General features: G+C 70.4%; 49 protein-coding genes (1 of these 49 running past the window's edge). 18 read left to right on the forward strand and 31 right to left on the reverse strand.

Annotation, left to right across the window (positions count from 1 at the left end):
* Positions 1–803, forward strand: an 803-nt coding sequence (locus ACTWQO_RS34685) for a helix-turn-helix domain-containing protein (RefSeq protein WP_443241349.1), incomplete at its 5' end; no start/stop codon positions are given.
* 9 nt (positions 804–812) lie between these two features.
* Here the strand turns inward: ACTWQO_RS34685 and ACTWQO_RS34690 are convergent.
* The 8 genes from ACTWQO_RS34690 to ACTWQO_RS34725 all read right to left on the reverse strand — a co-directional run bounded on the left by ACTWQO_RS34690 (position 813) and on the right by ACTWQO_RS34725 (position 12,971).
* Positions 813–1,943, reverse strand: a complete 1,131-nt coding sequence (locus ACTWQO_RS34690; RefSeq protein ID WP_443241350.1) for a glycoside hydrolase family 88/105 protein — start codon at positions 1,941–1,943, stop codon at positions 813–815.
* Between the two features lie 27 nt (positions 1,944–1,970).
* Positions 1,971–3,137 carry an SGNH/GDSL hydrolase family protein gene (locus ACTWQO_RS34695; RefSeq protein WP_443241351.1) on the reverse strand — a complete coding sequence of 389 codons (1,167 nt, stop codon included), beginning with the start codon at positions 3,135–3,137 and terminating at the stop codon, positions 1,971–1,973.
* On the reverse strand, positions 3,134–5,488 hold the full coding sequence (locus tag ACTWQO_RS34700) for a glycosyl hydrolase family 95 catalytic domain-containing protein (RefSeq protein ID WP_443241352.1): 2,355 nt from the start codon (positions 5,486–5,488) through the stop codon (positions 3,134–3,136). Before ACTWQO_RS34700 ends, ACTWQO_RS34695 begins: the two co-directional genes overlap by 4 nt.
* 33 nt (positions 5,489–5,521) lie before the next feature.
* The gene (locus tag ACTWQO_RS34705) at positions 5,522–7,309 is read right to left on the reverse strand and encodes an alpha-galactosidase D (protein WP_443241353.1); all 1,788 of its coding nucleotides are present in this window, start codon (positions 7,307–7,309) and stop codon (positions 5,522–5,524) included.
* 42 nt (positions 7,310–7,351) lie between these two features.
* On the reverse strand, positions 7,352–8,527 hold the full coding sequence (locus ACTWQO_RS34710; RefSeq protein WP_443241354.1) for an ROK family transcriptional regulator: 1,176 nt from the start codon (positions 8,525–8,527) through the stop codon (positions 7,352–7,354).
* A 104-nt stretch (positions 8,528–8,631) separates the two neighbouring features.
* Positions 8,632–10,425, reverse strand: a complete 1,794-nt coding sequence (locus ACTWQO_RS34715) for a M4 family metallopeptidase (RefSeq protein WP_443241355.1) — start codon at positions 10,423–10,425, stop codon at positions 8,632–8,634.
* Positions 10,426–10,731: 306 nt separating this feature from the next.
* Positions 10,732–12,027: an ABC transporter substrate-binding protein gene (locus ACTWQO_RS34720; RefSeq protein WP_443241356.1), complete on the reverse strand. Its 1,296-nt coding sequence runs from the start codon at positions 12,025–12,027 to the stop codon at positions 10,732–10,734.
* 38 nt (positions 12,028–12,065) lie between these two features.
* A complete protein-coding gene (locus ACTWQO_RS34725) occupies positions 12,066–12,971 on the reverse strand; it encodes a bestrophin-like domain (protein WP_443241357.1) in 906 nt (301 codons plus the stop codon).
* 264 nt (positions 12,972–13,235) lie between these two features.
* Between ACTWQO_RS34725 and ACTWQO_RS34730 the strand changes: the two genes are divergently transcribed.
* The 4 genes from ACTWQO_RS34730 to ACTWQO_RS34745 all read left to right on the forward strand — a co-directional run bounded on the left by ACTWQO_RS34730 (position 13,236) and on the right by ACTWQO_RS34745 (position 18,279).
* Positions 13,236–14,600 carry a CAP domain-containing protein gene (locus ACTWQO_RS34730; RefSeq protein ID WP_443241358.1) on the forward strand — a complete coding sequence of 455 codons (1,365 nt, stop codon included), beginning with the start codon at positions 13,236–13,238 and terminating at the stop codon, positions 14,598–14,600.
* A 69-nt stretch (positions 14,601–14,669) separates the two neighbouring features.
* On the forward strand, positions 14,670–15,347 hold the full coding sequence (locus tag ACTWQO_RS34735; RefSeq protein WP_443241359.1) for an AIM24 family protein: 678 nt from the start codon (positions 14,670–14,672) through the stop codon (positions 15,345–15,347).
* 183 nt (positions 15,348–15,530) lie between these two features.
* Entirely contained in the window at positions 15,531–16,499 is a 969-nt protein-coding gene (locus tag ACTWQO_RS34740; protein ID WP_443241360.1) for a threonine/serine dehydratase, read from the forward strand.
* A 157-nt stretch (positions 16,500–16,656) separates the two neighbouring features.
* The gene (locus ACTWQO_RS34745; RefSeq protein ID WP_443241361.1) at positions 16,657–18,279 is read left to right on the forward strand and encodes a serine/threonine protein kinase; all 1,623 of its coding nucleotides are present in this window, start codon (positions 16,657–16,659) and stop codon (positions 18,277–18,279) included.
* Here ACTWQO_RS34745 and ACTWQO_RS34750 read toward each other — a convergent pair.
* Complete coding sequence (locus tag ACTWQO_RS34750) at positions 18,271–19,701, reverse strand: serine hydrolase domain-containing protein (protein ID WP_443241362.1); 1,431 nt, start codon at positions 19,699–19,701, stop codon at positions 18,271–18,273. The genes ACTWQO_RS34745 and ACTWQO_RS34750 overlap by 9 nt on opposite strands.
* A gap of 185 nt (positions 19,702–19,886) precedes the next feature.
* Between ACTWQO_RS34750 and ACTWQO_RS34755 the strand changes: the two genes are divergently transcribed.
* A complete protein-coding gene (locus ACTWQO_RS34755) occupies positions 19,887–20,912 on the forward strand; it encodes a hypothetical protein (protein ID WP_443241363.1) in 1,026 nt (341 codons plus the stop codon).
* Positions 20,913–20,948: 36 nt separating this feature from the next.
* Here ACTWQO_RS34755 and ACTWQO_RS34760 read toward each other — a convergent pair whose 3' ends face one another.
* The 6 genes from ACTWQO_RS34760 to ACTWQO_RS34785 form a co-directional block, all read right to left on the reverse strand.
* Positions 20,949–21,452, reverse strand: a complete 504-nt coding sequence (locus ACTWQO_RS34760; RefSeq protein ID WP_443241364.1) for a DUF6328 family protein — start codon at positions 21,450–21,452, stop codon at positions 20,949–20,951.
* Between the two features lie 91 nt (positions 21,453–21,543).
* On the reverse strand, positions 21,544–22,527 hold the full coding sequence (locus ACTWQO_RS34765) for an aldo/keto reductase (protein ID WP_443241365.1): 984 nt from the start codon (positions 22,525–22,527) through the stop codon (positions 21,544–21,546).
* Between the two features lie 114 nt (positions 22,528–22,641).
* Positions 22,642–24,087 (reverse strand): GH1 family beta-glucosidase, encoded by a 1,446-nt coding sequence (locus tag ACTWQO_RS34770; RefSeq protein ID WP_443241366.1) that lies wholly within the window; start codon positions 24,085–24,087, stop codon positions 22,642–22,644.
* A gap of 91 nt (positions 24,088–24,178) precedes the next feature.
* Positions 24,179–25,120, reverse strand: coding sequence for a carbohydrate ABC transporter permease (locus ACTWQO_RS34775; protein ID WP_443241367.1), 942 nt, complete (start codon positions 25,118–25,120; stop codon positions 24,179–24,181).
* Between the two features lie 13 nt (positions 25,121–25,133).
* A complete protein-coding gene (locus ACTWQO_RS34780) occupies positions 25,134–26,162 on the reverse strand; it encodes a carbohydrate ABC transporter permease (protein WP_443241368.1) in 1,029 nt (342 codons plus the stop codon).
* Positions 26,163–26,365: 203 nt separating this feature from the next.
* Positions 26,366–27,679 (reverse strand): extracellular solute-binding protein, encoded by a 1,314-nt coding sequence (locus tag ACTWQO_RS34785; protein WP_443241369.1) that lies wholly within the window; start codon positions 27,677–27,679, stop codon positions 26,366–26,368.
* A 283-nt stretch (positions 27,680–27,962) separates the two neighbouring features.
* Between ACTWQO_RS34785 and ACTWQO_RS34790 the strand changes: the two genes are divergently transcribed.
* Complete coding sequence (locus tag ACTWQO_RS34790) at positions 27,963–28,979, forward strand: LacI family DNA-binding transcriptional regulator (protein WP_443241370.1); 1,017 nt, start codon at positions 27,963–27,965, stop codon at positions 28,977–28,979.
* Between the two features lie 71 nt (positions 28,980–29,050).
* Here the strand turns inward: ACTWQO_RS34790 and ACTWQO_RS34795 are convergent, their stop codons facing one another.
* A complete protein-coding gene (locus ACTWQO_RS34795) occupies positions 29,051–29,740 on the reverse strand; it encodes a ribonuclease H family protein (RefSeq protein ID WP_443241371.1) in 690 nt (229 codons plus the stop codon).
* 46 nt (positions 29,741–29,786) lie between these two features.
* Positions 29,787–30,584: a VOC family protein gene (locus ACTWQO_RS34800; protein ID WP_443241372.1), complete on the reverse strand. Its 798-nt coding sequence runs from the start codon at positions 30,582–30,584 to the stop codon at positions 29,787–29,789.
* A 174-nt stretch (positions 30,585–30,758) separates the two neighbouring features.
* Between ACTWQO_RS34800 and ACTWQO_RS34805 the strand changes: the two genes are divergently transcribed.
* The 4 genes from ACTWQO_RS34805 (at position 30,759) to ACTWQO_RS34820 (ending at position 35,303) form a co-directional block, all read left to right on the forward strand.
* Entirely contained in the window at positions 30,759–31,769 is a 1,011-nt protein-coding gene (locus tag ACTWQO_RS34805) for a zinc-binding alcohol dehydrogenase family protein (protein ID WP_443241416.1), read from the forward strand.
* Between the two features lie 309 nt (positions 31,770–32,078).
* Positions 32,079–32,753 carry a response regulator transcription factor gene (locus ACTWQO_RS34810; RefSeq protein WP_443241373.1) on the forward strand — a complete coding sequence of 225 codons (675 nt, stop codon included), beginning with the start codon at positions 32,079–32,081 and terminating at the stop codon, positions 32,751–32,753.
* Between the two features lie 8 nt (positions 32,754–32,761).
* A complete protein-coding gene (locus ACTWQO_RS34815; RefSeq protein ID WP_443241374.1) occupies positions 32,762–34,324 on the forward strand; it encodes an ATP-binding protein in 1,563 nt (520 codons plus the stop codon).
* A gap of 76 nt (positions 34,325–34,400) precedes the next feature.
* Positions 34,401–35,303, forward strand: coding sequence for an SGNH/GDSL hydrolase family protein (locus ACTWQO_RS34820; RefSeq protein ID WP_443241375.1), 903 nt, complete (start codon positions 34,401–34,403; stop codon positions 35,301–35,303).
* On the opposite strand, the gene ACTWQO_RS34825 is transcribed toward ACTWQO_RS34820, so the two are convergent.
* Genes ACTWQO_RS34825 through ACTWQO_RS34850 form a run of 6 tightly spaced genes read right to left on the reverse strand, consistent with a single transcriptional unit; the run spans position 35,266 to position 43,087 of the window.
* Positions 35,266–35,931 carry a TetR/AcrR family transcriptional regulator gene (locus ACTWQO_RS34825; RefSeq protein ID WP_443241376.1) on the reverse strand — a complete coding sequence of 222 codons (666 nt, stop codon included), beginning with the start codon at positions 35,929–35,931 and terminating at the stop codon, positions 35,266–35,268. The two genes, ACTWQO_RS34820 and ACTWQO_RS34825, sit on opposite strands and share 38 nt — an antisense overlap.
* Positions 35,928–37,934, reverse strand: a complete 2,007-nt coding sequence (locus tag ACTWQO_RS34830) for a CocE/NonD family hydrolase (RefSeq protein ID WP_443241377.1) — start codon at positions 37,932–37,934, stop codon at positions 35,928–35,930. Before ACTWQO_RS34830 ends, ACTWQO_RS34825 begins: the two co-directional genes overlap by 4 nt.
* Complete coding sequence (locus tag ACTWQO_RS34835; RefSeq protein WP_443241378.1) at positions 37,931–39,679, reverse strand: dipeptide ABC transporter ATP-binding protein; 1,749 nt, start codon at positions 39,677–39,679, stop codon at positions 37,931–37,933. Before ACTWQO_RS34835 ends, ACTWQO_RS34830 begins: the two co-directional genes overlap by 4 nt.
* Complete coding sequence (locus ACTWQO_RS34840) at positions 39,679–40,548, reverse strand: ABC transporter permease (RefSeq protein ID WP_443241379.1); 870 nt, start codon at positions 40,546–40,548, stop codon at positions 39,679–39,681. The genes ACTWQO_RS34835 and ACTWQO_RS34840 overlap by 1 nt, the downstream gene beginning before the upstream one ends.
* Entirely contained in the window at positions 40,545–41,501 is a 957-nt protein-coding gene (locus tag ACTWQO_RS34845; RefSeq protein ID WP_443241380.1) for an ABC transporter permease, read from the reverse strand. The genes ACTWQO_RS34840 and ACTWQO_RS34845 overlap by 4 nt, the downstream gene beginning before the upstream one ends.
* A gap of 2 nt (positions 41,502–41,503) precedes the next feature.
* Complete coding sequence (locus ACTWQO_RS34850; RefSeq protein WP_443241381.1) at positions 41,504–43,087, reverse strand: ABC transporter substrate-binding protein; 1,584 nt, start codon at positions 43,085–43,087, stop codon at positions 41,504–41,506.
* Positions 43,088–43,305: 218 nt separating this feature from the next.
* Between ACTWQO_RS34850 and ACTWQO_RS34855 the strand changes: the two genes are divergently transcribed.
* The gene (locus ACTWQO_RS34855; protein ID WP_443241382.1) at positions 43,306–44,196 is read left to right on the forward strand and encodes an aminoglycoside phosphotransferase family protein; all 891 of its coding nucleotides are present in this window, start codon (positions 43,306–43,308) and stop codon (positions 44,194–44,196) included.
* Between the two features lie 51 nt (positions 44,197–44,247).
* Here the strand turns inward: ACTWQO_RS34855 and ACTWQO_RS34860 are convergent, their stop codons facing one another.
* Positions 44,248–44,730, reverse strand: coding sequence for a VOC family protein (locus ACTWQO_RS34860; RefSeq protein WP_443241383.1), 483 nt, complete (start codon positions 44,728–44,730; stop codon positions 44,248–44,250).
* Between the two features lie 123 nt (positions 44,731–44,853).
* Here ACTWQO_RS34860 and ACTWQO_RS34865 point away from each other — a divergent pair, with 123 nt between their 5' ends.
* The 3 genes from ACTWQO_RS34865 (at position 44,854) to ACTWQO_RS34875 (ending at position 47,465) form a co-directional block, all read left to right on the forward strand.
* The gene (locus ACTWQO_RS34865; protein ID WP_443241384.1) at positions 44,854–46,062 is read left to right on the forward strand and encodes an epoxide hydrolase family protein; all 1,209 of its coding nucleotides are present in this window, start codon (positions 44,854–44,856) and stop codon (positions 46,060–46,062) included.
* Positions 46,063–46,207: 145 nt separating this feature from the next.
* The gene (locus ACTWQO_RS34870) at positions 46,208–46,861 is read left to right on the forward strand and encodes a ClpP family protease (RefSeq protein WP_443241385.1); all 654 of its coding nucleotides are present in this window, start codon (positions 46,208–46,210) and stop codon (positions 46,859–46,861) included.
* 1 nt (position 46,862) lies between these two features.
* The gene (locus tag ACTWQO_RS34875) at positions 46,863–47,465 is read left to right on the forward strand and encodes a ClpP family protease (protein ID WP_443241386.1); all 603 of its coding nucleotides are present in this window, start codon (positions 46,863–46,865) and stop codon (positions 47,463–47,465) included.
* 13 nt (positions 47,466–47,478) lie between these two features.
* On the opposite strand, the gene ACTWQO_RS34880 is transcribed toward ACTWQO_RS34875, so the two are convergent.
* Complete coding sequence (locus ACTWQO_RS34880; protein ID WP_443241387.1) at positions 47,479–47,958, reverse strand: helix-turn-helix domain-containing protein; 480 nt, start codon at positions 47,956–47,958, stop codon at positions 47,479–47,481.
* 231 nt (positions 47,959–48,189) lie between these two features.
* Here ACTWQO_RS34880 and ACTWQO_RS34885 point away from each other — a divergent pair, with 231 nt between their 5' ends.
* Positions 48,190–49,074: an RNA polymerase sigma factor SigF gene (locus tag ACTWQO_RS34885; RefSeq protein WP_443241417.1), complete on the forward strand. Its 885-nt coding sequence runs from the start codon at positions 48,190–48,192 to the stop codon at positions 49,072–49,074.
* Positions 49,075–49,096: 22 nt separating this feature from the next.
* On the opposite strand, the gene ACTWQO_RS34890 is transcribed toward ACTWQO_RS34885, so the two are convergent.
* Together ACTWQO_RS34890 and ACTWQO_RS34895 are read right to left on the reverse strand one after the other, a co-directional pair.
* A complete protein-coding gene (locus tag ACTWQO_RS34890; RefSeq protein ID WP_443241388.1) occupies positions 49,097–49,552 on the reverse strand; it encodes an ATP-binding protein in 456 nt (151 codons plus the stop codon).
* A 95-nt stretch (positions 49,553–49,647) separates the two neighbouring features.
* A complete protein-coding gene (locus ACTWQO_RS34895) occupies positions 49,648–50,802 on the reverse strand; it encodes a DUF6777 domain-containing protein (RefSeq protein ID WP_443241389.1) in 1,155 nt (384 codons plus the stop codon).
* Positions 50,803–50,960: 158 nt separating this feature from the next.
* Here ACTWQO_RS34895 and ACTWQO_RS34900 point away from each other — a divergent pair, with 158 nt between their 5' ends.
* Positions 50,961–52,220, forward strand: a complete 1,260-nt coding sequence (locus ACTWQO_RS34900; protein WP_443241390.1) for a streptophobe family protein — start codon at positions 50,961–50,963, stop codon at positions 52,218–52,220.
* Between the two features lie 80 nt (positions 52,221–52,300).
* Here the strand turns inward: ACTWQO_RS34900 and ACTWQO_RS34905 are convergent, their stop codons facing one another.
* Genes ACTWQO_RS34905 through ACTWQO_RS34920 form a run of 4 tightly spaced genes read right to left on the reverse strand, consistent with a single transcriptional unit; the run spans position 52,301 to position 56,602 of the window.
* Positions 52,301–53,272 carry a serine/threonine-protein kinase gene (locus ACTWQO_RS34905; protein WP_443241391.1) on the reverse strand — a complete coding sequence of 324 codons (972 nt, stop codon included), beginning with the start codon at positions 53,270–53,272 and terminating at the stop codon, positions 52,301–52,303.
* Complete coding sequence (locus ACTWQO_RS34910) at positions 53,262–53,798, reverse strand: hypothetical protein (protein ID WP_443241392.1); 537 nt, start codon at positions 53,796–53,798, stop codon at positions 53,262–53,264. Before ACTWQO_RS34910 ends, ACTWQO_RS34905 begins: the two co-directional genes overlap by 11 nt.
* A gap of 6 nt (positions 53,799–53,804) precedes the next feature.
* A complete protein-coding gene (locus ACTWQO_RS34915; protein WP_443241393.1) occupies positions 53,805–56,144 on the reverse strand; it encodes an FHA domain-containing protein in 2,340 nt (779 codons plus the stop codon).
* Between the two features lie 47 nt (positions 56,145–56,191).
* Positions 56,192–56,602 (reverse strand): hypothetical protein, encoded by a 411-nt coding sequence (locus ACTWQO_RS34920; protein ID WP_443241394.1) that lies wholly within the window; start codon positions 56,600–56,602, stop codon positions 56,192–56,194.
* 342 nt (positions 56,603–56,944) lie between these two features.
* On the opposite strand from ACTWQO_RS34920, the gene ACTWQO_RS34925 reads away from it, so the two are divergent.
* On the forward strand, positions 56,945–57,056 hold the beginning of the coding sequence (locus ACTWQO_RS34925) for a nuclear transport factor 2 family protein (protein WP_443241395.1). Its footprint extends 272 nt past the window's final position; 112 of the gene's 384 nt are visible here — the first part of the coding sequence; its start codon is at positions 56,945–56,947; its stop codon lies beyond the right edge, outside the window.

The following is a 57,056-nucleotide window of genomic DNA, read 5'->3' on the forward strand; positions in this document are numbered from 1 at the left end:
CGGGAATCGTGCTGACGGACGCCGCCGCACTGCTCGGCGACGCGGACGAGGCCGTGGCGCAGATGCAGTACACCGCAGCGGCGCTCACCGATGAGGTGGGCACGCCGCCCGACGTGACGGTCCGGCTTGCCGCGCTCGCCCTGTCCGCCGTCGCCGATTCGGCCGTCGATCTGCGCCGCACCGGCGACGAGGCCGGGGCCCGCCGCCGGGCGCAGACGGCGGGCGAGCTGGTGGAGCTGGCGCGGGATGTGGCCGGGCACGGCGACGAAGGCATTCCGCAGGGCCCGGAGGGTCAGGCGTGGCTGGCCCGGGCGGAGGCGGAGTGGTCGCGGGCCGTGTCCGGTCCGGACGCGGAGGCGTGGGGGAAGGCGGTGGCCGCGTTCGACTACGGCGACCCGTATGAGCGGGCGCGCTGCCGACTGCGGTACGCCGAGGCCCTGTTGGCGGCCGAGCGCCGGGCGGAGGCGGCCGTCGAGGCAGGCGCGGCCCGGAAGACCGCCGCCGAACTCCGCGCCACGCCGCTGTTGGAGCGCGCGGACGCCGTCATACGCCGCGGCAGGCTGTCGGACAGCGACGACCATGCCACGTCCCTGCTCACCGCCCGCGAGCAGGACGTCCTGCGGCTCCTCGCCCTCGGCCGCAGCAACCGGCAGATAGGCGAGGAGCTGTTCATCACCGGCAAGACGGCGAGCGTCCACGTCTCCAACATTCTCGGCAAGCTGGGCGCCGCGAGCCGCACCGAGGCCGTGGCGATCGCCTACCGCCGTGGCCTGATCACCCCGGAGCCGACGGCGTCCGGCTGACCGGCCCGGTCAGCCGAGCAGCAGGGCCAGTTCGGTGCCGCCCAGCAGGAAGGCGCCGACACCGAAGTCCGCGGTGCTGTCGTACGTCACGGGCTGGCTGGACTCCGGGCGGTCGCCGACCTTCTGGACGTACCCGAGGAAGCCGTCGGGGTGGACGGCGGTGGTGACGAGGCCCTGCCAGGCCCGGGACACGACGGGCAGGTAAGCGGCCCGGTCGACGAGCCGGGCGCGGAGCGCGTAGGCCGTGCCGTAGAGGAAGAAGGACGTGCCGCTGGTCTCGGGCCCGGGGAGGTGGTCGGGGTCGGCGAGGTTGACGTTCCAGAAGCCGTCCGTCCGCTGCACCCGTGCCAGTGCGCGGACGAGCCGGGTCAGGGTCTGCCGGTATTCGGCGGTGTGCGGCTCGCCCGGCGGGAGGGCCTTGAGGGTCTTGGTGTGGCCGCCGGTGACCCAGCCGTTGCCCCGGGACCACACCACCGGCTTTCCGGAGGGCGAGAGGATCCCGCCGGGCAGGAACCGCTTGTCGCGGTACCAGAGACCGGTGGCCGGGTCGTACAGGCCGGGTCCGCCCTCGATCCGCTTGGTGTGGTCGTAGAGGGAGTACAGCTTGGCCCGGTAGGCGGGGTCGCCGCGCAGAACTCCGAGGCGGGCGAAGGGCGGCATGCCCATGTGCAGGGCGTCGTCCCACCACCAGTCGTCGTTCTTCTCGGGCTGGTCCGTGTAGACCATGCGGTGCAACGACTCCTCGATGGCCGCGAGTTTCCGCTCCTCGGGCTCGATCGCGTAGAGGTCGAGGTAGGCCTGTCCGGCGTTGTGGTTGTCGGCGTGCCGGGTGGTGACCCCGCCCTTGAGACCGTAGGCGTGCTTCTCGGCCCACTCCTTGGCGTAGGCGAGGTAGCGGGGTGTGCCGGTGAGGCGGTGCAGGGTCAGCAGGCCGCTGAAGAAGGTGGCGTTGGCCCAGCCGTTGTCGCCGGGGTCCTGGTGGGCGGTGATCCAGTGGTCGGCGACCCGGCGCAGGACGCGCACCACCTCCGCTCGCGACGGGAGCGCCGGGGCCGGTGCGGCCGCTGCTCTGGTCGTCGGCAGGAGTGTCGCGGTCGCCGTGAGGGCGGCACCGCCGGTCAGTAAGCGACGTCGGTTCATGAGATCGGCTCCTCTCGGGTACGGGTTTCACGCGCAGTCGAGGCTGTCCAGGTCCACGGCGTCCGCCATGGCCTGCATGCCCTTGTCGTTGGGGTGCAGATGGTCGCCGTTGTCGAAGAAGGGCAGGATGCGCTCGGGGTCGTAGGGGCTGCGGAGGATGCGGTCGAAGTCGGTGACGGCGTCGAACACCCCGCCGGACCTGATGAATTGGTTGACTTCCTGGCGTACGGCCTCGGCCGCCGGGTCCCATTCGGACCAGCCCTTGAACGGTCCGACGGTCGCACCGACGACGCACTTCCCGGCCGCGTGCGCCCGCGCGATGATCTCCCGGTAGCCGTCGATCAGGTCCTGCGCGGTCACGCCCGTATGCGCCTTGATGTCGTTGACGCCCTCAAAGAGGAACACGGTGCGCAGGCCCGGCTGGGACAGGACGTCGCGTTGCAGCCGGTTGAGGGCGCTCTGACCGGCGCCGTCGGCCAGCACCTTGTTGCCGGAAATCCCTTCGTTCGCCACGCCTTTGACGTCCGTGTCCGCCAGCCGCAGCCGGCGGGCGAGATAGTCGGGCCACCGGCGGTTCAGATCGGTGGTGGACTGCCAGCCGTCGGTGATGGAGTCGCCGAGGGCGACCACCGCCGCGGAGCCGGCACGGACCGAGACCGCGTCGAGGTAGAACCACGAGCCGGTCGTGCCCGTCCAGTTGGCGGCGCCCTCCTCGGCCGTGTGATCGCCCTGGGTCGTGTACGACGTCGCCATCGCCATGCCGTGGCCGGTCGCCGGGCCCGCCGCGTCCGGCGTATGCATGCTGATCACCAGGTCGGTCGCGGCGGGCAGCTTCCCGGGCAGGGAGTCGCTGAGCACGGTTTCCCCGGCCGGGACGGTGACGGACCGGGCGCCGCCGAAGGTCAGCGGCCGGTTGCTGCCGCGGACCAGCTCGGCGCCCGACTTGCGGAGTCCCGCATAGGAACTGTCGAAGGTGATCGGCCGGTCTCCGAAGGCGTTGGAGAGCCGGATCCGCAGGTCGGTGCCGGCGACGCTGGTGCGCACGACGAGCCGGTAGCCGCGGTCGGCGACCCCGTCGCCCAGGCGATCCGCGCTCGCACCCCAGGTGATGACCTCGCGCGGCCGGTCGTCGGAGGCGTACGCGGGGGCGAGGGGAACAGCCAGCAGGAGCGCGCAGACGACCCTGGCGATCACCGGGCCAGGTCCTTCAACGTCACGGACTGGCCCGGCTTCAGCTTCACCGTCCGGGAGGCGCCGCCGTACGCCACCGTCGTCGTCCGCCCACCCACGCTGCGGATGCGCACCTGGGTCGGCGCACCGTCCGCCCAGCGCAGGTCGACGACGAAGCCGCCGCGCGCCGGGGCCCCGGTGAGGAAGCCGGACGCGGACCAGGCATCGGGGAGGGCGGGGAGGAGCTCCAGGTGGCCGGGGCGGGAGTACAGCAGCATCTCGAGCATCGCCGCCGGTGTACCGAAGTTGGCGTCGATCTGGAAGATGCCGCGCCCCTTCTCGACCTCGTAGATGTCGAAGAGGTTGAACGCGGTGCCGTTGCTGCCGCCGGTGGACGGGCGGAGGTTGTTGACGACCAGCTGGTAGGCCTTGTCGGCGTCCTTGAGCCGGGCCCAGCACAGACTGCGCCAGGCGTTGGCCCAGCCGAAGCTGTTCATGCCGCGTGCGGTGAGCTGGGCGGTGGCTCCGTCGACGATCTCCTTGGGCGTGGAGCCGTCGGGGCGGATGCGGTCCCCGGGGAACAGGCCGACCAGCCCGGACAGGTGCCGGTGAGTCGTCTCGCCGAGGTTGTCCGGCGACATCCACTCCTCCAGCCAACCCGTCTTCGGGCTGACCTGCGGCAGATACAACCGCTTGCGCAGACCCGCGATCGTGTCCGCATAGCCGGAGTCCCGCCGCAACTCCGCCGCCGCGACGCAGAAGTTGCCGAACAGCGCCCACACCAGCTCCTGGGCGTACGTGATGCCCTTGGCGTCGAGCGGGCCGTGCTCCGGCGACCAGTCGCTGTCCGCGATCAGCACCTCTGTCGTGGTGCCGGGGAGGGTCGTGGTCAGCAGCCGCGTCTCCCAGAACTCGCAGGCGCCTTTGAGGAGGGGGTAGATCTTCTCCAAATGCGCACGCGACTGGGTGAACTCGTAATGCTCGTACAGGCTGTTGCACAGCCAGGCGTTGCCCGCCGGATGCCACCACCAGCCGCCTCCGCCATAGGGGTTGGTGGAGATGGCGACGGTCCAGCCGGCGATCTTGCCGGTGGAGTTGCGGTAGCGGTTGCGCGGGTCGTTGAAGAGGGTCCGGGTGAGCTTCGTCCAGGACGGGAGCTGGGTGAGGCAGTAGTCGGTGAAGGCGTCGAAGCACCGGGACAGGCCCGCCCGGTCGGCCATCCAGTAGTTCATCTGGAGGTTGATGTCCGTGTGGTAGTCGCCCATCCAGTCCGGGTCGTTGCCGTCCAGCCACAGGCCCTGGAGGTTCAGCGGCAGACTGTCGCGAGAGCCGGAGATCATGAGGTAGCGGCCGAACTGGAGGTAGGCGGCCTCCAGTTCCGGGTCGGGTTCGAGGTCGCGGGCGCGCGCCTGGAGGCGTTCCCAGGTGTCCATCTCGCGTTGTGCGGCCGTGGACGTACCGAGCGAGAGGTCCAGCTGTCCGAAGAGGGCGCGATAGTCGGCGATATGGGTGCGCCGCAGGGTGGCGGCCGATTCGGTGGCGGCGTCGCGGACCTTCGTACGGGCCAACCGCTCGGGATCGAGGGAAGGGTTGCGGAAGTTCGCGGCGGCGTCGGGTGCGTAGTTGGTGCCGCCGCTGACCACCACGGTGAGGTCCTTGCAGCCGGAGAAGTCGATGCGGGTGCCGTTGACGGTGACCTTGCCGCCGTTGCCGTGAGCCTGTACTGCGGCGCCGTAGCGAAGGCCGTTGGCGAGGGTTGCCCCGAACGACTCGGCGGCGGTCGGGGTTTCGCCGTGGGTGCCGGTGAGCGTGATCGTTCCGGTGTAGCGGCCGCCGCCGCTCTGGGTGAAGTGCAGGACGATGACGTCGTCGGGGTGGCTGGCGAAGATCTCGCGCCGGTAGGTGACGCCGGAGCGGACGTAGGAGCTGGTGATCAGGCCCTGGGCGAGGTCGAGGGTGCGGCGGTAGCCGGAGACGGCGCCCAGGTCGTGGTCGGGGATGTCGACGGTGAGCCGGGCGAGTAGCGTGAACGATCCGAAGTCGCCTCGCCCGTAGGGGAATTGACCGTCCGCGTCGAGCGTGTCGTTGAGGCCGCCGGTCCACATCGTGGCGTCGGTGATCAGCAGCAGCTCGCGGCCGGGGTCGTTGCCGGCGAGCGCTCCGAGGCGGCCGTTGCCGACGGGCAGGCCCTGCTCGATCAGCGAGGCCTCGTCGCCGGGGGCCTGCCACCACAGAGAGGAACCGGCGTGCTGCGGGACCTCCGTGGGGCGGGCGGGTGCGGCGGTGGCGGTGAAGGTGGGCAGGGTGCTGAGGGCTACGGCGGTGGTGAGGGAGAGGAGGGTCCGTCTGCTGGGGTCGTTCGGACGGGGGTTCATGGCGGCTCCGGATGCGGGGAGGGGCACAAGGGCCTACTTCTGTACGTCGATCCGGTCGATGTCCGGCGCGTAGCCACTGGAGCCGCTGTCGAACGTGATCGTGTTCGCCCCGGCCTTCAACCTCACCGGCACATGGACGCTGTTCACCGTGGACCAGTCCCCCGTGGACGCGAACTTGTGCGAGACGGCGCCCCCGCCGTTGGCCGAGACGGCGACCGAACGCGAGTCACCGCTGATGTAGGCGACCTTGATCTGATAGGTCCCGGCCTTGGCCACCACGACGTCGTTGACGGTGACCTTGCCACCGCCGTAGAGGTTGCCGACCTTGCGGCCGTCGGAGCATGCGGAGCAGTCGGCGACGGAGGCGTTGCCGCTCAGCGTGCCCGCCTCGGCCTCGTAGCCCGTCCACGCCAGGGCGGTGCCGCGCGGGGTGACGGTGAACAGCCGGGAGCCGTGGGCGGGCAGCGCCTGGGTGATCTTGTCGGCGTGGGTGCCGAGGTTCTCCTTGTTCCACACGTCGCGGACGGAGGCCTTGCCCTTGAAGCCGAGGGTCGACCAGTTCGCGGTCACCGAGGCCGGCGCGTCGGACAGGTTGAACAGGGCGACGGTGTAAGTCCCGTTGGGGTTCTTCGCGGCCCACACCTGCTGCGGGTCGGAGGCGGTGACCGGCTGGGCGGGCGGCGTGTTGCCCTGGTTGATCGCGATGACCTCGCGGTTCGTCAGCAGGGACAGGCCGTAGGAGTCGAGCCTGGTCAGGTCGTCGCCGGTGTAGAACGGGGACTTGGCTATCGCCCACAGGGTGGCGTAGCTCTGCCGCTCGGCCTTGGTGAGGCCGTCCATCTCGCCGTTGCCGACGTTGAGGGAGTCGAGGTCGTTCCAGCCGCCGGGGCCGGCGTGGTCGGTCCAGGCCGGGGTGTCGTCCCAGCGGTCGTCGACGGAGTTCTCCCAGCTGACCAGGGTGTTGCAGTAGCACTCGACGTCGGTGTCGATGCGCCAGCCGTTGGAGTACTTCTTCCAGTCCTCGACGTGCCCGTAGTCGAGGGACCAGGACAGCTCCAGGTGGATCGGGCGGCCGGCGGTGGCGATGGCCTTCTGCCAGGCGGCCACGTCGGGAACGTTGTTGTAGTTGTCGCCGCTCTTGAACGAGCCCGGCCCGACGCCGTCCAGTTTCAGGAAGTCGTAGCCCCAGTCGGCGAACAGCTGCGCCTGGGAGTCGATGTACTTCTGCGCGCACGGGTTGGTGAAGTCCAGCTTGTAGGCGCTGTCCCAGCCGTTGGTGGTGCGCAGGTCGTCGTGGACGATGTCGGCGGTGGTGCAGCCCTCGGCGTTCCAGATCGGTGACTTGCCGTCGTTGTACGCCTCCTTCTCCAGTCCGACCGGGAGGTAGATACCCGCCTTGAGGCCCTGGGCGTGGATGCGGTCGGCAACCGCCTTCATGCCGCTGGGGAAGCGCTTCGGGTCGGCCTGCTGCCGCGCGTACTCGTCGAAGCGCGGCTTCCACGACCAGTCGCGCCACCATCCGGCGTCGATGTTGATGTACTCGTACCCGGAACTCTTCAGCTTCTTGGCCATGGCGTCGGCCTGCTTGATGACGTTCGCCTCGGTGAGGTAGCTGTAGTCGCCCTTCGGGTTGAGCCCCGGGTACTTCGACGACTGCATGCTCCAACTCGTCCAGCCCATATAGGGCTTGTCGGCAAGTGTGGGGGCTGCCGTCTCGGCGTGGGCCGCGGGGGCGGTCGTCGCGAGACCGGCGGTGAGGGCCAGCACGCACAGGGATCTCAGCGCGCGTGCGGGCATGACGGAGTACGAGGATGACCGCATGGGTCGTACCTCCTGGGAGTGGGTGCGGGTGGGCGTGGGGGGTTAGTTCATGTCCGACCTGATGAAGGACTGGATCGCGGTGGCGGCGGCCCCGCGTGCCCATTCCTCGAAGGGCAGCGGGCGGGTGTGTACGTCGCACTGGGCGGCGGAGCCGAAGGCGGCGGCGGTGAAGGCGTCACGGATCTGCTCGGCGAACAGGTCGTAGGCGGCCAGGCCCTCGCCGGAGATGATCACACGCTCGGGGCCGAGCAGGTTGGCCACGGTGGCGATGCCCCGGCCGATCGCGGCACCGGCGCGGGCGTATGCCTCGCGTGCTCCGGCGATTCCTTGGTGGGCCAGTGCCACGGCCTCCGCGGTGTCGGCGACCTCGATGCCCGTGGTCTCGCGGATCTGCCGGACGATCGCCGCGTCCCCTGCGATCGCCTCCACACAGCCCCGGTTGCCGCAGTGGCAGAGGGGTCCCGCCGGGTCGACGGTCACATGGCCGATCTCACCGGCCACGCCGTGGGCGCCGGCGACCACCCGGCCGTGCACGACAAGTCCGCAGCCGATGCCGGCGCCTACGGTCACCACGGCGAAGTCGGACAGCCCGGCGCCGGCGCCGAACCACTGCTCGGCGACGGTCAGGGCCCGCACGTCGTTGTCGACGGTGACCGGCAGTCCCGTGGTCATGGCGGCGAGTTCGGCGAGTGGGACGTCGTGCCATTCGAGGAACGGCGAGTAGCGGACGACGCCTTCGGCGCGGTCGACGTCGCCGGAGACGGCGATGCCGAGCCCGAGGACCGGGGTGCCGAACTCGTCCGCCTCGACGAGGAGTTGCTGCACCAGCTCCGCGATGGAGGCCAGCACCGCCTTGGGGTCGCGGGCGGGCGGCGGCATACGGCGGGCGACGCGGATGCGGCAGCACAGGTCGGTGAGCACGCCGATGATCTCGTCGCCGGTCAGCTTGATCCCGATGAACAGTGCCCGTCCGCCGTCGACCCGCACCGGGTTGGCGGGCCGACCGAGCGCGGGGCGTGCCTCCGCGTCCGCGTCCTCCACCAGATAACCGGCCTCGATCAGCGGCCGTACCGCCTTCGTCACCGCCGCCGCGGAGAGTCCGGCACGCCGGGACAACTCCAGCCGGGTGAGCGGCCCGTGGGACAGGGCGGTGGTGAAGACCTGGGAGGCGGCGGGTGTGTTCACGGGGAACGTCTCGGCACGAGCGGTCGGGCGCATGGCCGGGAACCTAGAACTGTTTTTTTCCGTCGTCAATAAAAGAAGCAGGATTGGGGTGGGGGACCCGGCAGCCGAGCGTGTGCCGCGCGGCTGCCGGTGTCGTGTCAGTGCCTGTCGGCCGGTGTGTTGGCCTTGGTCACGTTGACGGCGGCCCAGGCCCGGTTCACCGTCTTGTACTCCGTGCTGTTCAGCCCGTGCAGGTCCTTGGCCGCCTTCAGGGTCGCGGTGCGCGCGTCGTGGAAGTCGGTCGTGGAGACCATGTAGCGGGTCAGGGCGCGGTAGAAGATCGCCGTGGCCTTGGCGCGGCCGATGCCCTTCACCGGCAGGCCGTCGTAGGTCGGCGAGTCGTAGGTGACGCTGCCGATCTTCTTGCGGCCGCTGCCCTCGGCGAGGAGGTAATAGGCGTGCGAGGACACACCGGACCCGGCGTGCACCTCGGCGTCGTAGACGGCCGGTGACCAGTAGTCGATCGCGCCCTCGAGCACGTCGAGGGAGGGGCGGTCGAGGCGGCGCAGGAACTTCTGGTCCAGGCCGAGCTTCTCGCCGACAAGGTAGTTGGGCGGGTTCTTGGGGTTGTTGGCGCTGAACTCCACGGCGGAGCCGAAGATGTCGGCGAGGGACTCGTTCAGGGAGCCCGCTTCGCCGTACTGGTTGCCCTGGGCGTCCACGCGGGTGGGCTCCAGGCGGGCGGTGGCGTCGACGACGCCGTGGGTGAGTTCGTGGCCGGTGACGTCGAGGACGACCAGTGGCTTCTTGAACATCTCGCCGTCGCCGTCGCCGTACAGCATGCAGCCGCAGGAGGGGTCCCAGAACGCGTTGGCGACCTTGTTGCCGAAGTGGACCAGGGCACGGGCACCCTTGCCGTCGTTCTTGATGCCCTTGCGGCCGAAGGTCTTCTTGTAGAAGTCCAGGGTCTTGGTGATGCCGTACTGGGCGTCGACGGCGGCGCTGGCGCGGTTCGCGACGGTGCCGTTGCCCCACTTGTTGGTGGTGCTGGTGAACGTCTTGCCGCGGGCGAAGCTCGTCGGCTCCCCGCCCTTGGCGTCCCGCGTCTCGGTGCCCCAGCGGCTGGGGTCCTTGAGGACGTAACTGGTGCGGGCGGTCCGGGTGGTGGTCAGCGTGACCTTGCCGGCGAAGAGGGACGTGCCGGTGCCGGTCGCCGGTGCCGGGTAGCGGGCGGCGCCCGGTGCGGGGGTCGCGGCCAGGCCGCTCGGCTCCGAAGCGGTGCCGGTTGCGGGTTCGAGCGTCTCGCCGCGCTCGCGCAGGGTGTCCACCAGGTCCGGCGACAGGAACTCTTCACTGTCGGGCGTGTTGCTGCGGACCTTGCCGGTGAGGGCGTCGATGACGACGGTCCGGGAGCCGCCGCCCTCCGCGGTGTCGCTGTCGCTGATGTGCACCTCGTAGGCGAGGGCCGACGCGCCACGGCGGGCGTCGACGACGAGTTCGACGCTCTTCACCGACCCCTGGGCGACATCGGCGGCCGTCTCCTCCGCCTGGCGGCCGGTCACCTGGGCCTCGTCGGCAGCGGGCGCGATGCTGTGGTCGGCGGCCCGGGTGACACCGGCGTACCTCAGGCGCTCGGTGAGGTGGACGACGAGGTCGCCGCCGAGGACCGGCATCCCGCGGTGAGCCCGGACGAACCGCACGTGCCGTGCGCCCTCCGGGTCGATCAGCACGTCCTGGGCACGCAGTTCGTCACCCGGTGCGACACCGGTGGCCGCCGCGTGGGCGAAGGCGGCGGCGCGGGCCGCGTCGACTATGGAGGAGGCAGAGGCGACAGAGGCGGAGGCGGGCTCGGTCCCCGTGGCCGGGCCCGCGAGGGCCGTTCCGGTGAGCCCCGTTGCGGCGGTCGTCACGGCGACGGCGACCGCCAGGCTGCGTATGTGAGCTCTACGCACTTGAGGGTTCCTTCGTGCGAAGGCGGCCGGGGTCACCAACCGCCCTGAGGCATGGCGCGGTTGAGACGCCATGGGGGCTGGTCGGGCCCCCGGAGCGCAACCCTTCCGGATGAGTCATGTCCATGTAAAGCACGAATGGTCGGCTACATGCTTTTCATGGCGATACGGTCCACATCCGTACTGCTCGCTGATCGGCGGGCGATCAACTGTGCGTCGACAATGGAGAGGTGACGGGACGCACGGAGGTTGCCCAGCCTCGATGTGACCGATGTCGCACCGACCGCGAGCGCGGCCTTCACCGGCGTTTCAGTCCCGGTAGCCGCCGCCCTCGACCACGTCGTTCGCGAAGAGTTGGGCCTTCTCCAGCGCCTCGTCGACCGACTGCCGGCCGGCGATCGCCGCGGAGATCTCCTTGGCCACCCGGCCGCCGAGGCCCGCGTACTCCGGGATACCGACGTACGAGGTTCCCGTCCACGGCTGCTTGTGCAGGCCGGGCCGGGTGAGGTTGACGGCGTTGACTGCGTCCAGGGTCGGTTGCAGAAACGCCTTGGCGGCCTTCCTGTACGGAGGAAGGCGGTACGTGGACAGCCGGCTGCCGGGTGGCACTCCGACCCAGCCGAGCCTTTCTCCGTAGAGCTTCAGATACCGCTTCGACGTGGCCCAGGAGGCGAAATCCCACGCGGCCTTCTGGTGCTTGGACGTGACGGGGATCGCCAGCGCCCAGGTCCACAGCCATCCCGAGCTGTCGGTGCGCATCACGGGCGCGGGGGCGTAGCCGAGCTTGCCGGCGACCTCGCTGATCCTGGGGTCCTCAAGACCACCGGCGAAGGACGTGGTGTCGTACAGCATGGCCGCCTTGCCCCGCAGCATCGTCGCCTGGCACTGGGCGGGCCCTGCTTCGTGCGCCCGAGGCTCGCCGGAGCTACGGACCAGATCCACGTAGAACCGCACCGCCCGCCTGGTTTCGGGGGAGGTGAATCGGGGGTTCCAATGCTCGTCGAACCAACGGCCGCCGAAGGTCAGGATCACCGTGTTGAGAGGCAGCAGGTTCAGCCAGACGGGACCGCCGCGCAGGCAGATTCCGGCGATTCCGTGCCGGGGATCGTGCAGTTCGGCCGCCAGTTCGGCGACCTGCGGCCAGGTCGGGCGTTCCGGCATGGTCAGATCGGCCTTGGCGAACAGGTCCTTGCGGTACATCAGGAAGGACGACTCCCCGTAATACGGCACCGCGTACAGGCCCTTTCGGTAGGACAGCGCCGTGCGCACCACGGGAAGGAAATCCTCCACGTCGTAGGCGCCCCGGCCCGCCAGGACGTCGAGTCGGGTGAGCCATCCTCGCGAGGCCCAGATCGGCGCCTCCCACGGGCCGATGGAGACGACGTCGTAGCGGCCCTCTTCGTCGGCGATGTCCTTGGACAGCCGATTCCGCAGCACCCTCTCGGGGAGGAAGACGAACTTCACGCGGATACGGGGATGGGTGCGCCGGAAGTCGTCGACGAGTTTCTCCATGTCCCGTGTGAAGTCGACGGACGCCACCGTGATCGTCGTGTCCTGCCCGTTCCCGGCGCAGGCGGCAGTGCCGAGCGCGAGTGAAACGAGCAAGGTTCCTACGACGGGGATACGTGTGAGCCGGGTGATGTTCACTGCGGAAGCTGCTCCGAGCTGGCGAACGAAACATAGTCGGCCACGTCCAGGAGGCAGCCCGGCACCCGCTCTTTGCTCGATACCCCGAAGTACGTGGTGATCTGCTCCTGTCCCTCGGGAGGTACTCCCATTCCTTGCGTCAGAGCGACCTTCCAATGCGTCAGGCCGATAGCGTTGCTGTCCTGCAGAGGGTGATCCAGCGCGATGATCAGCGTGATGAACAGGCCGATGAAGAACGACAAGAGGCCGGTCAGGGCCACGTGGTCGATCATTCTGACGCCGACCAGTGCCCAGGTCGCCGCAATGGTCACGAACGCGCCGCCGAAGAGGACGAGATACAGCACCGGCAGCAGTCCGATGGTCACCTCACCCTGCCGTTCACGGCGAAGGTTGTTGTAGTCGTTGAAGGCTTCGAGGGTGACGGACTGCGCGTTCGACTCCTCTTCGTTCTGCGGTTCATAGAACATCAGGGATTCGAATACGGCGTCCAGCCGCCCTTGGTCCTCGACGATTTCGCCGCGCTGCTGTCGCGGCCAGACCTCGTTGATCACATTCTCGGCGTAGTTCCGCACCTGGGACTGAATACGGCATCTACGGCTGTTGGGAAACGCCTCACCGGCGCGATAGACCGTGGTGAGCTGCGAAGCCTCCTCATTGACAAGCTTCTTCACCTCCACGTAGTGGTCGTACGCCCCCACGGCAACCAGCCCGATCAGCAAGGCGTAAAAGCCTCCGACGACCTCGACCAGGAATTTGACGCGTTCGTTGTGCTCGGGATCTTCGCCGAACCAATCGCAGATCCGGGATCGTACGAGCAGGCCGCTGAGGCCGAGGACGAGGAATCCGCCCACCAGCAGCAGAGCCTGGGACCAGAACGGCACATGCGAGAACCAAGCAGGCATCCGCTGATCTCGCCCCCTGTCCGCCCTTCACACCCCAGTTCACATCCCAGTGCGATGGTCCTTACGTGACCGCTGTCATCACCAGGGCGCGCGGGGCCGACAAAGAGCAGTCACCACCCCATGGCACACACACATCGCGCATGCGTACGCCGCCCAGCGCCAGCTGGTACGACGAACGCCCCCGAGGGGGAACCCGCGCGCCCGGATGGACGTTTCCCGGACAACCCCTACCGGGGCCGGATCCACGACCATCAGGGCGGCGTCATGAGCGAGTTGGTCCCCGGAGGCAATCTGCCCCTCCCGGGCGGCGCCGTGAGCGTCCAGGTGCCCGGCCCCTTCGACGTGTCCGCGCTCATCACCGACGACAGCGGGAAAGTCCGGGGCCACGCCGATTTCGTGTTCTACAACCAGCCGTCGGCACCGGGCGCCCGGCTGCACGGCCACACGCTCACCGTCGACCCGTCCGGTCTGCGCACCGGTGTCACCAAGGTCACCGTGGTCGTCAGCCCCGCCGAGCCCGGCACTCCCCTGGGCCGCCTGCCCGCCCCCACCCTTCTGGTCACCGGTCAGGGCGGCCGGCTGATCGCCCGGTTCGCCCCGCCACGCCCCGGACAGGAGACGGTACTGCTGCTCGCGGAGATCTACCGGCGCGGCAGCGGGTGGAAGCTGCGTGCGCTCGGGCAGGGCTACGCGGACGGACTGGCCGGGCTCGCCCGTGACTTCGGGGTCGAGGTCACCGAGGACAGCGCGACGACAGCGGGACCGCCCGCCCGGTCCGCCCCGGCGCCCGCGCCGCAGCGTCCCACCACCGCGCCCCGCCGGCCCGCTGCCGCGCCCTCCGTCCCCGCCCCCGATCCCGACGGCTTCGTCGGCCTCGTCAACTCGGCCCGCGCCAGGGCCGGTTCGCCGCCCGTCTCCCTCGACGCCCGCCTGACGTCCGCCGCGCGAGCCCACGCCTCCGCCATGGCCGCGGCAGGACAGCTCGGTGTCGAAGGCCGGGACGGTGTCTCCGTCTACCAGCGCGTCACCGCGACCGGATTCACGTATGTCACGGTCGGCGAGCACCTCGTCTCCGGGCCGCGCACGCCCGCCGAGTTCGTGGACTACTGCCTGGGTTCGCAGGAGCCCAGCCGCACGCTGCACGACCCGGCGTTCACCCACGCGGGCCTGGCGTACGTCACCGGGGGCCGTTCCGGCGACACGTACTGGACCGCGCTGTGGGCCAGGCCGCTGACACCGCAGGAACTGGCGCGGACGGCGGCCGACGTCGTCGAGCTCACCAACCGGGAGCGTGCGAGGGCAGGTCTGCCGCCACTGGCCGTCGACCCGGTCCTCACCACCGCGGCGCAGGCGCACAGCGCGGACATGATCGCCCGTGCCTTCTACTCGCACACCTCGCCCGACGGCAGCCAGCCCTGGGACCGGGCCGCCGCCGCGGGCTCCACCCGGCGCTCGATCGGCGAGAACATAGCCTGCGGCCAGCGCTCCCCGGCCGAGGTGGTGGAGGGCTGGATGAACAGTCCGGGCCATCGGGCCAACATCCTCAAGCCCACCTTCACCCACATCGGCGTCGGCTTCGCGGGCGGCGGCGCGGCGGGCACGTACTGGACGCAGCTCTTCGGCGCCTGACGGAAAGCCGTGGAAGACCCTTGCCCCGCGATCTTGGCGGAAGGACCGGCTCCGGGAAAGGATGCCGATATGAAGGGTGATCTGTTTTCCAGCGAGCACATGGTCCAGCCCGCCGCCGCGCCGGGCATGACGATCGAGAACGCCAAGTGCATCAAGTACGCGGTGAACGGCGAGATGATGGCGCGTCAGGGCGCGATGATCGCCTATCGGGGCAACCTCCAGTTCGAGCGCAAGGGCCAGGGCGTGGGCGGGATGCTCAAACGCGCGGTGACCGGCGAGGGGCTCCCGCTGATGGCGGTGCGGGGGCAGGGCGAGGCCTGGTTCGCACACGAGGCGCAGAACTGCTTCGTCGTCGATGTGAACCCCGGTGACGAGTTCACCGTCAACGGCCGCAACGTGCTGTGCTTCGACGCCTCACTGTCGTACCGGATCGCGACCGTGAAGGGCGCGGGCATGACGGGCGGCGGCCTGTTCAACAGCGTCTTCTCCGGACAGGGCAGGCTGGGCCTGGTGTGTGAGGGCAGTCCGCTGGTCATCCCGGTCTCGCCGCAGTATCCGGTGTACGTCGACACGGACGCGATCGTCGGCTGGACCGCCGGCCTGCAGACCTCGCTGCACCGTTCGCAGTCCATCGGATCGATGCTGCGCGGCGGTTCCGGGGAAGCGGTGCAGCTGATGCTGCAGGGCCAGGGCTACGTCGTCGTACGACCGAGCGAGCTGACACCACAGAAGGCGCAACAGCACTGAGAAGTCCCGTGAAGTGATCTGCACAGGGTGACGCCCTGGCCCCCGGGGGGTCAGGGACCACGGCCGGTCGGCGGCCCCACCTGGTGCGGCGTGACCTTTGATACCGAGTTGACCCGCGCCACGTCTCGGGTCAGGGTTCGATGCGGACGCGGACTCAGTCACCCGCGCCGGAAGGTGATGGTCATGATCGGGATCACGGACATCGAGGCCGTCGAGGCCGCCGCCGCACGGATCGCCGGACACGTCGTCCGCACCCCCACCGTGCCCAGCCCGGGCCTGTCCGCGCTGCTCGGCGCCCCGGTCACCGCGAAGCTCGAACTCCTGCAGCGCACCGGGTCGTTCAAGGCTCGTGGCGCGACGGCGAAGCTGCTCTCGCTGAGCGAGGCCGAGCGGGCCGCCGGGGTCGTGGCGGTCAGTGGCGGCAACCACGGCATCGCGCTCGCGGTCATGGCCGCCGCCCTCGATGTGAAGGCCACGGTCGTGATGCCGCGCTCGGCACCGGCCCGTTCCATCGAAATCGCTCAGGACGCGGGTGCGTCGGTGCGGCTGACCGATGACATGGACGGCGCGTTCTCGCTGGTGACGCGGCTCAGGGACGAGGGGTTGACGCTGGTCCATCCGTTCGACGACCCGGTGGTGATCGCCGGACAGGGCACCGTCGGGCTGGAGTTCGCGGAGGACGCCGGAGAACTGACCGACGTTCTGGTGAGCGTCGGGGGCGGTGGGCTGATCGCCGGTGTGGCGGCGGCGCTGCGTGCGCGCCGGCCCGGCGTGCGGGTGTGGGGCGTGGAGACCGAGGGCGCGCAGGCGATGTCCGAGGCGCTGGCGGCGGGCGGACCGGTGCCGGTGGCGCTGTCGTCGATCGTGACCACGCTCAGCGCCCCGTCCGTGTCGCAGCTGACGTACGACCATGTGTCCACCCTGGTCACCGAGGTGCTCGTGGTTCCGGACCGGGAGGCCGTGCAGGGCGTTCTCGACCTCGCCGACCACGCCAAGTTGTGGACCGAGCCGGCCGCCGGCTGTCTGCTGCCCGCGGCTCGCCAAGTCCTGGAGCGGGTGGGCGAGGGCGCACGGCTCGGTCTGGTGGTGTGCGGCGGCAACGCGACGACCGGCGACGTGATGCAGTGGACGGAGCGCTTCGGTCTGCGCTGAACGCATCCCGGTCGAATTCCCCATGGAATACGGCATGTTCCGCACACCTCGGGCGCAAGACGAAAGAAGGTGACCAGAGTTGCGGATTCGTTGAACGCACACCAATGCACCCGTCGTACCTCTCTGAGAAGGGTGAGAGCCAGGGGTTCAGCGAGGGATGACCATGGTCAAGGCGTACGTCTCCACACACGAGTTGGTCGCCGGAAGGTACCGCCTCCTGGAGGTCCTCCATCGCGAGACGAACCGCATCTGCTGGTACGGCGAGGATGTCGAGGCCTCACGGCCCTGTCTCCTCACGCAGACGGTGCTCCCGGCCGACTCCGACGGGGAGACCGTGCGGCGGGCCACCGCCCGGGTGATCCGCATGTCCGAGACCATGGGGCTGCTGCGTCCGGGCAAGGTGGCCACGGTCGTCGACGCGATCGAGGAGAACGGCACCCTGTGGACCGTCACCGAGTGGATCGACGGCATTCCGCTGGGGGAACTCCTCGCGCAGGAGGGCACGTTCAACCATGTACGGGCGGCGCGGATCGGCCTGGAGCTGCTCGATGTGCTGGAGGCGGCGCACGGCGAGGGCATCACACACGGCGAGCTGAGCCCGGGGCAGGTGTTCGTGCGGGAGCGAGGGCCCCTGGTGGTCACCGGCTTCGGCCTGGCCGGCGCGACCCTCGTACCGCGCGTGACGGCACCGTCGTACGCCTCCCCGGAACAGGCCCGTGACGAGCGCATCGGCCCGGCGGCCGACCTGTGGGCCCTGGGCGCGCTCCTCTACACGATGCTGGAGGGCCGCCCGCCCTTCCGTGAACGCGACCGTCCCGAAACGACGTTGAAGGGGGTCGACAAGCTTCCGCTGCGCACACCGCTGCGCGCCGGACCGCTCACCCAGCTGGTGCAGGGGCTGCTCCGCAAGAACTGCCGGGAGCGGCTGACCCGGCCGGTGGTCCGCGAGGCACTGGTCCGTGTGCTCAGCGAAGACCCCGAGATGGTCGCACGGTCGACGTCGCGGCCCCGGCTGCGCGGGGTGTACGCGGCGGCCCTGCACGCGAGTGAGGGATGGAGCCGGCGCACCATGGTCGCCGGGACGGCGCTGGCGGTCGTCACCGTGTCCGTCGCCGTCCTCGCCGTGTCCCGCCAGGTCTCCGACAACGACAGCACGTCCGAGGCCGGTACGGCACCACGGCCGCCGGCTTCGGCGTCCGTTCCGGGGCAGCAGACCCCCTCGCCGCCCGTGACACCGTCCCCCACCCCGACGCCGACACCCACGCCCACACCCACTCCGACTTCGGCGTCCCCCTCCCCCACAGGCACGCCCCTGCCGCCCGGCTTCAGCCGCTACCACTCCCCCAAGGGGTTCTCGCTCGCCCTCCCCGAGGGCTGGAAGCCGCTGCAGGCCACCCGCCAGGCCGATCTGGCCTACCGGGTCGTGCTCGGCAAGGACGGCGACCCGCGCACGCTCGCCGTCACCTACAGCGAGGCGGTGGGCCCGGATCCGGTCGCCGTGTGGCGGGACGACGTCGAGCCCGCGTTGAAGCAGGACGACGACTACCGGCGGCTCGGCGACATCCGCGCGACGACGTACCAGGGCCGTGAGGCCGCCGACATCGAGTGGCTCATCGATGTCGACGGCACGCGCTTGCGCACCTTCGGGCGCGGGTTCCTCATCGGCGACCACCGGGGCTACTCACTGCGCTGGACGACCCCGGCCGACGACTGGGACGACGCCGCCAACCGTGAGGCGCTGGACACCTTCCTGCGGACCTTCCGGGTGCCGTCAGAGTGAGGCGCGGGGTCCGCGCATCGTGCGCAGCGCGCCCTGGTGCAGCGGCTGCGTGAGCCACCGCGCGGTGAAGGTACCGTCGGTGAGCGAGCACGTCACGACCAGGTGGTGCGGCGTCTCCAGGAAGGCGATGTCCACGACGAGGGTGTCCGCGTCGCTCCACCCCCCGCTCACCGCGAGGGGCACCGGCTCCTCGATGACGGTCCAGCCGTCGTTGCCGATCGGCACCTGCAGCGGCTGCCCGTCGTCGATCAGCGCCAGGTTCCGGCCCTCGGTGATGTGCACCGCGGTCAGTGTCGGCTGGGCCTCGCACACACCGCCGTGCGGCGCGAAGTCGGCGGCGGACCAGGCCTCCGCACGCTCCGGCGGTGCCGGCTTGCCCGCGGCCGGCGGCAGTGCGAGGCGCGCCAGCCGCGCGGCGAGGGCGGTGTCGCGCTCCTCGTGGCCGGGCAGCGGCGTGGCTCCGAACGCGGGCAGCAGGTGGTCCCAGACGAGGTTCAGAAGCTTCTGCATCTGCTCGGTCGCCGCGGTCGTCGCGATCACCGCGTCGTGCTCCGGCAGCACCAGGCAGAACTGGCCGAACGCCCCGTCGCCGCGGTAGCCGTGCCGGGACATCCAGAACTGGAAGCCGTAGCCCTGCTGCCAGTCGGTCCCGGTCATCTCCACCCCGGCGTTGGAGATCTGCGCCCGCGTGGCCTCGGCCACCCACTCCTCGGTCAGCAGCCGCTCGCCCTCCCACACGCCGCGCTGCAGATACAGCTGGCCCAGCCGGGCGACGGCGTCGGTGGTGGCGTGCAGTCCGCTGAAGCCCAGCTCGCCGCCCGACCCGTCACGCAGCCACGCCGTCTCGCCGATGCCGAGCGGATCGAACAGCCGCGGCCGCAGATAGTCCGTCAGCGACTGACCGCTGACGCGCCGCACGATCGCGCCGAGCGTGTACGTCGTGGGCTGGTTGTACGCGAACACGGTCCCCGGATCACCGTCCGGCGGCAGCAGCAGGAAGCCGCGCACCAGGTTCTGGTGGTCGAGGGCGAGAGCGGGGTACAGGGTGTCGGCCCCATGGCCGCTCGCCATGGACGCCACGTGCCGTACGAGCATGGCGCGGCTGCGCGGATCGGTGATGTCGGCCTCGAACTCCGGGAAGTACGAGATCACCGGGGCGTCGAAGTCGAGCAGCCCCTCGTCGGTGGCGAGCGCGGCGGCGGCTGCCGTGAAGCTCTTGCTGAGTGAGTAGAGGAGATGCGGGCGGTCTTCGGTGTACGGCGCCCACCAACCGGACGCCACGAGGTGGCCGTGCCGCATGATCATCAGGCTGTGCGGCTCGATGTCCGGGGCGGCGTCGAGGGCGTCGAGGAAGGCGTGGATGCCGGACGCGTCGACGCCCTGGGCGGCGGGGGTGCTCTGAGGCAGCGGGCGAACACTCATGCCCGCATCCTCTCCCGGCAGGCCGCCGTGATCGAGGGGTGGGCCGACGAACAATCGAGGAGCGAGCCGACGAACGGGAGACGAAACGCACGGGGCCGAGGCCGGGAAAAGCCTCGTCATGAGCCCCGATAGGCTTCCTGTCGCACCTGTTCCAGCCCCGGCAACACCTTTCAGGAGAGTCACCCGTGACCCTGGCGACCGTCCCGTCCGAGACGTCCCCCGCGCCCCTGTCCGATCTCGTGGCGCGGGACGCCCGCGAGTTCGGGGTCTATGCGCGGACCGGAGGCTGGGCCTTCGGCCTGATGGTGGCGCGCAGCGTACGGCCCGGCGGTCAGGGCGCGGACGAGACGCCGAAGGTCTCCGCGAAGGAGTTCGCCGAGCTCGCCGGCTGCTCCGCCGACCGCGTCATGCGCTACTACAAGGCCTGGGACCGGGCCGCCGACGACGGTCTCGTCCCGCACTTCGAGGAGCTGGCGCCCGGCCAGGAGGTCGAGCTGCCCGACGCGGACGTATGGCTCAGCTACTACGTCTCGCGCAACAGCGCCGCCTCGGAGCGCGGTACCGCCATCGCCGAGGCGGCCGAGGCCGAGGGCATCCGGCCGACCAAGGCCCTCGAAGTCGCCGAGAACCCCACCGCGCTGCGCGCCGCGATCCTCGCGGACCCTTCCACCGCGCAGGCGGCCCGCCAGGCACTCCTGGACCGCGTCCGTGAAGACCCGGAGCTCCAGGCCGAGTTGGCCCGTGACATCGTGCGCACCGACGACCTGAAGAAGGCCGTCGCCGCCGAGAGCAGGTCTGCCGACCGGATCGGATACGTCCGCCAGATCGCCGAGTCGGGCCAGATCAAGACCCCCGCCGGGCAGACCGTCGACGCGCCGGTCGACGTACGCCAGGAGGCAGAGCGGCATCTGTCCCTCATCGACGAGCTGGACGAGGCGGAGGACCCCGGCGAGTGGGCCGGCGAGGCCTACGACACCATGAAGTCCCTCGTCGCCGAGACCGTGGAGGCCGACCCCGAACTGCGCGTGCAGGAGCGGCGGACGAAGTTCTACAGCAGTCTTCAGCGGGCGACGAAGGTGTTCGAGGAGCTGACCTTCGACGACGCCCAGGACTTCTACGAGGACGACATGGTCCAGCAGCTGGAGGAGCTTCAGCAGGCGATCAGCACATGCATCGTGGCGCTGCGCGGGGCCCGTGGAGACGCTTCCTGATCACGTCTGCGATCACACAGGGCGACGGGCGCGGCCTCAGCGTGACGTGTGACGGTGCCGTGCCCACCACGGCGCACCGAACCAGCACAGGAGATACCAGGCCACGATTCCGCCGACGAGCCACGGCACATAGTCGTCGTGGCCCGAAGCGACCCTGAGGATCAGCAGGACCGCGGCGGTCATCGTGGCCAGCAGCAGCAGGAGGCCGGTGAGGGTCAGCCGGGAGGCCCACTCCACGGCCTGCGGTTTGATGCGCCGGCCGGCCACGAGCCGGTGCAGGGTCACCGGGCCGATCAGCGCCCCGGTGGCGGCGGCACCGAGGACGACGGTGACGATGTAGATGTTCTGGTCCGTGGTGTCCAGATCCACGAACCTGGGCGCGAACACGACCGTGAGCAGAAAGCCGAACAGGATCTGCACCCCGGTCTGTGCGACCCGGATCTCCTGGATCAGCTCGCCCCACTTGCGGTCGGCCCGCTCCTCCGGGGTCTCGTTGCGACCCCAGTCCTCGGTGTCCGCACTCTTTCTCGTGACCGACAAGGTTCCTCCCTGATCGATCGAACCCGTATCTGTCTCGGACCCCGAGTGCCCAGATTCGCGCGGTTCGATCGGTCAGGGCGGCAGGCCCCGGCTACCAGCGGCTCTCCACCTGGTCCTTGATCCGGCGGTCGTAGAGGTCCCGGATCGCGGTGAGCGTCTCGTCGGACAGCTCCGGCAGCTTGGCGGCGGCCGCGTTGGCGCGGGCCTGCTCGGGCGAGCGGGCGCCGGGGATGACCGTGGTCACGCCGGGCTGCTGGATGATCCAGCGCAGCGCCAGCTGGGCCGGCGTGCACCCCTCCGGGGCCAGCGCCGAGAACTCGGCCGCGGCCTCCACGCCCGTCGCGAAGTCGACGCCGGAGAACGTCTCACCCTGGTCGAAGGACTCTCCGTGCCGGTTGAAGGTGCGGTGGTCGTTCTCGGCGAAGACGGTGTCCTTGGTGTACTTGCCGGAGAGCAGCCCCGAGGCCAGCGGAACCCGGGCGATGATGCCGACGCCGGCCTCCCGCGCCGCCGGCAGCACCTCGGCCAGCGGCTTCATGCGGAACGGGTTGAGGATGATCTGCACGCTCGCCACATTCGGGCGGGCGATGGCGGTCAGCGCCTCGGCGCAGGTCTCCACGCTGACGCCGTACGCGGCGATGCGCTCCTCCGCGACCAGCGTGTCCAGGGCGTCGAAGACCTCGTCGGTGGAGTAGACGGGCGTCGGCGGGCAGTGCAGCTGCACCAGGTCCAGGCGGTCGACGCCGAGGTTGCGACGGGAACGGTCGTTCCAGGCGCGGAAGTTGTCCAGGACGTAGTTCTCCGGGATCTGGTCGACACGGCGGCCCATCTTGGTCGCGACCAGGACATGCAGATCGGGGCGCCCGCGCAGGAACGTGGCGATGGTCTGCTCGCTGCGTCCGTCGCCGTACACGTCGGCGGTGTCGAAGAAGGTCACCCCCGTCTCGGCCGCCGCCTCCAGCACCGCCAGGGCTTCCTTGTCGTCGACGTCTCCCCAGTCGGCACCCAGCTGCCATGTGCCGAGACCTACGACGGATGCCTGCTGACCCGACCTACCCAATACGCGCTCGTCCATGGCGTCAGTCTGTCATCCGTGATCCGCGCCCGCGGAACGGGGCGGCTTGTCCCCACCCCGTTACGGTGCGCGGGACGGCGTGCGTCCCGCGCACCGTAACGGGGTGGTCGTCTGTCAGTCCTCCGGCAGGGCGCCCGTGCGAGCCACGTCGGAGTACCACCGCGCGCTGGCCTTGGGGATGCGCTTGCCGGTCGGGTAGTCGACGTAGACGGCACCGAAGCGCTTGCTGTAGCCGTAGCCCCACTCGAAGTTGTCCAGCAGGGACCACAGGAAGTAGCCCCGGACGTCGACGCCGGCCACGATCGCCCGGTGCACGGCCGACAGGTGGCCGTGGAGGTAGGCGATGCGCTCGGGGTCGGCCACCTCGCCCGCCGGGTTCACGTAGTCGTCGAACGCGGCCCCGTTCTCGGTGATCATCAGAGGCATCGCGGGGAAGTCCGCCTTGAGTCTCATCAGCAGGTCGTACAGCCCGCTGGGGTCGACCGCCCAGCCCATCGCGGTGGTGCTGCCCGGCGGCCGGTGGAAGGCGACGTTGTCGGCGCCCGGCCAGGGGCTGTGCTCGCTCGCCCCGTGGCCGTCGGAGCCGTGGCTGGCCTCGCCGGTGGCGGCGGAGACGAGCGTGGGCGTGTAGTAGTTGACGCCCAGGAAGTCCAGCGGCTGGTGGATCGTGGCGGTGTCACCGTCCCGTACGAAGGACCAGTCGGTCAGGTTCTCCGTGTCCTGGATGAGATCCTGCGGGTACTGGCCTTCCAGCAGAGGGCCGGTGAAGACGCGGTTGGCCAGTGCGTCGATCCGCCGGGCCGCGTCCAGGTCCTCCGCTGCGTCGGTCAGCGCGCGGACGTGATGGATATTGAGGGTGATGGACGCCTGTGCGCGGGCGGGCAGTTCGGCGCGCAGTGCCTGAACGGCCTTGCCGTGGGCGAGGTTGAGGTGGTGCGCCGCGCGCAGGGCCGCGACCGGGTCGGTGCGTCCGGGCGCGTGGACGCCCGAGCCGTATCCGAGGAAGGCGCTGCACCAGGGCTCGTTGAGGGTGGTCCAGGTCTTCACCCGGTCCCCCAGCGCACGGGCTGCCAGCGTCGCGTAGTCGGCGAACCGGTCGGCGGTGGCCCGCACCGGCCAGCCGCCGGCGTCCTCCAGCTCCTGCGGCAGGTCCCAGTGGTACAGCGTGACGACCGGCTCGATGCCCTTTTCCAGCAGTGCGTCGGTCAGGGCGCGATAGAAGTCGAGACCCTTTTCGACGGCCGGGCCGCGGCCGGTCGGCTGCACGCGCGGCCACGACAGGGAGAACCGGTAGGCGCTCACGCCGAGGTCGGCCATGATCTCGACGTCTTCGCGCCAGCGGTGGTAGTGGTCGGTGGCGACGTCACCGGTGTCGCCGTTGCGGACCCTGCCGGGCGTGTGCGAGTAGGTGTCCCAGATCGAAGGAGTGCGTCCGTCCGTGGAGGCGGCACCCTCGATCTGGTAGGCGGCGGTCGCCGTGCCCCAGGTGAATCCCTGCGGGAACCTGATGGCGGTGGTGTTCTCCGGGGCGGGCGCGACACGACGGGTTGCGGTGGTCACGTGGGTCCTTCCAGATGTACTGCGGGGCGGAAGCGGCGAAGTGGGGTGGCGGGCGTCGAAGGGCCACGGCAGCGGGGGGACGGCGGGGCGGTCATCCCTTGACCGCTCCCTGCATGATTCCGCCGACGATCTGCCGGCCGAAGACGATGAACAGGGCGAGCAGGGGCAGCGTGCCGAGCAGTGCGCCCGCCATGATCAGCGACTGGTCGCGCACGTATCCCGCGCTGAGCTGGGTGAGGGCGACGGGCACCGTCGGATTGGTCATGTCGAGCACGATGAACGGCCAGAAGAAGTCGTTCCAGGCGTGCACGAACGTGATCATGAACAGTACGGCCATGGGAGGCCGGGCGATCGGCAGCACGATGCTCCAGAAGATGCGCAGGGAGTGCGCACCGTCCACCCGCCCGGCCTCGACGAGTTCGTCGGGCAGTGCCTCGGACAGGTACTGCCGCATGAAGAACACGCCGACGGCGCTGACGAGCGTGGGGAAGATGACGGCGGGCAGCTTCTGGCCCCAGCCCAGCTCGGTCATCATCATGAACAGCGGTACGACGCCGAGTTGAGGCGGCACCATCATCGTGCCGATCACGAGCATCAGCAGGATGTTGCGGCCCTTGAAGCGGAGTTTGGCGAACGCGAAGCCGGCGAGCGTGGCGAACAGCACCGTCGACAGGGCGATCACCCCAGCCACGATCAGGCTGTTGAGCATGGCCTTGCCCAGCGCGGCGTCCTGCCAGGCCTTGCCGAGGTTCTCCAGGAGGTTGGGTCCTGGCAGGAACGGCGGGGGCGTCTGGGTGACGCGCGTGTTGTCGGTCGACGCCGCCACCATCGTCCAGTAGAGCGGGAACAGGGAGAACAGGGCCGCGATCCCCAGCAGGATGTAGGCGACGGGACCCGCGTGGTGCTGACGTCCGGCACCCGGGTGCCGGAAGAGTTGGCGGCGCCGTCCGCCGGACGGAGTGTCCTTCCGGGCCTTCTTCGCGACCCCGGGGCGCGCCTCCGCCGTCTGTACCGGGATGCTGTCTGTGGTCATGGAAACCTCCCGGTCAGGCCTTGCGCGCCATGACGCGCTTGACGACTTGCTGGACGACGAACACGACGATGAGCAGCAGGAACATCGCCCAGGCGACCGTGGCGGCCCGCCCCATCTGGTAGTTCTTCCAGCCCTCCTCGTACAGCAGCAGACCCAGCGTCTGGTACTGGTTGTCCGCTCCCCCGGTGATGCCGTTCGGGCCCTGGCCGAAGATCAGGGGCTCACCGAAGAGCTGGGTGGCGCCGATCGTGGACAGGACGATGGTGAACACGATGGTGGAACGGATACCAGGGACGGTGACCTTCAGGAACTGCTGCCACCGCGAAGCGCCGTCGATGGCGGCGGCTTCGTAGCGGTCGCGCGGGATCGCCTGCATGGCGGCGAGGTAGAGCAGGGCGTTGTAGCCGGTCCAGCGCCAGATGACGATCGAGGAAATCGCCGTCTGCGCGGCCCACTTGTTGTTCTCCCAGTCGATGTTGTCGACACCGACCAGGCTCAGCATCCAGTTGATCATGCCGAAGTCGCGTTCGAAGAGCATCGTGAACACGAGGGCCGCGGCACCGACCGACGTGGCGTACGGCGTCAGGGCGGCGACGCGGAAGAACGTAGAGCCGCGCAGCCGGTAGTTGAGCAGATGCGCAAGGCCGAGCGCCATCAACAGCTGCGGCACGGTCGACAGGACGCCGATGGTGAAGGTGTTGAGCAGCGCGTTCCAGAAGCGCTCGTCGTCCCAGAGCGCCGTGTAGTTGTCGAAGCCGACCCACTCCATGAGGTTCAGGGTCGACAGTTCGACGCGGTGCAGGGAGATCCACGAGGTGTAGATGAGCGGGTAGAAGCTGAAGGCGGCGAAGACGACGAAGAACGGGGCGACGAAGGCGTACGGCGCGCCCCGGACGTCGAGACGGTGCAGCAGCGTACGGCGCCGCTGACGCTCGGCGCCGATGCCGGGCGCACCGTCTGGTGGTGTCGAGGTGGAGATGGCCACCGGAAGGCGTCCTTCCTGGAGGTTGAGGGAGGCGAGCAGGGACCCGGCGGCCCACATGGGCCATGCGTGGGGCGCCGGGCTGCTGCGGAGATGGGCAACGGGGCTCTAAGCAGGTCGGGCGAAGTCCACTGCGGGTCGGCAGCGCCGCGAAGGGGGCGGGGCTGTGTCGATTTGCGGCTCCGCCGCGCGGGCGCGACCAGCCACGACGGCGCCGCAGACGATCGACGGCATATCGCGGCACTTCAAGCGGACCGCTCAGGTCAGCCCGCGGCCTTCTCGATGCGCTCGTCCGTGGTCTTCCACGCCTCGTTCGGGCTCTTGTTCTGCGCTTCGATCAAGGTCAGACCCTGCGAGAAGATGTCCTTGATGGTGCCGTCCTTGCGGCCGAGCACCTGCTCGTCGGGGATCTCCTGGGCCGCGGCGCCGAAGATCTTCCCGATGGGCGCGCCGGCGAAGTAGTCGGACTTGGCGTCGACCACTTCGGGCATCTTCAACGCGGTCTGCGACGAGGGGAAGTTGCCGATCTCCTTGAAGAGGAAGGCCTGCTGCTCGGGGGCGGTGAGCCAGGCGACGAGGTCCTGCGCCTCCTTCTTGACCGGGCTCTTCTCCATCACGCCGAGGAACGATCCGCCCCAGTTGGCGCCCTTGGGCGCCTTCGCGACGTCCCACTTGCCCTTGTTCTTCGGGCCCGCCTTCTCGCTGATGTGCGCGAGCATCCACGCCGGGCACACGGTGCTGGCGAAGGTGCTGTTGGCCAGACCGGGGTCCCAACCGGGCTGGAACTGGCGGAGCTTGGCGGTCAGATCGGACGTGGCCGCCTCGGAGGCCAGCTTCCACGCGTCCTTCACGACAGGGTTGGTGGCGTAGATCAGCTCACCCTTCTTGTCGTAGAACTGCTGGGAGTCGCCGTAGATCATGGCGTTGAACAGCCCGCTGGAGCTGTCCATGAAGGCGACCTTGTCGTCCTTCGAGTTCTGCTTGAACCGCTTGCCCGCCTCGACGTACTTCGACCAGTCGCCCTCCCACAGCTTGGCGACCTCGTCGCGGTCGGTGGGCAGGCCGGCCTGCTCGAAGAGGTCCTTGCGGTAGCAGACCGCCATCGGGCCGATATCGGTGCCGAGGCCGATGACCTTCTTGTCCGAGGCGGTGACCTGGCTCTGCTTCCACGGCAGGAAGTGGTCCGTCCCGGCCACACCGGCCAGATCGACGAACTTGTCCTTCTGGGTGTCGGACAGTTCCTTGGCCCGACCAATCTCTATGCCCTGGATGTCCTTCAGCCCGCTGCCGGCGGCCAAGTGGGTCTGCAGGGCGGTGTAGTAGGTCTGCTCGTCGCCCGCGACGTCCGCCTTGATGACGACGTTCGGGTGCTCCTTCATGTACTTGTCGAGCAGCCCGGTCTCCTTGAAGCCCATGACGCCGAACAGCCCCATGGTGATGGTGACCTTGTCGCCGTCCCTCCCCCCACCGGTCCCCCCGTCACTGCTGCCTCCGCAGCCCACGACCAGGCCGAGAGCCGACGCGGCCGATACGGCGGCCACGACTCTCGTACGCAACTTCCTTCGGAACTTGTCCATTTCGTCCTCCAAGCGGCGGCGCTGACGCACCGGAGTTCGAGCCCCACGGACCGCTCCGTAGGCACGATTTGTCCGGTGGGTACGTTCCCAAACAGCAATGGGAACGTGCCCACCCAGGAGCCCGCAGCCTCGCCGCCCCGGAAGGCGTCTGTCAAGAAGTTGAATCCACTTCGTTGCGGAAAGATGTCGTGAGCCCGCGTCCGGACCCTGCGGGCGCTCTCCTCAGGTCTGGCACAATGCACAGGTGAAAGCCGTCCGGGCAGCGCCGAGCGAGGGAGGCGTCATGGGGGACAGACAGCTCCCGACCATCAAGACCGTGGCCGCGCGCGCCGGTGTCGGACGCACCACGGTTTCACGAGTCATCAACGGCTCCGAGCTCGTCAGCGAGAAGGCCAGGGCCGCCGTGCTCGCCGCCATCGCCGAGCTGAACTACGTCCCGAACTCGGTTGCCCGGGGGCTCGTGACGAGCAGGACGAACTCAGTGGCCCTGGTGATCCCCGAGTCGGAGAGCAGACTGGGCTCGGAGCCCTACTTCTCGGCGGTCATCCGCGGGGTCAGCACTGCCCTCGCGGAGACCCGCACACAGCTCCAACTGATGCTCGTACGCGACCAGTCCGAGCGGGACCAGCTCACCCAGTCGGTTGCGGAACGGCGTGTCGACGGGGTGCTCCTGGTCTCGGTGCACGAACACGACCCGCTGCCGGGGCTGCTGGAAGACATGGGACTGCCCACGGTGCTCGCCGGGCGCCGTTCCCCCGACGAGTCGCTCAGCCATGTGCACTCCGACAACGCGGGCGGGGCCGCGGCGGCCGTCGACCACCTCCTCGCGCGAGGGCGGCGGACCGTCGCCACCATCAGCGGACCGCTCGACATGGACGTGGCGCGCAGCAGGCTCCAGGGCTGGCGCGAGGCTCTCGAGAAGGCGGGCCACAAGGCCACGGACCGGCTTGTGGCCTCGGCCGACTTCACCGAGGAGGGCGGCGAGGCGGCGATGCGTTCACTCCTTGAACACATCCCCGAGCTCGACGCCGTGTTCGTCGCCTCCGACGTCATGGCGGCGGGGGCACTGGCGGAGCTGCGCAGGCAAGGCAGGAGCGTCCCCGACGACGTGGCCGTGGTCGGATTCGACGATTCCATCATCGCCCGGCACACCAATCCGCCCCTCAGCACCGTGCGCCAGCCCGTGGAGGAGATCGGCAGCATGATCGCCCACATCCTTCTGGAGGAGATCGGCGATCCCGAGGAGCCGCGTCGGGGCGTCACGCTCCCCACTGAGCTCGTCGTACGCGAATCGTCATGAGTCCGGACGCCCCGGACTTCATCGACCTCAACGAGACGACGAAGCCGTGGCAGGACGTGCGGCCGGCCTGATCAGGCGTCCGCCGTACGGCACTCCGGATGGCCCCAGCCCTGCGCGTTCTTGGCGATGGGCTCCCCGGCGGCGTACGAGCGGCCGCACAGGCAGCGGCCCGCGAACTTCGCCTTGATCGTGCGGGAGGAGCCCCCGCTCTTGCGCGGCCGGGACGCGGCGGCGGCCTTGCGGCGCGGGGCTCCGGAGGCCGGGGTGTCCGGCGAGGGCGGCGGCTCGGGTGAGCCGAGGTCGCTGCCCGCGGGTTCCTGGACGATCGCGGCCTGGCTCGCGGCTCGGTCGGCGAAGTCGTTGAGCGGGTCGCCGTCGACCTGGTGAGCGGGGACGTAACGGAAGTCGACCTTGCGTCCGTCGAGGAGTTCGTCGATGCGGACGACGAGATCCTGGTTGGCGACGGGCTTGCCGGCCGAGGTCTTCCAGCCGTTGCGCTTCCAGCCGGGCAGCCAGGTGGTGACGGCCTTCATGGCGTACTGCGAGTCCATCCGGATCTCCAGCGGCACGTCCGGGTCGACAGCCGCCAACAGGCGTTCCAGAGCGGTGAGTTCGGCGACGTTGTTGGTCGCCTTGCCGAGCGGCCCCGCCTCCCAGCGGCTCGGGGTCTCGGCCCCGTCGGCGACCACCCAGGCCCAGCCCGCCGGTCCGGGGTTTCCCTTCGAAGCCCCGTCGCACGCGGCCACCAGTCGTTCACGCATGTGCCGATCATGCCATGGACGGACCGGGCCCTGAATGTGGTGTGGGTCAGACGTCGGTGAGCTTGGGCATCTCACCCTGGATGGTCGTGGTGTCGATCACCGAGAAGTTCGCGCCCTGCGGATCGGTGAGCGCCGCGAACCGTCCGAAGGGGCTGTCCATCGGCCCGAACCGCAGGATCGCGCCGAGCTTGGTGGCCTTGGCGACGGCGTCGTCGCAGTCGGCGACACCGAAGTAGACGTTGATGTACGGCGGCACCTCGGGCGGGAAGTCCTCGGTCATCTTCATCCGGCCCAGGGCGGGGTTGCCTCCGACGTTGTAGACCCGGAAGTCCATCGCGTCGTCGTCCATCTGCTGGGACGTGTACGGGAAGACGGCGGGGAAGAACGTGTCCGACTTCTCCGGTTCACGGGTGAAGATCTCCGCCCAGCAGAACGCGCCCGGCTGGTCCATCGGCGCCTCGAACCCCTCGTGGGTGCCCGCCTGCCACACGCCGAACACGACGCCGCCGGGGTCGCTCGCCAGGCACATGCTGCCGAAGTCGCCCACCGCCATCGGTTCCATCACCACCTGGCCGCCGTTGTCACGGATCTTGGCCGCGGTGGCGGCCACGTCCGGCGACGCGAAATAGAGACACCACTGGGACTGGTCTTCCTGGCCGGGCATCGGCGGTACGACGGCGGCGACCGCCTTGCCGTCCACGTAGGCCTGGGTGTAGTTGCCGAACTCCGTCGCCTCCTCGCCGAACGTCCAGCCGAGGACGTCGCCGTAGAAGCTCTTCGCCCCCTCGACGTCGCTGAACATCGCATCGGCCCAACAGGGGGTTCCCTCAGGTTGTACCGCCATGACTGCGGCCCTCTCGGTGTGTTGGCTTGTCCGAATCGGGTGGGTTGGCTGTCCGGATTCTCACGCTAGTCACCCGTTGGCCGGACCGCGCGCCGAATGCGTGACTCCGTTCCAGACTGGAGGGGGACGGGGGCGGACTTCGGGCGGACGGGGTGCGGGATGGCGGACGGGACGATGCGGGCGTGGGCCGTGGTGCGACCGGCGCCCGTCGAGGAGGGGCCCCTCCGGTTCGTGCAGAGACCGGTGCCGGTGCCGGGGGACGACGAGCTGCTGGTGCATGTGCGCGCGTGCGGGGTGTGTCGGACCGACCTGCACGTGGCCGAGGGGGACCTGCCGGTGCATCGGCCGGAGGTGACGCCGGGGCATGAGGTCGTCGGCGTCGTCGCGGGGGTCGGGGCGGGGGTGCGCGGGTTGGGGGTCGGCGACCGGGTGGGGGTGGCCTGGCTGCGGCGGACCGACGGCACCTGTGCGTACTGCCTGCGCGGGGCGGAGAACCTGTGCCCGCACTCCGAGTACACCGGCTGGGACGCCGACGGCGGTTACGCGGAGTACACGACCGTTCCGGCCGCCTTCGCCCACCGGCTCCCCGAGGGCCTCGACGACGTGGCGGCGGCGCCCCTGCTGTGCGCCGGGATCATCGGCTACCGCGCTCTGCGGCGGACGTCGCTCCCGCCGGGCGGGCGGCTCGGGCTGTACGGGTTCGGCGGCAGCGCCCATCTGTGCGCGCAGGTGGCTCTGGCCGAGGGCGCCACCGTGCATGTGCTGACCCGGGGTGCCGCGGCGCGGCGGCTGGCGCTGGAGCTGGGGGTGGCGTCGGCGCGCGGTGCGCACGAGGCGCCGCCGGAACCGCTGGACGCGGCGATCCTGTTCGCACCGGTCGGCGACCTGGTCCCGGTCGCGCTGCGCGCCCTCGACCGCGGCGGCATCCTGTCGATCGCCGGGATCCACCTCACCGACATCCCGTCCCTGCGCTACGAGAGCGAGCTGTTCTACGAGAAGGAGTTGCGCAGCGTCACCTCCAACACCCGTGAGGACGCACGGGAGTTCCTGGCACTGGCCGCCCTGCACGACATCCACGCCACGACGCACACCTATCCCCTGTCGGCGGCCGATCGGGCGCTGGCCGACCTCAAGCACGGCCGCTTCGACGGGGCGGCGGTGCTGGTGAACGACGTGGCGCGGTGACGGCGTACGACCACTACTCAAACGGCGGCGAGGATGTCCGGTCAGGAGCGTAGGCGCATGGCCGTCACGCGAGGGATGCCGCCGTGCAGCACGGCGACGGGCAGACCCACGACGCGCAGCAGATCCGGCACGGGCGCGTGCGGCGACTTCGTCATCCCCGCACCGCACCGCCCGCGCCGGACCTCCCCCTGGCGGCTCCCCCCTTGAACCGTGGGCGATTACTGTTCTACCTTCGCCACATGGTCGGGGCATCAACGCCCGCTCATCGGCGACACAACGCCCGGGCGGTGGATGGGCCGGTGATGTGGAATGCGTCCGCACCTCGCGCTGATTGAGGACGACCCCGACTTCGCACTGATGTGCCGTTCCTATCTCGAGCGCGAGGGCTTCACCGTCACCTGGGCCATGGACGCCCGCGCGGGCAAGGCCGTGCTGTACGAGGCCCGGGTCGACCTGGCCGTACTGGATCTGGGGCTGCCGGACGGCAGCGGCCTCGAACTGCTGCGCGCGGTGCGCTCCACCAGCCGTCTTCCGGTGATCGTGGTGACGGGGCGGGGCGCGGAGGCCGACCGTGTGGCGGGGCTGGAGATCGGGGCGGACGACTACTTGGTCAAGCCGTTCTCGCAGCGTGAGCTGGTGGCCCGGATCCGGGCCGTGCTGCGCCGCTCGCAGCCTCCCGGGACACCGGAAGTCCTCCAGGTCGGGTCCTTACTCGTCGACACGGGTGCCCGCCAGGCCTCCGCCGACGGCACGATGCTGACGCTGCGCCCCAAGGAATACGCGCTGCTGGAGGTGCTGGCCGGTGCTCCCGGGCGGGTGTTCTCGGCGCAGCAGTTGCTCGAACAGGTCTGGGGTGCCGCCTGGCAGCAGTCCGCGACCGTGATCGAGCACGTGTACCGGCTGCGCGGCAAGCTCGCGGGCCTGCCCGCACCGGCTCCGCGGATCACCACCGTCCGCGGCTACGGCTACCGCCTCGACCCCTGAGAGCCGCCATGCCGCCGACCGGTCCGGACTTCCGGAGGCTCTTCGACGCCACGCTGTCGCCGCTGCTGGTCCTCAGCCCCGACTTCACGATCGTCGAGGTCAACCGCGCCTACCTGGCGGCCACCCACACCGGGCGGGCGATCGTCGGGCGGCCGATCTTCGAGGTGTTCCCGGACGCCCCGTCGGGCGACAGTGTCGCCGAACTGCGCCGCTCACTGGAGACGGTGGTGGCGACCGGCCGTACGGACGTCATGGCGTTGCAGCGGTACGGCATCCCCACAGGGGACGAGGGAACGTTCGCCGAGCGCTACTGGAGTCCCGTCAACACGCCGGTGATCGGTGCGGACGGTCAGGTGACGCACATCATCCACCGGGTCGAGGACGTCACGGAGTTCGTGCGGGCCCGGGAGATCCGCGAGGTGAACGAGCAGCTCAGCCAGGCGAATACCGAACTGGACGCGGCGGGGCGGCGGTTGCGGGAGGAGCAGCGGGCCAAGGACCGGTTCATCGCCACGCTCTCGCACGAGCTGCGCAACCCGCTGGCAGCCGCCACCGCCGCCACCGAACTGCTGGCGCTGGACATGCCGGACGGGCATCCCGCGCTGTCGGTCCTGGAACGGCAGCTGGGCACGCTGGTGCGGATGAGCAACGACCTGCTGGACGGCACCCGGGCGGTGACCGGCCGGCTGGAGCTGGTGCGCGAGCGGACCGACTTACGGTCCGTCGTCGACAGCGCGTGCGCCGACATCCGCGGCCTGTTCGGGCACGAGGACCGCACGCTGGACGTCAGCCTGCCACCGGGGCCGGTGCTGGTGGACGGGGACCGGCTGCGGCTGGCCCAGGTTCTGACGAACCTGCTGTCGAACGCCCTCAAGTACACCCCGCCGGGCGGCCACACCGAGGTGCGGCTCACGGTCGATGAGGGCCAGGTCCGGCTGACCGTGCGGGACGACGGCATCGGCTTCGACCCCGGGCAGGCGGAGGACCTCTTCGGGGTGTTCATGCGGGCGGCCCCGGTCGGCCCCCGCAGCCCGGAGGGCCTGGGGCTGGGGCTCGCGGTCGCGCGGACGGTCATGGAACTGCACGGCGGCACCGTCTCCGCGCACAGCGACGGGCCCGGCAAGGGCGCGACGTTCACGGCGCTGATGCCGGTGGCGGACACCACGGCGCCGCAGCCGCCGCGCCCGCTGTCCGCCGTCCGGCCGCCCCGGCGTCATCTCGCCATCCTGATCGTGGAGGACAACACCGACCTGGCGGCGACCTATCGCACCCTGCTGGAACGACAGGGCCACCACGTCACCACCGTGCACACGGGCGCCGACGCGCTCACCGCCACACAGGCCGACCTGTTCGACGTCGTCCTGTGCGACCTTGGCCTGCCCGACATCGACGGCTACACGGTCGCGCGGGGCGTGCGGGCCCGGCCGCACGGCAAGCGGATCCGGCTGATCGCGGTGTCGGGCTTCAGCCAGGGCACCGATCACGCGTTGTCCCACACGGCCGGATTCGACACCCACTTGGCGAAGCCGCTGCCACTCACCGATCTGCTGGACCTGCTCGAGCATCCATGACATGTGTCTTCCCCCTCAGGCCGGGCTGTGCTTGCCTGGGGAGCCGCTTTTCCGTGTCCGGGGCGGGAGTTGCTGTATGCGGAGATCGTGGATCGCGGGGGTGCTGCTGGCCGGGCTGCTGCTCGGCGCGTGCGGGGATCCGGCGTCCGAGCCGGAGAAGGCACCGCCCACACCCTCCGCGCCGGGGGGCACGACACGACAGCAGGCGCCGGCCACACCGACGACGCCGGGGAAGGCTCCCACCGTGCTCTACCTCGGGGACTCCCTCGCGATGGAGAACCAGAAGGTGCTGGGGCAGGAGCTGCGCAAGGACCTGGACGCCGAGTACACCAGCGCCCCGTACTCGGGCACCACGCTCTGCGACTACCTGGAGGGCACGGGCAAGCGCTCCCTCGTCCCGGACGCCCACAAGGCGGCCGCCCTGGTGCGCTCCCTGCACCCGGACTACGTGGTGCTGCAGTTCTGGGGCAACGCCTGGGGCTACACCTGGTGCATGGACGGGATCACGCACGCCAAGGCCCCCAGCACCTACTTCGCGCGGTACGCCGCCGACGCCGAACGCCTCACCGAACAGATCGCCGCGGCCTCAGGATCCGGGCGCCCGCGGATCGTCTGGGTGTTGCAGGGCCCGGACCCGATCACCCCCGACCGCGTCCGGCGCGTGAACGCCATCTACGAAGAGCGGGCCGCCACTTCGGGCGACGTCGTCGCCGACGCGGGCAGGACGGTCAGCCCGGACGGCGCCCGCTACACCTGGACGAAGTACCTGCCCTGCACGCCGTACGAGCGCGAGCACCCCGACTACTGCACCCAGCCGAGCGGCGACCGGACCGAGCTGCATTTCGGCGACGACTATCTGCACTTCTGTCTGGCGCCCACGACGTCCACCCCGAAGCCATGCCAGGTCCGCTCCCCCGGCATCCTGCGCATCGCCCAGGAGATCACTCGGGTGATCGGCGAACGAGCTCGGTCTCGATGAGCCGGTTGAGATGACGGCGGGCGTCCGCGGTGCTGAGCGGGGGTGCCTGGCGCAGCCGTTGCAGGGCGAGTCCGTCGGCGAGAGCGGCGAAGCGGGCGGTGAAGCCGTCGAGGTCGGAGCCGGTGAACTCGCCGTCCGCGACGCCCCGTTCAGCCAGGGCGCGGATCTGCCGGTGCCAGGCCTCGTACCGCTCGGCCTGCCCGCGGGCGAAGGCCTCGTCCGTCCCTTGGTCGCCGACGTTCCAGTACTCGAACCACATGCGCCAGTGCCGGTCGGTGTCCTCGGTGAACAGCGCGTCGACGAGCAGCCGCAGCGCCTCGGCCCCGCTCGAGGCCTGCTCGGCCGCTTCGCTCAACTCGGCGTAGTACCGCTCGATGTGCAGCACCATCGCCTCGGAAAGGATCTCCTGCACACTGCCGAAGTGGTAGGTGACGGTGCCGACGGAGACGCCGGCCGCGGCGGCCACTTCCCGTACCCCGACGGCGGCGTAGCCGCGCTCGGCGATCAGCGGGACGGCAGCCTCGACGATGAGCCGACGGCGCACCTCGGTGGGCTGACGGGTACGGTCCGCAGCGGCGACGGCACGGCGCGGGGACTTGGCGGCCTGCGTGGGCTTGGCGGGCGTCATCCGGACGTCCTCGGGGTGGTGCGGTGCCATACGCGCTTGGCCACTGTCTCTCCGTTCGCCCGGGTCTCGATGCGGCTGTCCATGATGAAGTCCGCGGCCGTCGCACGCAGCTCCGTGCGCGCCATGATCTCAGCGTCCCAGTCGTCCTCGCGCCGCAGCCGGATGTGCCACTCCGACACCGCCCGCGCGGACAGCGGATCGTCGCCGCGGATGCGGTACGTCTCCCGTGCGCGCTCCTCGTAACGCAGCCCGTCCGGATACGTCCGCGAGCCCCCGTAGTTCGGATCGACCTCCAGCGTCCACTCCCCCCTCGCCACGTCGTGCGTGACGAGCCGCTCGGGCGCGGGGTCGGCGGGCCGGTCGTAGGTGACGTCGAGCGGCGGGGCCTGCTCGGGCTCCTCGAAGACGATCGGCGGCCCGGGGGCGTCCTCTCGTACGGGCAGCAGTACGGCGCTCTCGGCCGGTACGACATGCAGTTCGCCGCGTTCCCCGTGCGGCCACACCCACGGCCAGTAGGTGTCGGAGACGGCGACGCGGATGCGATGGCCCGGCGGGAAGGCGTAGCCAATGCCGGTGAGCTCGCACTCGACGTCCTCGTACGTCCCCGGCACCCACTCGACAGCCCGGTCACGGCCGTGTCTGCTGAGCAGGTTGAGCACGCCGCGGGTGACGAGCGTGGACGAGCCGTCGGGTGCTGTGTCACATATGCGGACGACGACATGCGCGCGCGGCGTGACGCTGTCCAGCCGGAGCCGCACCCTCGGCCGCCCGAGGATCTCCACCCGCCCGGCCAGCGGCTCCGAGTCGAAGCACACCGAACGGCCGTCCTCCGCACGCTGGTCCGGCGGCAGATCGCTCGCGTTGCCGAACGGGAAGAAGCGGCCGGCGTCGAGGCCGGTGTGGAACGGAGACCGTACGACGACCGGCTCGGCGCCCGTACCCAGAACCCGCTCGTCGAACGTGACGTGCGGCGACGGCCACTCGGTCTCGCCCACCCAGCGTCCCGGCATGACGTCGTACGAAGTGGCGGGCGGCACCGGGTCGTTGACCCACGCGCGCAGCAGCGGCTCCCCCATGACGCCCGTGTCCGTGCCCTTGAGGTGCTGGTCCCACCAGCGCAGGGTCTCCTGGAGGAAGCCGATCGCCGGACCGGGCGGGAGTCCGCGGTCGGGGTACTGGTGCGACCAAGGGCCGATCAGCCCCCGTACCCGGTCGGCGGGCAAGTGCTCCACGAGCCGCAGCACGGTATCCCGGTACGGGTCGTTCCAGCCGCCCACCGCGAGCACGGCGGCGTCGATGGCGCCGTAGTCCTCGCAGACGCTCCCGTGCCGCCAGTAGTCGTCGCGCCGCTGATGCTCCAACCACGTGTGCAGAAAGGGTTCCAGCGCGTCCAGGCGCTCGCGCCACATCGGCAGCCAGCGGTCGACGCCGACCTGCGCCGGATCCGGTGGGCGGGAGGCGAAGGCGAGAATGGTGCCGGCCCAGGCAAGCATGTCGATGCCGAGGACGGCGCCACCGGTGTAGTGGACGTCGTTGTCGTAGCGATCGTCGGTGGAGCAGACGGTGACGATCGCCTTGAGCGGCTCGGGAGCGAGGGCGGCAATCTGAAGGGAGTTGAAGCCACCCCATGAGATGCCGAACATGCCGACCTTGCCGGTGCACCAGGGCTGCTCGGCAAGCCAGTTGACGACATCGACGCCGTCGGCAAGTTCCCGCGCGTCGTACTCGTCGCCGGGCGTGCCCTCGCTGTCGCCGTGACCACGGATGTCGACGCGGACGGAGGCATAGCCGTGTCCGGCGTACCAGGGGTGGCGCTGGGCGTCTCGCGGGGCGGTCCAGTCGCTCTTGCGGTACGGGAGGTACTCGAGCAGCGCGGGGACGGGGGCGGACTGCGCATCCGCCGGACGCCAGATCCGGGCGTGCAACCGGGTCCTGCCGTCCCGGGTGGGGATCCAGACGTCCTCGCGGATCACCTGGCGGTCGAACTGCTCGCGGTACTTCACGAAACTCCTTCGAATGCGGTGGAGCGCCAGCGCCGGACCCGGTGGCCGTCGGCGAGGTCGGTCCAGATGTCGTCCGGTGCGGCGGCGTCCTCCCAGTCGGGGGCGTTCCCGACGAGAGGTCGCGCGTCGGGGTCCGGTTCGAGGGCCGCGGCCATCAGCCGGCGGGTGTACGGGTGCCCGGGGCCGGCGAATACGGCCTGCGTGGGGCCCTCCTCGACCACGACGCCGTTGCGCAGCACGACCACGCGGTCCGCGATGCCGCGTACGACGGCCAGGTCATGGCTGATGAACAGACATGCCAGATCGCGTTCCCGGCGCAGGTCGTCGAGCAGCCGCAGGACGTCGGCCTGCACGGAGACGTCCAGGGCCGTGGTGATCTCGTCGGCGATCAGCACGTCCGGCTCTCCCGCGAGCGCCCGCGCGATACCGATGCGCTGCCGCTGCCCGCCGGAGAGCTGCGCGGGCAGCCGGTCGGCGAGGGCCGGGTCGAGGCGTACGTCGGAGATGAGCCGGCGGGCACCCTCGACCGCCTCGCCACGGCCGCCCGCCGTGCCGAAGAACCGCAACGGCCGCCGGACCGCGTCCCCCACCGACCGCCGCGGGTTGAGCGAGGTGTCCGCGTTCTGGAAGACCAGCTGCACGCGACGCCGCAGCGACAGCGGCCGCTTGCGCGCGGGCGGCGCCAGATCTCCCGCCTCATGGGTCATCGTGCCGCCGGACGGCGTGCGCAGCCCGGCCAGCGTCCAGGCCAGGGTCGACTTGCCGCTGCCGGACTCACCGACGAGCGCGACGACTTCACCGCGCCGGACGTCGAACGAGACGCCGTCCACAGCGCGTGATGTGCCGTAGTCGATCGTGACGTCCTGCGCGCGGACGGCGACCACGGCATCGGCGGGCACCTCCGCCTTGGGCCTGACCTGCCGCTCGCCCGTCTCTCCGACGACAGCGAGCCCGGCGTCGTCGAGACGCGGCACGCTCGCCAACAGCCGACGGGTGTACGGGTGTTCGGGCGCCCTGAACAGTGTCCGCGTGGGCGCCGCCTCCACGACCTGCCCCGACCGCAGCACGGTCACTTCGTCGGCCATGTGCGCGACCACGCCCAAGTCGTGGCTCACCAGCACGGCCGCCAGGCCGAGTTCGTCGCGCAGGGCGGCGATCAGGTCGAGGACGCTGCGCTGGGTGACGACGTCGAGGCCGGTGGTCGGCTCGTCGAGGACCAGCACCCTCGGGCGGGCCGCGATGGCCATGGCGATGGCGACGCGCTGTTGCTGGCCGCCGGACAGCTCATGCGGATAGCGGCGGGCCAGTTCGGCAGGGCGCGGCAGCCGGACCTGTTCGAGCAGGTCGACGACCGGGACCTCGCCGCCCACCTCCTCGATCTGCTTCCCGATGCGCATCGAGGGGGTCAGCGCGTGGCCCGCGTTCTGGGCGACCATGGCGACCGTCCGACCGCGCAGCCGCCGCAACTCCCGTGCGGGCAGCGCGAACACGTCGGAGCCGTCCAACCGCACCGAGCCCCCGGTGATCCGCGACCCATGCCGCAGATGCCCCAGCAGCGTCGCGGCGACGGTCGACTTGCCGCTGCCGGACTCGCCCACCAGCGCGAGTGTCCGTCCTTCGGCGACGTCGAAGGACACCTCGTCCACTACGGGCACCTCACGGCCGCCCGAACGGTACGCCACGGACAGCGTGTTCACGGAAACGATCGGGGTCGCAGCGTTCGTGGTCGCAGCGTTCGGGGTCATCACAAGCCCTCCCTGATCCGGTCCACGCCCCACGCCTTGGACAGGCCGTCGGCCACGAGGTTGAGCCCGACCACGAGCGTGGCCAGGGCGATGATCGGCGCGAGGCTCGCCATCGGGACGACGGTGATGGCGGTGCGGTTCTCGGCGACCATCAGCCCCCAGTCGGGGGTCGGCGGGTCGGCGCCGAAGCCGAGGAAGGACAGCGAGGAGATCAGCAGTACGACCCAGGACGCCCGCATTGCGAACTCCACGCACACCACGTCCGTGATGTTCGGCAGCACCTCCCGGCGCAGAATCGACCAGGTGCTCTCGCCGCGCGCCCGGGCCGCGGTCACATAGTCGGCGGGGACCACCGCGAGGGCGGCGCCGCGCACGACCCGGACGATCTGAGGGACGGACACGACGGCGATGGCGAGCACGATGACCGCCGGGCCGGTTCCGAGTGCCGTCACGACGACGAGTAGCGCGAGGATCGACGGCACGGACAGCAGGGCGTCCAGGACACGTCCGAGCACGTCGTCGAACCAGCCTCCGCGCAGGGCGGCCGCGCAGCCGATCACCGTGCCCACCGCCACGGTCAGCACGGTGGCGGAGACGGACACGCCGAGCGCGTACCGGCCGCCGTACAGCACCCGCACGAGGACATCACGGCCGTACTGGTCGGTGCCCGCCCAGTGGTCCCGGCTCGGGCCGAGCAGTGCCTCGGACGGGGTGTTGGCGATGGGGTCGTACGAGGTGAGGAGCGGGGCCAGCAGGGCGATCACCATGTGTACGGCGACGATCGACAGGCCGATGACGGCGGTGCGTGACGTGCGCAGGGTGCGCCAGGCGCGGGCGGCCACCGGGGCTGCCGGGGCGAGCGTGGTCATCGGGTCCTCCCGCGCGTACGGAGCTTGGGGTTGAGGGCCATGGCGCCGAGGTCAGCGGCGAGGTTGCAGACGACATAGACGACGGCGCTGATCAGGGCGATGGCCTGGATGACGGGCAGGTCCCTGTTCTGCACCGAGGAGAGCATCAGCTTGCCGATGCCGGGGTAGTTGAAGACGTTCTCGACGACCGCGACTCCGCCGGCGAGCCAGGCAACGTTGAGGGCGATCACATGGAGGGTGGGCAGGAGGGCGCTCGGCAGGGCGTGCCGGGTGACGACCCGCCAGGTCGACAGGCCCTTGAGGCGGGCTGTGGTGACGTACTCGCTCGCCATCACGTCGATCACCGAGGTGCGGGCCATGCGGATGATGTACGCCGCCAAGACCACGGCGAGTGCGAGGGCCGGAAGCCAGACGGCGGGCAGGAGTTGGCCGACAGTGGCGTCGGGGCCGTAGAGGACGACCGCCGGGAACCAGGGCAGCGCGATCGAGAAGCACAGCACGAGCACGGTCGCCACGACGAATTCGGGGACGCTCATGCCGACGAGGCTGACGGTGGATATGACGTGGTCGGGCCAGCGGTCGCGGTACAGGCCCGCGAGGATGCCGAGGACGATCGATCCGGTGACCGCGAAGAGGACGGTGACCAGGGCTATCAGCGCCGAGTTGGCGAGGTACGACGACACCTCGCCGCCCACGGACCCGCCGGCGACGAGGGACGTGCCGAAGTCGCCGTGCACGGCGCCCGCGATCCAGTCGGCGTAGCGCTCCCAGGCGGGCTGGTCGAGCCCGAGCTGTTTGCGGAGTGCGGCGACCGCGTCCGGGGTGGCGTCCTTGCCGAGGACCTGGGTGGCGACGTCGCCGGGCAGGGCCTGCACGGCGAGGAAGACCAGCACGGAGGAGAGGAGCAGCGTGCCGAAGGCGGCAGCGATGCGGCGGGCGAGGAAGGAGAGCATGCTCAGGCTCCCTTCAGGCCGATGGCGAGGTAGTCGAACTCGAAGCCGTACTCGGCGTATCCGCGCACCTTCCGCGAAATCCCGACGAGCCGGTCGGCGAACATCGGGGTCATCGCCCCGCCCTTCTCGATCACCATCGTCTGCGCCTGTCCGTACAGTTCACGACGCCGCGTGTCGTCCGTCTCGGCGCGCGCCCGGTCGAGCAGGGCGTCGAAGTCCTTGTCGGACCAGGCGGTTTCGTTGTAGCTCGACCCGCTGCGGAAGATCTGCGTCAGTAGCTGGTCGACGGGTCGGCCGGTGTACCAGTAGGTGGCCATCAGCGGCTTCTTCATCCAGATCTGCGTGTAGTACGAGTCCGCCGAAGCCGTCTTGACGCGGACGCGGATGCCGGCGCGTGCGGCCGAGTCCTGGTAGGCGAGGGCCATCGGCGTGAACAGCGGGTCGTAGGAGGAGGTGTAGAGGTCCACGGCCAGCCCCTCCTGGCCCGCCTTCTTGAGCAGGTACTTCGCCTGTTCCGGGTCGTGCTTCGGGTGCGCGGCGATATGGGCCGGGTCGCTCGGCGGCACCGGGTTGTCCCAGCCCGCGGTGCCCGCGCCCTGGAGGGCGACCTTCACCACGTGCTCGGGGTCGTAGGCGAGCTTCATCGCCTGCCGGACGCGGACGTCGGTGAAGGGTTTCTCCGTGGTGAGCATCGGCAGGACGTACCACTGGGCGTTCTGCACGCGCGCGATGGTGGCCCGGTCGGAGGCGGCGACGACTCGGGCGGTCGCGAAGTCGAGGTTGGTCTGGGAGAGCAGGTCGACCTGGCCCGCGAGGAGGGCGTTGGAGCGGGCGGACATGTCGGCGACCGAGTAGAACGCGATGGCGTCCAGGACCGGAGCGCCCGCCCAGTGGTCCGGGTACGCGGTGACGCGGCCGGGGCCCGCGGGGGCGAATGACTCCAGCTTGAAGGGGCCGGTGCCGGTGCCGGTGCGGCCGATGGACTTCGCGCTGCCGTCGGGGATGACGTAGCAGTTGTAGTGCGTGAGGAGGCTCGGGAACTCGGCGTTCGGGGTCTTGAGCGGGACGACCAGGGTGTGGGCGTCGGGGGTGCGCAGCCGGTCCGGGTCGATGAGGGGCGCCAGTACCGCCGCCTGTGGGGACGCGGTCGCCTCGTCGAGGATGTGGCGGAGCGTGTAGGCCGCGTCGGCGGAGGTGAAGGCGCGGCCGTTGTGGAAGGTGACGCCCTTGCGGAGGCGGAAGGTCCAGGTGCGCGCCTTGCTGTCGGGCTCCCAGGACTGCGCGAGGTCGGGGGCGAGTTGGCCCTTGGCGTCCATGCGGACCAGCCGGTTGTAGAGGGCGCCCAGGTATTCGTACGCCGACAGAGCGCTCGCCGGGTCCAGCGTCTCGGCGTCGGAGGCGGGCGGCCTGGCGATGCGCAGGGTGCCGCCGCGGTCCGGGGTGCCCTTCGCCGCGGCGGCCGGCACGGCGGGGGTGGACGCGGCCCCCGTGCAGCCGGTCAGCAGCCAGGACGCACCGAGAGACGCCGCCGAGGCCACGCCCGCGGCAAGGACCGACCGCCGTCCCGGATGGTGGATGTCGGACATGTACCGACCGTCCCTCTCGCTATGCGTTCAGCATTCGTTCAGCGGAACGATTGAGTGAAGTGCGTGAACGATAACGAGGGGTCGGTTTCCCGCCAACCCCTTGAGCGCGGAAATTAACGGGCGAAACGCAGTGGTTACCTGGGCACGATGAGGCCGGGAGTGGGCCGCGCGCCGAAATCGTTGGACAGCAGGGGCCGTTGACCACTGAGATGGCGCCCATGTGTGCCCAGAAGATGCGTCCGGACGAAGTGGACATCGACGCCGCGCTGGTGAGCCGGCTGATCGCCCGGCAGTTCCCCGAGTGGGCGGGGCTGCCCGTGGTGCGGCTGGAGTCCTCCGGCACCGAGAACGCGATGTTCCGGCTCGGCCATGACCTGGTGGTACGGCTCCCCCGGCATCCCGGTGCCGTCGCGGACGTCGAGCACGAGCAGCGCTGGCTGCCCCGGCTGGGGCCGCTGCTGCCGGCCGCGGTGCCCGAGCCGGTCGGGCGGGGTGTGGCGGGCGACGGGTTCCCGTGGGTGTGGTCGGTGTTCCGGTGGCTGGACGGGCGTAATCCGGCCGTCGACGCGCTCGACGATCCCCAGACGCTGGCCCGGGAGCTGGCGGCGTTCATCGGTGCGCTGCGCCGCGTGGATCCCACGGGCGCGCCGGTCGGCTACCGGGGGATTCCGCTGGCGGCCCGGGACGAGCCGACGCGTGAGGCGATCGCCCAGCTGACGGACGCCGTGGACACGGAGGCGGTGACGGCGTTGTGGGAGGCGGCCCTGCGGGTCCCGGAGCACGTCGGGCCGCCCGTCTGGGCGCACGGGGACCTGGCACCCGGAAACGTGCTGGTGGCCGACGGACAGCTGAGCGCCGTGATCGACTTCGGGACACTGGGCGTCGGCGACCCGGCTGTGGATCTGATCGTGGCCTGGAATCTCCTGCCCGCGTCGGCCCGCCCCGTCCTCCGTCACGCTCTCGGTGTCGACGACGCCGAGTGGGCGCGGGGCCGGGGCTGGGCGCTGTCGATCTCGCTGATCCAGCTGCCGTTCTACTGGGAGACGAATCCGCCCCTGGCGGCGAACTCACGGCATGTGATCAAGGAGATCCTGGCCGAGGCCGGGTAACGGGCGGACCGGCCGCCGGGTGCCCGGCGACCGGTCACCGCGCCGTGTGCCCTACTCCCCCGCCGCCGCCTTCTCCAGCGCGGCGATGTCGATCTTGCCCATCTTCATCATGGCGCCCATCGCGCGGGTGGCCTTCTCCACGTCCGGGTCGGTGGTCAGCTCGACGAGGCGGTCGGGGATGACCTGCCAGGACAGGCCGTACTTGTCCTTGAGCCAGCCGCAGGGGCCCGGCTCGCCACCGCCCTCGAGGAACTTGTTCCAGTAGAAGTCGACCTCTTCCTGGTCCGCGCAGGCGATCATGAAGGAGATCGCCTCGGTGAACTTGAACTGCGGACCGCCGTTGAGGGCCAGGAACCGCTGGCCGTTGGCCGTGAACTCGACGGTCATCACGGATCCGGGGGACTGCATGGCGCCCTCGGTGTAGCGGGCGACCTTGCCGACGCTGGAGTTCTTGAAGATCGACACGTAGTAGTGGGCGGCTTCCTCGGCCTGGTCCTCGAACCAGAGACACGTGGTGAATCCGTCGGTGGCCATCAGTACCTCCTGGGGCATGGAACGCGGTCACCTGTATCGACCGATCCTCCCCCCGGAACTCATCGGTCGGGCGGCCGATTAATCCACGTGGCCGCTACACCGTCCCGGCATAGCATCGCGAGCATGACATCGACGCCCGCCGACGGCATCCGTCCCTTCCGTATCGACGTATCCCAGAGCGACCTCGACGATCTCCACTACCGGCTCGACCACACCCGGTGGCCGGACATGCTTCCGGGGGTGGGCTGGTCGTACGGCGTCCCGCGCGACTATCTCCAGGAGCTCGCCCGGTACTGGCGGCACGAGTACGACTGGCGTGCGGCCGAGGCGCAGCTCAACGAGTGGCCCCAGTTCACGACCACGATCGACGGCGCGAACGTGCACTTCGCGCATATCCGCTCCCCTCAACCGGACGCCACGCCGCTGATCATCACGCACGGCTGGCCCGGCTCGATCGTCGAATTCCTGGACGTCGTAGGGCCGTTGACCGATCCGGCCGCACACGGGGGCGATCCGGCCGACGCGTTCCATGTCGTCGTACCGAGCATTCCGGGGTTCGGGCTGTCCGGGCCCACGCCGGACACCGGCTGGGAGGCGGGGCGGATCGCCGACGCGTGGGCCGAGCTGATGACGCGACTCGGCTACGAGCGGTTCGGTGCGCAGGGCGGTGACTGGGGGTCGGCCATCTCCCGCGAGCTGGGCCGCGCCTACCCGGACCGGTTGATCGGCGTGCACCTCAATCTGCTGCCGGGCGCACAGGCGACCCATGAACCGACGGCCGAGGAGCTCGACGCGCTGAGCCCCGAGGAGCGGGAGCGCACGCTCGCCTCCTGGCGCGGCTGGAGCGCCTGGTCGCGCGAGGGCACGGGGTACGCCATCCTGCAGTCCACCAAGCCGCAGACCCTGGCATACGGGCTCACGGATTCCCCCGCCGGTCAACTCGCCTGGATCGTCGAGAAGTTCCAGGAGTGGACGGACTCGGCGGAGCTGCCCGAGGAGGCCGTCGACCGGGACCGGCTGCTGACCAACGTGATGCTGTACTGGCTGACCGGGACCGCCGGTTCGTCCGCCCGGATCTACTACGAGCGCGCGCACGCCCCGGCCGACCGGGCCGGAGCGCCCAGGCAGCCGTCGACCGCGCCGACCGCGCTCGCCCTCTTCCCCGCCGAACTGCAGATCCCGCTGCGGCACAAGGCGGACCGCACGGAGAACATCGTGCGGTGGACGGAGCTGGACCGCGGTGGGCACTTCGCCGCGATGGAGGAGCCGGATCTGCTGGTCGAGGACGTGCGGGCGTTCTTCCGGCAGCTGCGCGAGAAGGGCGACGGCTGACCGTACGCGAGCAGGCTCTGCCCACGGCGAATCTGCCGCGGGCAGAGAAATCCCCGGTGAGGGCGGTTCCCGGCCGAGAGTGGAGAGCGCAGGCCACTGCGACTCGACCCATCGACATCTCGACATCTCGACTAGGAGCGCGCCGATGTCTCCACTCATCGCCGGCCGGGGGCCGGACCTCATGCCACGGGCGGAGGAGGGCGACACCCCTCCGACCCGGCTCGACGACCACCTCGCCGCCCAACTGCTCGGTCAGCGGATCGTGTTGCTGGGCACTCAGGTCGACGAGGTCTCCGCCAACCGGATCTGCTCGCAGCTGCTGATCCTGTCCGCCGAGGACCCGCGCATGGACATCAGCCTGTACATCAACAGTCCGGGCGGCTCGGTGTACGCGGGCCTCGCCATCTACGACACGATGCGGCTGATCCCGAACGATGTGTCGACGCTGGCGATGGGTTTCGCGGCGAGCATGGGCCAGTTCCTGCTCTGCGCGGGCACGCCCGGCAAGCGGTACGCCCTGCCGAACGCGCGGATCATGATGCACCAGGGGTCGGCGGGCATCGGCGGCACCACCGCCGACATCGAGATCCAGGCGGAGAACCTGGACCACAGCAAGCGGACCATGGAGCGGCTGCTCGCCGAGAACACGGGCCAGACGCCGGAGACGATCGCCCGGGACGGCGACCGCGACCGCTGGTTCACGGCCGAGGAGGCGATGGAGTACGGCATGGTGGACCGGGTCCTGGAGTCGCTGGCCGACGTCCGCCCGGCCGCCTCGAAGCGACGGATGGGGCTGTGACATGGGGAACTACACGATTCCGTACGTCGTCGAGCGGACCGCGCACGGCGAGCGATCCTCCGACGTCTTCAGCCGTCTGCTGTCGGAGCGGATCATCTTCCTCGGCACCGAGATCGACGACGGCGTGGCCAACGTCGTCATCGCGCAGCTGCTCCATCTGGAGTCGTCGGCGCCGGAGAACGAGATCGCGATCTACATCAACTCGCCCGGCGGCTCGTTCACTTCGCTGATGGCGATCTACGACACGATGACCTACGTGCAGGCGCCGGTCTCGACGTTCTGCGTGGGCCAGGCGGCCTCTACGGCGGCCGTACTGCTGGCCGGAGGGGATCCCGGTCGACGGTTCGTGCTGGAGCACGCGCGCGTGCTGCTCGGTCAGCCGGCCAGCGGCGGCAGCCGGGGCGCGATCTCCGATCTCGCGCTCCAGGCCAAGGAGATGGTCCGGATCCGTTCCCAGGTGGAGGAGGTGCTGGCCCGGCACACGCACCACGACATCGCGACGCTGCGCGCGGACATGGACCGCGACAAGGTGTTCACGGCCGAGGAGGCGGTGGCGTACGGGCTGGCCGACGAGGTGGTGAGCCGGCGCCTGGTGGGAGTCTGAGGCGCCGGTCCCGTCAGGCGGCCAGGCAGAGGCCGTTGTACGGCGACATGCCCGTGGTCCGGCTCCGAGTGAGCTCACTCTGCGCCAGCGAGAGCAGATCACCGAGGCCCAGGCCGAGGGCGTGGGCGGCGGCCGCGAGGACCTCCGACGAGGCCTCCTTGCGGCCGCGCTCCACCTCCGACAGATACGGCATGGAGATACGAGCGGCGTCGGCCACGTCCTTGAGCGTCCGCTCCTGCGCGAGCCGCTCGCGCCGCAGCACGTCGCCGACCAGGTCCCGCCAGAGGGGTTCCTTGGGTTCCTTGGGGGCGACGGGCGCGAGGGGGCGGGCGGACGCTGGGCGTGCGCCGGTCTCCGGGTGTGTCACCGGCGGGCGCTGGGACTGCGGACGCTCGGCCGACGGGCGCTCGAGCTGCGGGCGTTGGGCCGCTGGGCGCTGGGTCGGCGGGCGCAGAGGGATCACGCGGGCTTGGTTCGGCGCTTGGTTGCTCACCTCCCCAGACTAGATTCCCTCGACTCCAGAGGAAGGGATCAGCATTCCGCCCTGGGTGGAATCGCAGGGGCTGTTGGCCCGTTCCTCGCCGCCCGCCGCTGAACCCACCTGTCCCACACCACCCAATTTCCGTCGCCCGGCAGCCTGATGGGCATGCGGCGTGCGGACCGGGGTACTCGCTTGTGGAGAACCGAGCCGGAGTCGTAGGTGACCCGCGTGGGAGAGGACGACATGGACACCGCCGTGATGCGGTCGGAGGCAGAGGTCGCACAGACCGCCGGGACCAGCACGGGGATCGGACCACTGCCGGACATCGAGAACCCGCGGACCGTGGCTCCGCGGGACGCGCGGGAGTTGTCCCGCGAGTTCTTCCAGCGCCTGTCGGAACTCGACGAGGGCACTCACGCCCACCAGTACGCGCGCAACACGCTCATCGAGATGAACATGTCCCTCGTGCGGTTCGCGGCCGGCCGGTTCCGGGGCCGCGGGGACGACATGGAGGACATCGTCCAGACCGGGATGATCGGCCTGATCAAGGCCATCGACCGGTTCGAACTCAGCCGCGAGGTGGAGTTCACCTCGTTCGCGCTGCCGTACATCGTCGGTGAGATCAAGCGGTTCTTCCGGGACACCACCTGGGCCGTGCACGTGCCGCGCAGGCTGCAGGAACTGCGCGTCGACCTGGCCAAGGCACGCGACGAACTCGCCGGCCGGCTCGACCGGGAACCCACTGTCGCCGAACTCGCCACGCTCATGAACATCGACGAGGACGAGGTCGTCGAGGCCCAGGTCGCCTCGAACGGCTACAACTCCGCGTCGCTGGACGCCGCCCTCACCGGCGACGGCCCCGAGGACGGGGAGGCGGTGCTCGCCGACTTCATCGGCGTCGAGGAGGACGGACTGCGGCTCGTCGAGGACTGTCAGTCGCTCGCCCCGCTCATGGCCGAACTCAGCGAACGGGACCGGCAGATCATCCACATGCGGTTCGTGGAGGAGGCCACGCAGGCGGAGATCGGCGCCCGGCTGGGCTGCTCCCAGATGCATGTGTCCCGGCTGATCAAGCGGATCATCACGCGGCTGCGCCGGGGCATGCTGGGCGAGCTGGGCTGCGCCTGACCTCACCAGCGGGTGAAGGCGGTCACTCGCAGTCCAGGCCCACCACGACGCGGACGCGCTTGCCGACCGGCACGCGTTCCACGGCGACCTCCGTCGCCAGCGCGTGCACTATCTCCAGCCCGTGCCGGCCCACGCGCTCTGGATCCCGGGGGAAGCGCCGGGGCAGCGCGGCGCTGCTGTCGTAGACGCACACCGTCACCGCGGCGTCCGTGCCCTCCAGGTCCAGGATGTACGGCCCGTCGCTGTGCCGGTCCGCGTTGGTGACCAGTTCGCTCACCACCAGGAGCAGGGCTCCCTCGGCCCGCTCGTCGATCTCGGCGCACCACTCGGTTCTGAGCTGATCGAGGAAGAACGCGGCGAAGGACCGCGCCTCGGCGATGCATCCCGGCTCGCCGGTGTAGTGCGCCGCCCGCCGTAGCGGTTCCACGGGCACGTCGAAACCAGTCGCTACCACTGCCCCGTCCAGGTTGTCGATCATGCGTTTCTCTCTCGGAAGCCGGGCTCGCCGGACGCTGCTGCATCAGTGCTCGTACCCCGAGTGGCGCGCGGCAGTCCCCGCAACTGCGCAGCCGGTCAGCTCGTGGGCGCTTCCGGCGTGCTCGTCGGGTCCGAGGCCTGCGGCGGCTGGGCCGGCGAGGTCGCGGGGGACGGCGGTTCGACGCTTGTCTCAGGCTCCGAGGTCGGCGGTTCGGAAGGCGGGGACTCAGGGCTGGGGGTCACCGAGGAGGGGGCGGTCGACGTCGGCGGGCAGGGAGTCGCCCCGTCGGTGGCCTTCGAGTCGCAGGGCGACGGCGAGGTCGGCGTCGACACGCTCACCGAGGGCGACGGCCGGGCCGGCGGTTCGGTCTTCCGGTCCTTGTCGCCGGTGTCACCGCGGTGCCGGGCGAACCAGTCGCCGCGCTCGGGGTCGTACACGACGAAGATGTTGATGACCGTCGTCGAGGGCGTGACCACGACGACGTTCGAGGGCCGGTACGACGGCCAGGAGTCGCCCGTCTGCTGCGGTGTCGTCCGCTGGGCGACCGGTGGGGTCAGCGGGTTGCCGCAGGCGCAGCGCACGCGGGGCACGCCGCGGTCGTCGACGAGGACGGCGGTGCCGGACTGCAGGACGGCCTGGTAGCTGGTGGCGGCGCCGTCGCGGTAGCCGTGGTTGGTGACGCGGGTGTCCATGCGCAGTTGTACGGGGGTGAGCGAGCGGAGATAGGCGGGCACGGCGGACGGGTCGACGCCGGCGACGGAGGCGAACGCCCGGTTCTTGTCCGGGTCGGCCCGCAGCGCCTTGATCTGCTTCTCCACGTCACAGCTGGCGACGTTGCGCGTGCCGCCGTACAGGCCGGGCGCCCCGCCGTCGACGCCGCGCACCGCGTTCGCGGACGCCGGCTGGGTGGGCGAGGGCGAGACCGGCGGGGCCGAGCTGTCGGTCGCCGTCGACTCCGTGAAGGGGTCGGGGCCCGTCTTGCCCGCGGCTTGCAGGAAGACCTCGCTGCCCTTGCCCGAGCCGCCGTCGGAGCGGCTGAGGACGACGGCCAGGACGACGGCGGCCACGACGACGGTGGCCAGCACCGCGATACGGGGCACCGACCTCCACCACGGCCGACCGGGTTCGGGCGTCTCGCCACCACCGCCCGGCTGGGACGGCGGTCCCGGGGGCGGCGGCTGTGAGGGCCCCGACAGCGGACCGGAGGGTGGTCCTGTGGGGCGGCCTGAGGACGGCGGTTCGACGCTCACGAGCCCTTCTTCCCGAAGTGAATTATCAGTGTCTGCTGGCAATTCAGCTCTTTGTCCGCAACATCCTCATTGTGTGCCCCGGCGCGGTGGCCCCCGCAAGCCGACGCGGACGGACCTCCCGGCGGGCGAGCCCACCCGCTCCTGCTTAGCGTGGCAGCGTGAGCGCTCGTACTCCCTCCGGCCAGGCGGTCGCCCGTCACGGCTGGGTCCAGGCCGTCGCCGTCGTGCTGGCCGGGCTGCTGGCGATGGGAGCGACCGCCACCCTCGGACTGTGGGCGGCCGGCGCCGCCGACCTGCCGGACGGCGCGTTCCCCCGGGTGGTGGCGGCGACGGTCGTCACGGCCGTCGGCGGGACCATCGAGCTGTCGGGCGACGCCGGGGGCCTGACCGACAGTTCGGCAGGGCTCACCGTGATCCCGCTGTCCGTCACGCTCGCCGGGGCCCTCGTCCTCGCCGCCGGTTTCCTACGGCCGCTGCGGCACCGGGCGGTGGCAGGTGAGCGGGAGCTGGCGGGCTGGGCGGGCCGGATCGCCGCGCTGTGGGTGCTGGGTCTGCTCGGCCTCGCCCTCGCCGCGCGCCAGACCTTCACGATCACCCTCGGGGACGACACACTCGGGGAAATCGGCGACCTGTTCGGGGTCACGCCGAAGGTCGGCTTCGAGACCGATGTGCCGCTGACGCTCGTGTTCGGCCTGCTGTGGCTGGCCGGTGTGCTGGTGCTGGCGTTGCTGGTCTCACGCGGAGCACCGCTGCCGCCCCGGCTGCTGCGCTTCCAGGAGTCGGTGCGCCCGGCCGCGTACGCCATGGTCGTCCTGCTTCTCTCCTGCGTGGCTCTCGGCCTCGTCATCGCCGTCGTCACCGCCGCGACACGCGGCCATGCCGCGGAGACCTTCGCCGTGATCCTGCTCGGTCTGCCGAACCTGGTCTGGCTCGCCTTCACCATCGGCCTCGGCGCGACCTGGAAGGGTCAGGTCGAGGGGCCGTTCGGGCTGCCGATGCCGCATGTCCTGGACGAGGTGCTGCGCGGTCCGGACGTCTCCACCCTCAACCTGAGCACGCTCGCCGAGCAGGACGGCGGGGTGTGGTGGCTCGTGGTCGTCGACGCCGTACTGCTGCTGGCCGTCGCGTTCCTGATGGCGGCCCGCTCACCGCGCCGGATGCGGGCGTGGCAGCACGCGATGCACCTGGCGGTCACGCTCGCGCTCACGGTTCTCATGGTCTGCCTCGTCGGCCGGATCTCCGCGCACTACGGGCTGTCCGTACTCGGGATCGGCGACCTGGGCGGCGACCTCGGCGGGGAGTTGCTTCTGCGACCGGAGTTGTGGTCAGCGGTGGGCTTGGCGCTGCTGTGGGGGCTGGTGGCGGGTTTCCTCGGCGCGCTGGCGGCACGGCGGGTGCGGAGGCGGGGGCAGGCCTGACGCCGTTCTTCGTCTGCTGCGGCGTCGTGGCTGGTCGCGCCCACGCGGCGGTAGCCGCATATCAATACAGCCCCGCGCCCCTACTGGGCGCTGCCAAACACCGGCGCGGCCCACCGCGGCGGCGGTTTCGCCGCCCTCACATCGACCTCCGTCGCCGCGTGCCCCGACTCCGCCCCACCGCGCGTAGCGACCCGCAGCGCGGTGACGAAGGCCAGGCACGTGTCGTACCGGTCGTCGGGGCTCTTGGCCAGCGCCTTGGCGAACACCGGGTCGACGAGAGGGGCGAGGTCCGGGCGGGAGTCGGTCAGCGGGGGCGGCTCGTCGTACTGGTGGGCCCACAACAAGGCCATGTCGTCGTCGCGCCGGAAGGGCGGGCGGCCGGCCAGGCACTCGTAGACGACGCAGGCGAACCCGTAGACGTCGCAGCGTCCGTCGACGGGCTTGCCGGAGATCTGTTCGGGAGCGACGTAGTCGAGCGTGCCGACGAACTGGCCGACGGTGGTGAAGCCGGTCAGGGACAGCGACTTCTTCGTCAGGCCGAAGTCGGTGAGGTAGACGTGCTCGGGGTGGTCGCTGTCGGTGCCGCGGGAGACCAGGATGTTGCCGGGTTTCACATCCCGGTGCACCAGGCCGTGCTCGTGGGCCGCGTCGAGCGCGGAGGCGATCTGGGCGGCGATGCGCAGGACGGTCGGGGGCGGCAACTGGCCCTGGCGGTCGAGGAGATGACGCAGATCACTGCCGGCCACGTACCGCATCGCGATGTACAGGACGCCGTCCGTCTCACCCGCCTCGAAGACCGGGACGATGTGCGGATGGTCGATCGCGGCGGCCGCCCGGGACTCGTGGGTGAAGCGGCGGCGGAAGGTGTCGTTGCGGGCGAGTTCGGGGGCGAGGAGCTTGAGGGCGACGGTGCGTTCCAGGCGCAGGTCCCGGGCGCGGTAGACGACGGCCATGCCGCCGCGGCCGATCTCTCGCTCGATGCGGTAGCCGGCGACCTGCCTGCCGATCAGTTCGGAGGGGCGGCCGGAGAAGAGGCTGGTGTCACGTGCCATCGGGTGTCACCACCTGCGTGGGGGCATGGCCGGCGGCGCGGGGCGCGTCGTCCGCCGCGAACGTGCTCGCCCGCGCCCCGTCCGCGTAGACCCAGCGCGCGTTCTCGACGTCGTACAGCCACACGTGCTCCCCGTCGACGACGATTCCGATGCGCAGCCCTTGCGTGCGGCTGCGGAAGGCCTCTCCGTCGAGGGTGCCGGCGGCGAGTTCCGCGACCGCGGCGCGGTAGTGCGCGAGGGTCTCTTCGGCGTGGGCGAGCAGGGGGCGCGGGTCGTCGCCGCGGGTGAGCGGTCCACCGGGCAGGGGTGGATCCTGAGGTACGGCGACCAGGCAGCGGCCGTCGACCCAGGCCGACCAGCCGTTGGCACACAGGACATGGCCCCAGTCGCCGCGCCGCTCGACGAGCTGGACGGGCAGCAGCGGGTCGAGGGGAACCGTGGGCCGGTCAGGGTCGGGGCTCTCCCAGGCGGACATCCCGTGCTGCGGGACGACGTGGGTGGGACGGAAGCCGGGGGTCGCCGTCATGGCCGCCTACTTCCGCATCACGACGGGTTCGTGCCGGCGCAGCAGCCGGGACACCGCGTAACCGAAGACCGCCGACAGCACGACCAGCATGCCCACGTTGAGCAGCCACACCCCCGCCGAGTGCTTGAACAGCGGGTCGCCGGTCAGCTCGCCGGGCACGATCCGGGCGAGGCCCACGGTGCCGGCCATGGCGCCGAGCGCCCACCGGGAGGGCACGATCCACGACAGCTGCTCCAGGCCGGGCACGCCGTGGAGTTTCAGCAGGGCGCCGCAGAAGACGACTTGCACAATGGCGAGCAGGACCAGCAGCGGCATCGTCACCTCCTCCTTGCGCACCAGCGCCGACACGAGCAGGCCGAGCATCATCGCGGTGAAGGCGAGCAGGGCGACGGCCACCGTGATCTCGATGAGCGGCGGCATCAACACACCTTTTCCGCCGGGCGCGTTGAGGTCGACGCCGAGCAGTGCGACGAGGGTGAGCACCACCGCCTGGAGAACGGTGATCGTGCCCAGCACGACGACCTTGGACATCAGGTATGCCGATCTGGACAGGCCCACGGCTCGCTCGCGCTGGTAGATGACGCGTTCCTTGACGAGTTCGCGTACGGCGTTGGCCGCGCCGGTGAGGACGCCGCCGACACACAGGATCAGCAGGGCGTTCATCGCCGTCTCCTGCGTCAGCTTGCTGCCCGCCAGTGCGCGGGCCATGGCGCCCATCACGAACGGCAGCGCGATCATGATGGCGAGGAAGGTGCGGTCGGCGCCGAGTGCCGCGGCGTACCGGCGGATCAGGGTGCCCAGCTGGGCACCGCGGCTGCGCGGCCGGGGCGGCGGGGCGACGGCGACCGGGGCGGAGCCGTCCAGCAGGGGCTGCGCGCTCGCGTCGGTGATGTACCGGCGGTGGAAGGGCGAGGCACGGAAGTCACCGGCCCAGTCCCGGTCGGTGTCCCGCTCGAACGCCTCGAAGGCCTCCGGCCACTGCTCGAAACCGAAGAAGGCGAGGGCGTCGTCGGGAGGTCCGTAGTACGCGATCCTGCCCCCGGGCGCGAGCACCAGGAGCCGGTCGCAGACGTCGAGGCTCAGGACGCTGTGGGTGACCACGATGACGGTGCGGCCGTCGTCGGCGAGGCCGCGCAGCATGTGCATCACCGAGCGGTCCATGCCGGGGTCCAGGCCCGAGGTCGGCTCGTCGAGGAAGAGCAGCGACGGTTTGGTCAGCAGTTCCAGGGCCACGCTGACCCGCTTGCGCTGTCCGCCGGACAGGCTGTGCACGGGCTGCCGGGCGCGCTGCTCCAGGCCAAGTTCGCGGATCACCTCGTCGACCCGGTCCCGGCGCTCGGCCTTGGCGGTGTCCTGCGGGAAGCGCAGTTCGGCGGCGTAGGACAGGGCGCTGCGGACGGTCAGCTGAGTGTGCAGGATGTCTTCCTGCGGGACGAGGCCGATGCGCTGGCGCAGTTCGGCGTAGTCGCGGTAGAGGTCGCGGCCGTCGTAGAGGACGGTGCCGTGGTCGGCGGGGCGCTGGCCGGTCAGGGCGTTGAGCAGCGTGGACTTCCCGGCGCCGCTCGGGCCGACGACCGCGAGCAGGCACTTCTCCCCCACCGGGAACGACACGTGGTCGAGCAGTGTCTTGCGGCCGCGGTCGACGGCGACCGCGAGGTCCTGTACGTCGAGGGAGACCTCGCCGGTGTCGACGTACTCCTGCAACTGGTCGCCGACCAGGCAGAACGCCGAGTGGCCGATGCCGACGATGTCTCCGGGGCCCATCGGCGCGCTGGTCACGGGCAGGCCGTTGAGGAAGGTGCCGTTGTGGCTGCCTAGGTCGGCGATCTCGTAGGTGCCGTCCGGGAGAGCACGCAGTTCGGCGTGCCGGCGCGAGACGACCAGGTCGTCGATGACGAGGTCGTTGTCGTCCGCACGGCCGATGTGGACGGTGCGGGTCGGCAGCGGCCGTACGGTGGTGGGCCGGCGGAAGGTGCCGGTGTGGGACGGCATGGAGACGGCGGAGGGGCGCTCCGGGGCCGGTGCGGCGGGCCCGACCAGGACGGCACGGGGGCCGTCGGAGGGGTTGCCGAAGCGGATCTCACAGCCGGGGCCGACGCCCCCTGCCTGGATACGGCGGCCGTCGGCGTAGGTGCCGTTGGTGCTGTGCTCGTCCTCAAGGGTCCAGTGGCCGTCGTCGGCCCGCAGTACCGCGTGGTGCCACGAGACCCGGGCATCGTCGATGACGATGTCGCTCAGTGGATCGCGCCCGACGTGGTATTCGCGGCCCGGGCTCATCACCGTGGAGCCGGTGTCGGTCTCCAGGACGAGTTCAGGCGCCGTCGGCGCGACCGGCCGCTCCACCATGCCGGAATTCTATCGATTTGTTTACATATGCGCTCGATGCGGACGGTTCAGGCGACCGGCGCGAACAGGGCCGCGGCGGTCCGCTGCATCCGCAGAGCGTCCACGGACTCCGCCAGCAGCTCGTACTCGGTGGTGTCATCGCTGACGGCCACCCTGATTAATCGGCCCTCGTCCAACGCCTCGGCGATGAGTTCCTGCTGGTCCACGTCACGGCACCAGCCGCGGAGCACGGCGGGCACGTCGGCCACCGTGTCGGCGACCGGGACGAGTGCACCGGACGGCAGATGCTCGGCCTCGGGCTGCGGATCCAGCCGGTCGGCGATCCAGGAGGCACGGTCGCGCAGCCACCACAGGGCGAGGGCGAGCGTGGGAGCCCGATAGGTCCCTAAGGGCACTCCGATGCGCCGACCGGCGCAGGTGCCGTACCCCGTGACATGGCACAGGAATTCGTCGTGCACGATCCACTCCCCGTTTGTTCCGCTCGCTGGTCGACCGGTCCTCGCTTTCCTTGCGGCTCGGGTGCTGTGCGCGGCTCATGCGCGGTGCGTGACGGAAACTGCGCCGACTGTGAAGGCCCTGAGGTCGAGTATGTTCACTACTGAATCACTGTCACCATGAATTTCCGGCCACTCTCCTGGCATATTCAGGGCGGCCATTGGCCGAAAGGCGGCGGGCGCGGCCATTACCCGAGGGGTAATCGACGGTCTCCCCCGAGCCGGGCATGGTTGCTGTACCGGGTCACCGCGACCGTGATCTGGACTCTGACCAGCAGATACGACCTCGATGGAGGCTGATTCCGCATGCCCGCGAACACCGACCGTTACGAGAGTGCCGTCGCCCGTTACTTCGAGGCCTGGAACGCCGTCGAGCCGGAGGAACTGGCCAAGGCGGTCGCCGCCGCCTGGTCCACGG

The organism is Streptomyces sp. 4N124 (assembly GCF_052245395.1).
In the GTDB taxonomy this organism is placed as follows: Bacteria; Actinomycetota; Actinomycetes; order Streptomycetales; family Streptomycetaceae; genus Streptomyces.

Coding starts and splice junctions, on each gene's coding strand:
- ACTWQO_RS34795 (WP_443241371.1), bottom strand. CDS start 29,740: ATGCGTGAACGACTGGTGGCCGCGTGCGACGGGGCTTCGAAGGGAAAC.
- ACTWQO_RS34785 (WP_443241369.1), bottom strand. CDS start 27,679: ATGGACAAGTTCCGAAGGAAGTTGCGTACGAGAGTCGTGGCCGCCGTA.
- ACTWQO_RS34875 (WP_443241386.1), top strand. CDS start 46,863: ATGGGGAACTACACGATTCCGTACGTCGTCGAGCGGACCGCGCACGGC.
- ACTWQO_RS34835 (WP_443241378.1), bottom strand. CDS start 39,679: ATGACCCCGAACGCTGCGACCACGAACGCTGCGACCCCGATCGTTTCC.
- ACTWQO_RS34765 (WP_443241365.1), bottom strand. CDS start 22,527: ATGGACGAGCGCGTATTGGGTAGGTCGGGTCAGCAGGCATCCGTCGTA.
- ACTWQO_RS34855 (WP_443241382.1), top strand. CDS start 43,306: ATGTGTGCCCAGAAGATGCGTCCGGACGAAGTGGACATCGACGCCGCG.
- ACTWQO_RS34840 (WP_443241379.1), bottom strand. CDS start 40,548: ATGACCACGCTCGCCCCGGCAGCCCCGGTGGCCGCCCGCGCCTGGCGC.
- ACTWQO_RS34890 (WP_443241388.1), bottom strand. CDS start 49,552: ATGATCGACAACCTGGACGGGGCAGTGGTAGCGACTGGTTTCGACGTG.
- ACTWQO_RS34860 (WP_443241383.1), bottom strand. CDS start 44,730: ATGGCCACCGACGGATTCACCACGTGTCTCTGGTTCGAGGACCAGGCC.
- ACTWQO_RS34780 (WP_443241368.1), bottom strand. CDS start 26,162: ATGTGGGCCGCCGGGTCCCTGCTCGCCTCCCTCAACCTCCAGGAAGGA.
- ACTWQO_RS34745 (WP_443241361.1), top strand. CDS start 16,657: ATGACCATGGTCAAGGCGTACGTCTCCACACACGAGTTGGTCGCCGGA.
- ACTWQO_RS34845 (WP_443241380.1), bottom strand. CDS start 41,501: ATGCTCTCCTTCCTCGCCCGCCGCATCGCTGCCGCCTTCGGCACGCTG.
- ACTWQO_RS34915 (WP_443241393.1), bottom strand. CDS start 56,144: ATGGTGGAGCGGCCGGTCGCGCCGACGGCGCCTGAACTCGTCCTGGAG.
- ACTWQO_RS34790 (WP_443241370.1), top strand. CDS start 27,963: ATGGGGGACAGACAGCTCCCGACCATCAAGACCGTGGCCGCGCGCGCC.
- ACTWQO_RS34700 (WP_443241352.1), bottom strand. CDS start 5,488: ATGAACCCCCGTCCGAACGACCCCAGCAGACGGACCCTCCTCTCCCTC.
- ACTWQO_RS34690 (WP_443241350.1), bottom strand. CDS start 1,943: ATGAACCGACGTCGCTTACTGACCGGCGGTGCCGCCCTCACGGCGACC.
- ACTWQO_RS34905 (WP_443241391.1), bottom strand. CDS start 53,272: ATGGCACGTGACACCAGCCTCTTCTCCGGCCGCCCCTCCGAACTGATC.
- ACTWQO_RS34750 (WP_443241362.1), bottom strand. CDS start 19,701: ATGAGTGTTCGCCCGCTGCCTCAGAGCACCCCCGCCGCCCAGGGCGTC.
- ACTWQO_RS34850 (WP_443241381.1), bottom strand. CDS start 43,087: ATGTCCGACATCCACCATCCGGGACGGCGGTCGGTCCTTGCCGCGGGC.
- ACTWQO_RS34775 (WP_443241367.1), bottom strand. CDS start 25,120: ATGACCACAGACAGCATCCCGGTACAGACGGCGGAGGCGCGCCCCGGG.
- ACTWQO_RS34885 (WP_443241417.1), top strand. CDS start 48,190: ATGGACACCGCCGTGATGCGGTCGGAGGCAGAGGTCGCACAGACCGCC.
- ACTWQO_RS34910 (WP_443241392.1), bottom strand. CDS start 53,798: ATGACGGCGACCCCCGGCTTCCGTCCCACCCACGTCGTCCCGCAGCAC.
- ACTWQO_RS34865 (WP_443241384.1), top strand. CDS start 44,854: ATGACATCGACGCCCGCCGACGGCATCCGTCCCTTCCGTATCGACGTA.
- ACTWQO_RS34825 (WP_443241376.1), bottom strand. CDS start 35,931: ATGACGCCCGCCAAGCCCACGCAGGCCGCCAAGTCCCCGCGCCGTGCC.
- ACTWQO_RS34710 (WP_443241354.1), bottom strand. CDS start 8,527: ATGCGCCCGACCGCTCGTGCCGAGACGTTCCCCGTGAACACACCCGCC.
- ACTWQO_RS34730 (WP_443241358.1), top strand. CDS start 13,236: ATGAGCGAGTTGGTCCCCGGAGGCAATCTGCCCCTCCCGGGCGGCGCC.
- ACTWQO_RS34725 (WP_443241357.1), bottom strand. CDS start 12,971: ATGCCTGCTTGGTTCTCGCATGTGCCGTTCTGGTCCCAGGCTCTGCTG.
- ACTWQO_RS34815 (WP_443241374.1), top strand. CDS start 32,762: ATGCCGCCGACCGGTCCGGACTTCCGGAGGCTCTTCGACGCCACGCTG.
- ACTWQO_RS34810 (WP_443241373.1), top strand. CDS start 32,079: ATGCGTCCGCACCTCGCGCTGATTGAGGACGACCCCGACTTCGCACTG.
- ACTWQO_RS34805 (WP_443241416.1), top strand. CDS start 30,759: ATGCGGGCGTGGGCCGTGGTGCGACCGGCGCCCGTCGAGGAGGGGCCC.
- ACTWQO_RS34800 (WP_443241372.1), bottom strand. CDS start 30,584: ATGGCGGTACAACCTGAGGGAACCCCCTGTTGGGCCGATGCGATGTTC.
- ACTWQO_RS34820 (WP_443241375.1), top strand. CDS start 34,401: ATGCGGAGATCGTGGATCGCGGGGGTGCTGCTGGCCGGGCTGCTGCTC.
- ACTWQO_RS34705 (WP_443241353.1), bottom strand. CDS start 7,309: ATGCGGTCATCCTCGTACTCCGTCATGCCCGCACGCGCGCTGAGATCC.
- ACTWQO_RS34735 (WP_443241359.1), top strand. CDS start 14,670: ATGAAGGGTGATCTGTTTTCCAGCGAGCACATGGTCCAGCCCGCCGCC.
- ACTWQO_RS34870 (WP_443241385.1), top strand. CDS start 46,208: ATGTCTCCACTCATCGCCGGCCGGGGGCCGGACCTCATGCCACGGGCG.
- ACTWQO_RS34740 (WP_443241360.1), top strand. CDS start 15,531: ATGATCGGGATCACGGACATCGAGGCCGTCGAGGCCGCCGCCGCACGG.